50 protein-coding genes, 1 tRNA gene, 1 other RNA gene and 3 pseudogenes (2 of these 55 running past the window's edge) are annotated in these 57,671 nt (G+C 37.0%); 48 read left to right on the top strand and 7 right to left on the bottom strand.

Going from position 1 to position 57,671, the window contains the following annotated elements; all coding sequences use genetic code 11:
• From hisD to R4Z10_RS03430, 16 genes and pseudogenes are all read left to right on the top strand, one after another.
• On the top strand, positions 1-100 hold the 3' portion of the coding sequence (gene hisD / locus R4Z10_RS03355) for a histidinol dehydrogenase (protein ID WP_338471822.1). 1,172 nt of this gene lie to the left of the window's left edge; the window shows 100 of its 1,272 coding nt (coding positions 1,173-1,272); the start codon falls outside the window, past its left edge; the stop codon is at positions 98-100.
• A 129-nt stretch (positions 101-229) separates the two neighbouring features.
• Entirely contained in the window at positions 230-817 is a 588-nt protein-coding gene (gene hisB, locus R4Z10_RS03360) for an imidazoleglycerol-phosphate dehydratase HisB (RefSeq protein WP_338471823.1), read from the top strand.
• Positions 818-1,432 carry an imidazole glycerol phosphate synthase subunit HisH gene (gene hisH, locus R4Z10_RS03365; RefSeq protein ID WP_338471824.1) on the top strand — a complete coding sequence of 205 codons (615 nt, stop codon included), beginning with the start codon at positions 818-820 and terminating at the stop codon, positions 1,430-1,432.
• A 93-nt stretch (positions 1,433-1,525) separates the two neighbouring features.
• Positions 1,526-2,257, top strand: coding sequence for a 1-(5-phosphoribosyl)-5-[(5-phosphoribosylamino)methylideneamino]imidazole-4-carboxamide isomerase (gene hisA / locus R4Z10_RS03370; protein ID WP_338471825.1), 732 nt, complete (start codon positions 1,526-1,528; stop codon positions 2,255-2,257).
• On the top strand, positions 2,257-3,015 hold the full coding sequence (gene hisF, locus R4Z10_RS03375) for an imidazole glycerol phosphate synthase subunit HisF (protein ID WP_338471826.1): 759 nt from the start codon (positions 2,257-2,259) through the stop codon (positions 3,013-3,015). Before hisA ends, hisF begins: the two co-directional genes overlap by 1 nt.
• On the top strand, positions 3,012-3,665 hold the full coding sequence (hisIE, locus tag R4Z10_RS03380) for a bifunctional phosphoribosyl-AMP cyclohydrolase/phosphoribosyl-ATP diphosphatase HisIE (protein ID WP_338471827.1): 654 nt from the start codon (positions 3,012-3,014) through the stop codon (positions 3,663-3,665). Before hisF ends, hisIE begins: the two co-directional genes overlap by 4 nt.
• Positions 3,666-3,825: 160 nt before the next feature.
• Complete coding sequence (locus R4Z10_RS03385; protein ID WP_338471828.1) at positions 3,826-5,322, top strand: tetratricopeptide repeat protein; 1,497 nt, start codon at positions 3,826-3,828, stop codon at positions 5,320-5,322.
• Between the two features lie 310 nt (positions 5,323-5,632).
• Positions 5,633-6,583, top strand: a complete 951-nt coding sequence (gene trxB, locus R4Z10_RS03390; protein ID WP_338471829.1) for a thioredoxin-disulfide reductase — start codon at positions 5,633-5,635, stop codon at positions 6,581-6,583.
• Between the two features lie 379 nt (positions 6,584-6,962).
• Complete coding sequence (locus R4Z10_RS03395) at positions 6,963-7,874, top strand: putative selenate ABC transporter substrate-binding protein (protein WP_338471830.1); 912 nt, start codon at positions 6,963-6,965, stop codon at positions 7,872-7,874.
• Positions 7,875-7,904: 30 nt separating this feature from the next.
• On the top strand, positions 7,905-8,678 hold the full coding sequence (locus R4Z10_RS03400; RefSeq protein WP_338471831.1) for a phosphonate ABC transporter ATP-binding protein: 774 nt from the start codon (positions 7,905-7,907) through the stop codon (positions 8,676-8,678).
• On the top strand, positions 8,668-10,296 hold the full coding sequence (locus R4Z10_RS03405; protein ID WP_338471832.1) for an ABC transporter permease subunit: 1,629 nt from the start codon (positions 8,668-8,670) through the stop codon (positions 10,294-10,296). Before R4Z10_RS03400 ends, R4Z10_RS03405 begins: the two co-directional genes overlap by 11 nt.
• Positions 10,297-10,714: 418 nt before the next feature.
• Positions 10,715-11,174: pseudogene (locus tag R4Z10_RS03410) on the top strand (8-oxo-dGTP diphosphatase).
• A gap of 34 nt (positions 11,175-11,208) precedes the next feature.
• Complete coding sequence (rapZ, locus tag R4Z10_RS03415) at positions 11,209-12,108, top strand: RNase adapter RapZ (RefSeq protein WP_338471833.1); 900 nt, start codon at positions 11,209-11,211, stop codon at positions 12,106-12,108.
• The gene (locus tag R4Z10_RS03420) at positions 12,105-13,079 is read left to right on the top strand and encodes a YvcK family protein (RefSeq protein WP_338471834.1); all 975 of its coding nucleotides are present in this window, start codon (positions 12,105-12,107) and stop codon (positions 13,077-13,079) included. The genes rapZ and R4Z10_RS03420 overlap by 4 nt, the downstream gene beginning before the upstream one ends.
• Before the next feature lie 44 nt (positions 13,080-13,123).
• Positions 13,124-14,071, top strand: a complete 948-nt coding sequence (gene whiA, locus R4Z10_RS03425) for a DNA-binding protein WhiA (protein WP_338471835.1) — start codon at positions 13,124-13,126, stop codon at positions 14,069-14,071.
• A gap of 90 nt (positions 14,072-14,161) precedes the next feature.
• Positions 14,162-14,419: an HPr family phosphocarrier protein gene (locus R4Z10_RS03430; RefSeq protein WP_338471836.1), complete on the top strand. Its 258-nt coding sequence runs from the start codon at positions 14,162-14,164 to the stop codon at positions 14,417-14,419.
• Positions 14,420-14,494: 75 nt separating this feature from the next.
• Here the strand turns inward: R4Z10_RS03430 and clpP are convergent, their stop codons facing one another.
• The gene (gene clpP, locus R4Z10_RS03435; protein WP_338471837.1) at positions 14,495-15,094 is read right to left on the bottom strand and encodes an ATP-dependent Clp endopeptidase proteolytic subunit ClpP; all 600 of its coding nucleotides are present in this window, start codon (positions 15,092-15,094) and stop codon (positions 14,495-14,497) included.
• A 275-nt stretch (positions 15,095-15,369) separates the two neighbouring features.
• Positions 15,370-15,441, bottom strand: a tRNA-Arg gene (locus R4Z10_RS03440).
• A gap of 154 nt (positions 15,442-15,595) precedes the next feature.
• Between R4Z10_RS03440 and rpoN the strand changes: the two genes are divergently transcribed.
• The 15 genes and pseudogenes from rpoN to ssrA all read left to right on the top strand — a co-directional run bounded on the left by rpoN (position 15,596) and on the right by ssrA (position 31,176).
• Complete coding sequence (gene rpoN / locus R4Z10_RS03445; protein WP_338471838.1) at positions 15,596-16,930, top strand: RNA polymerase factor sigma-54; 1,335 nt, start codon at positions 15,596-15,598, stop codon at positions 16,928-16,930.
• 23 nt (positions 16,931-16,953) lie between these two features.
• On the top strand, positions 16,954-17,199 hold the full coding sequence (locus R4Z10_RS03450) for a glutaredoxin family protein (RefSeq protein WP_338471839.1): 246 nt from the start codon (positions 16,954-16,956) through the stop codon (positions 17,197-17,199).
• A 168-nt stretch (positions 17,200-17,367) separates the two neighbouring features.
• A complete protein-coding gene (locus R4Z10_RS03455; protein ID WP_338471840.1) occupies positions 17,368-18,402 on the top strand; it encodes a sugar-binding domain-containing protein in 1,035 nt (344 codons plus the stop codon).
• Between the two features lie 53 nt (positions 18,403-18,455).
• Positions 18,456-19,463 carry a type I glyceraldehyde-3-phosphate dehydrogenase gene (gene gap, locus R4Z10_RS03460; RefSeq protein ID WP_338471841.1) on the top strand — a complete coding sequence of 336 codons (1,008 nt, stop codon included), beginning with the start codon at positions 18,456-18,458 and terminating at the stop codon, positions 19,461-19,463.
• A gap of 204 nt (positions 19,464-19,667) precedes the next feature.
• Positions 19,668-20,852 carry a phosphoglycerate kinase gene (locus R4Z10_RS03465; RefSeq protein WP_338471842.1) on the top strand — a complete coding sequence of 395 codons (1,185 nt, stop codon included), beginning with the start codon at positions 19,668-19,670 and terminating at the stop codon, positions 20,850-20,852.
• 101 nt (positions 20,853-20,953) lie between these two features.
• Positions 20,954-21,715 carry a triose-phosphate isomerase gene (gene tpiA / locus R4Z10_RS03470; RefSeq protein ID WP_338471843.1) on the top strand — a complete coding sequence of 254 codons (762 nt, stop codon included), beginning with the start codon at positions 20,954-20,956 and terminating at the stop codon, positions 21,713-21,715.
• Positions 21,708-23,243 carry a 2,3-bisphosphoglycerate-independent phosphoglycerate mutase gene (gpmI, locus tag R4Z10_RS03475; protein WP_338471844.1) on the top strand — a complete coding sequence of 512 codons (1,536 nt, stop codon included), beginning with the start codon at positions 21,708-21,710 and terminating at the stop codon, positions 23,241-23,243. The genes tpiA and gpmI overlap by 8 nt, the downstream gene beginning before the upstream one ends.
• A gap of 127 nt (positions 23,244-23,370) precedes the next feature.
• The gene (gene eno / locus R4Z10_RS03480; protein WP_338471845.1) at positions 23,371-24,666 is read left to right on the top strand and encodes a phosphopyruvate hydratase; all 1,296 of its coding nucleotides are present in this window, start codon (positions 23,371-23,373) and stop codon (positions 24,664-24,666) included.
• 786 nt (positions 24,667-25,452) lie between these two features.
• Positions 25,453-25,674: pseudogene (locus R4Z10_RS03485) on the top strand (NINE protein); the annotation flags it as partial.
• A gap of 246 nt (positions 25,675-25,920) precedes the next feature.
• The gene (locus tag R4Z10_RS03490; protein WP_338471846.1) at positions 25,921-26,445 is read left to right on the top strand and encodes a DUF6241 domain-containing protein; all 525 of its coding nucleotides are present in this window, start codon (positions 25,921-25,923) and stop codon (positions 26,443-26,445) included.
• A 116-nt stretch (positions 26,446-26,561) separates the two neighbouring features.
• Entirely contained in the window at positions 26,562-26,795 is a 234-nt protein-coding gene (gene secG, locus R4Z10_RS03495; protein WP_338471847.1) for a preprotein translocase subunit SecG, read from the top strand.
• 132 nt (positions 26,796-26,927) lie between these two features.
• Entirely contained in the window at positions 26,928-27,674 is a 747-nt protein-coding gene (locus tag R4Z10_RS03500; protein WP_338471848.1) for a carboxylesterase, read from the top strand.
• A gap of 40 nt (positions 27,675-27,714) precedes the next feature.
• On the top strand, positions 27,715-30,054 hold the full coding sequence (gene rnr / locus R4Z10_RS03505; RefSeq protein ID WP_338471849.1) for a ribonuclease R: 2,340 nt from the start codon (positions 27,715-27,717) through the stop codon (positions 30,052-30,054).
• Positions 30,055-30,178: 124 nt separating this feature from the next.
• Complete coding sequence (gene smpB, locus R4Z10_RS03510; RefSeq protein WP_338471850.1) at positions 30,179-30,646, top strand: SsrA-binding protein SmpB; 468 nt, start codon at positions 30,179-30,181, stop codon at positions 30,644-30,646.
• Positions 30,647-30,839: 193 nt separating this feature from the next.
• Positions 30,840-31,176: a transfer-messenger RNA gene (gene ssrA, locus R4Z10_RS03515) on the top strand.
• Positions 31,177-31,592: 416 nt separating this feature from the next.
• On the opposite strand, the gene R4Z10_RS03520 is transcribed toward ssrA, so the two are convergent.
• Together R4Z10_RS03520 and R4Z10_RS03525 are read right to left on the bottom strand one after the other, a co-directional pair.
• Complete coding sequence (locus R4Z10_RS03520) at positions 31,593-32,000, bottom strand: LAGLIDADG family homing endonuclease (RefSeq protein WP_338471851.1); 408 nt, start codon at positions 31,998-32,000, stop codon at positions 31,593-31,595.
• 192 nt (positions 32,001-32,192) lie between these two features.
• Positions 32,193-33,104 (bottom strand): L-lactate dehydrogenase, encoded by a 912-nt coding sequence (locus tag R4Z10_RS03525; protein WP_338471852.1) that lies wholly within the window; start codon positions 33,102-33,104, stop codon positions 32,193-32,195.
• Positions 33,105-33,693: 589 nt separating this feature from the next.
• On the opposite strand from R4Z10_RS03525, the gene R4Z10_RS03530 reads away from it, so the two are divergent.
• The gene (locus tag R4Z10_RS03530; protein WP_338471853.1) at positions 33,694-34,563 is read left to right on the top strand and encodes a DMT family transporter; all 870 of its coding nucleotides are present in this window, start codon (positions 33,694-33,696) and stop codon (positions 34,561-34,563) included.
• An 89-nt stretch (positions 34,564-34,652) separates the two neighbouring features.
• Here the strand turns inward: R4Z10_RS03530 and R4Z10_RS03535 are convergent, their stop codons facing one another.
• Positions 34,653-35,219 (bottom strand): DUF4256 domain-containing protein, encoded by a 567-nt coding sequence (locus R4Z10_RS03535; RefSeq protein WP_338471854.1) that lies wholly within the window; start codon positions 35,217-35,219, stop codon positions 34,653-34,655.
• 383 nt (positions 35,220-35,602) lie between these two features.
• On the opposite strand from R4Z10_RS03535, the gene R4Z10_RS03540 reads away from it, so the two are divergent.
• The 8 genes and pseudogenes from R4Z10_RS03540 (at position 35,603) to pstB (ending at position 43,019) form a co-directional block, all read left to right on the top strand.
• The gene (locus R4Z10_RS03540; protein ID WP_338471855.1) at positions 35,603-36,835 is read left to right on the top strand and encodes an FprA family A-type flavoprotein; all 1,233 of its coding nucleotides are present in this window, start codon (positions 35,603-35,605) and stop codon (positions 36,833-36,835) included.
• 23 nt (positions 36,836-36,858) lie between these two features.
• A pseudogene (locus R4Z10_RS03545) lies at positions 36,859-38,082 on the top strand (FAD-dependent oxidoreductase).
• Between the two features lie 17 nt (positions 38,083-38,099).
• Entirely contained in the window at positions 38,100-38,264 is a 165-nt protein-coding gene (gene rd, locus R4Z10_RS03550; protein WP_338471856.1) for a rubredoxin, read from the top strand.
• 189 nt (positions 38,265-38,453) lie between these two features.
• Positions 38,454-39,173, top strand: coding sequence for a Crp/Fnr family transcriptional regulator (locus tag R4Z10_RS03555; protein ID WP_338471857.1), 720 nt, complete (start codon positions 38,454-38,456; stop codon positions 39,171-39,173).
• A 363-nt stretch (positions 39,174-39,536) separates the two neighbouring features.
• Entirely contained in the window at positions 39,537-40,379 is an 843-nt protein-coding gene (locus R4Z10_RS03560) for a phosphate ABC transporter substrate-binding protein PstS family protein (protein WP_338471858.1), read from the top strand.
• Between the two features lie 67 nt (positions 40,380-40,446).
• Positions 40,447-41,361: a phosphate ABC transporter permease subunit PstC gene (gene pstC, locus R4Z10_RS03565; RefSeq protein ID WP_338471859.1), complete on the top strand. Its 915-nt coding sequence runs from the start codon at positions 40,447-40,449 to the stop codon at positions 41,359-41,361.
• Position 41,362: 1 nt separating this feature from the next.
• Positions 41,363-42,187 (top strand): phosphate ABC transporter permease PstA, encoded by an 825-nt coding sequence (gene pstA, locus R4Z10_RS03570; protein WP_338471860.1) that lies wholly within the window; start codon positions 41,363-41,365, stop codon positions 42,185-42,187.
• Positions 42,188-42,248: 61 nt separating this feature from the next.
• Positions 42,249-43,019, top strand: coding sequence for a phosphate ABC transporter ATP-binding protein PstB (gene pstB / locus R4Z10_RS03575; RefSeq protein WP_338473153.1), 771 nt, complete (start codon positions 42,249-42,251; stop codon positions 43,017-43,019).
• Positions 43,020-43,110: 91 nt separating this feature from the next.
• Here the strand turns inward: pstB and R4Z10_RS03580 are convergent, their stop codons facing one another.
• The gene (locus tag R4Z10_RS03580; protein WP_338471861.1) at positions 43,111-44,334 is read right to left on the bottom strand and encodes an AraC family transcriptional regulator; all 1,224 of its coding nucleotides are present in this window, start codon (positions 44,332-44,334) and stop codon (positions 43,111-43,113) included.
• A 242-nt stretch (positions 44,335-44,576) separates the two neighbouring features.
• On the opposite strand from R4Z10_RS03580, the gene uidA reads away from it, so the two are divergent.
• From uidA to R4Z10_RS03610, 6 genes are all read left to right on the top strand, one after another.
• Positions 44,577-46,391: a beta-glucuronidase gene (gene uidA / locus R4Z10_RS03585; RefSeq protein ID WP_338471862.1), complete on the top strand. Its 1,815-nt coding sequence runs from the start codon at positions 44,577-44,579 to the stop codon at positions 46,389-46,391.
• A 565-nt stretch (positions 46,392-46,956) separates the two neighbouring features.
• Complete coding sequence (locus R4Z10_RS03590; protein WP_338471863.1) at positions 46,957-48,498, top strand: MFS transporter; 1,542 nt, start codon at positions 46,957-46,959, stop codon at positions 48,496-48,498.
• 305 nt (positions 48,499-48,803) lie between these two features.
• A complete protein-coding gene (locus R4Z10_RS03595; RefSeq protein WP_338471864.1) occupies positions 48,804-49,817 on the top strand; it encodes a sugar kinase in 1,014 nt (337 codons plus the stop codon).
• A gap of 26 nt (positions 49,818-49,843) precedes the next feature.
• Positions 49,844-51,262 (top strand): glucuronate isomerase, encoded by a 1,419-nt coding sequence (gene uxaC, locus R4Z10_RS03600; protein WP_338471865.1) that lies wholly within the window; start codon positions 49,844-49,846, stop codon positions 51,260-51,262.
• 21 nt (positions 51,263-51,283) lie between these two features.
• Positions 51,284-52,330 (top strand): mannonate dehydratase, encoded by a 1,047-nt coding sequence (uxuA, locus tag R4Z10_RS03605; RefSeq protein ID WP_338471866.1) that lies wholly within the window; start codon positions 51,284-51,286, stop codon positions 52,328-52,330.
• Positions 52,331-52,382: 52 nt separating this feature from the next.
• Positions 52,383-53,237: an SDR family oxidoreductase gene (locus tag R4Z10_RS03610; protein ID WP_338471867.1), complete on the top strand. Its 855-nt coding sequence runs from the start codon at positions 52,383-52,385 to the stop codon at positions 53,235-53,237.
• Between the two features lie 327 nt (positions 53,238-53,564).
• On the opposite strand, the gene R4Z10_RS03615 is transcribed toward R4Z10_RS03610, so the two are convergent.
• Positions 53,565-55,175, bottom strand: a complete 1,611-nt coding sequence (locus R4Z10_RS03615; protein WP_338471868.1) for a glucose PTS transporter subunit IIA — start codon at positions 55,173-55,175, stop codon at positions 53,565-53,567.
• Between the two features lie 495 nt (positions 55,176-55,670).
• On the opposite strand from R4Z10_RS03615, the gene R4Z10_RS03620 reads away from it, so the two are divergent.
• The gene (locus tag R4Z10_RS03620) at positions 55,671-57,038 is read left to right on the top strand and encodes a glycoside-pentoside-hexuronide (GPH):cation symporter (RefSeq protein ID WP_338471869.1); all 1,368 of its coding nucleotides are present in this window, start codon (positions 55,671-55,673) and stop codon (positions 57,036-57,038) included.
• A 128-nt stretch (positions 57,039-57,166) separates the two neighbouring features.
• Positions 57,167-57,671, top strand: partial view of a GntR family transcriptional regulator gene (locus R4Z10_RS03625; RefSeq protein ID WP_338471870.1) — the 5' portion only. 212 nt of this gene lie beyond the right edge of the window; 505 of the gene's 717 nt are visible here — the first part of the coding sequence; it begins with the start codon at positions 57,167-57,169; its stop codon lies beyond the right edge, outside the window.

Raw genomic sequence — 57,671 nt, forward strand, 5'->3', positions numbered from 1 at the left:
AGCTTTTCAGGAAAACAGTGCGAAAATTGCCGCATTTGCTCGGCTTGAAGGACTTGAAGCCCATGCGCGAGCGGTTGAGGCTCGCCTCGATGATAAGTAAGATAAAAATGCGAGTAAACTAACTATTTTAAGAGTAAGTAATTAAATTAAATATGGTAAACATGAGAACAATGCGAATGAACTTAATTTGGGAAGGTACGAGCACTTTAATATAAAGGAGTTATGAAAAATGTCTAGAACAGCATCAATTAGTAGAAAAACTGGTGAGACCAATATTGAACTTTCATTAAATATTGATGGTTCTGGCCAATCCGAGTTAGAAACGGGAGTTCCATTCTTAACGCATATGCTTGATTTATTTGCCAAGCATGGCCAATTTGACTTAAAGGTGAATGCTATTGGCGATATAGAAATAGATGACCATCATACGACTGAGGATATTGGAATTTGTCTCGGACAAGTCTTTAAAGAAGCTCTTGGTGACAAAAAAGGAATTAAACGGTATGGAAATGCAACCATTCCAATGGATGAAACATTGGCAACTGTTGTGGTTGATTTAAGCAATCGTCCGCACTTTGAAATTCGTGCGGAGTATCCGAGTCAAAAAGTTGGTACCTTTGATACAGAATTGGTAAATGAATTCCTTTGGAAATTCGCTCTTGAAGCCAGAATGAACTTACATGTGATCGTCCATTATGGTCAAAATACACACCATATCATTGAAGCTATTTTTAAAGCAATGGCAAGAGCGCTTGATGAGGCCACAAAGATTGATCCAAGGGTCAAAGGGGTCCCATCTTCAAAGGGGATGTTATAAGTGATTGGAATTGTCGATTATGGAATGGGGAACTTGTTCAGTGTCAGTGAGGCATTAAAACGCCTAGAAGTAGCCTTTTTCATATCAGAAGATCCCGATGAGTTAGCAAAAGCAGATCGACTGATTTTACCAGGTGTCGGCGCATTTAAAGATGCAATGGTACGTTTAAATGATACGGGTATGACTGATTTCCTTCATGAATATGTTGCAACCGGAAAGCCATTGTTAGGTATTTGCTTAGGGATGCAACTACTATTTGAAGAAAGTGAAGAAGGTGGACATTCTAAAGGTCTTGGACTTTTGCCAGGTCATGTCGTTCGTTTTCCCGGAAAGGTTGAAAGTGGCGAAACATACAAAGTTCCACATATGGGATGGAATCGGGTAAAATGGGTTCATGCTTCACCTATTACGAAAAAAACAGATGAAGATTACGCATATTTTGTCCATTCTTATTTTGTCAAAACAGACAATCCTGAAATTCTAATCGGCAAGGCTGACTATTACGAAGAAGTACCGGCAGTAGTCGGCCGTAACAGCATTTACGGCATGCAATTTCATCCGGAAAAAAGCAGCAAACTTGGTGTACAATTATTAACAAACTTTTGTAATATGTAACCAAGGGAGAGGTTCTCGCTGTTCATATTGAATGTAATGGGAGATTCTCTGGTGTTAAAACTGGAGAATCTCCCTATGAAAGGGAGTGGCATAATGGCATTTACAATTTATCCCGCTATTGATATGCGAGGTGGGAAATGTGTTCGATTGATTCAAGGTGATTATAATAAAGAGACCGTATATGGGAATTCTCCTTTTGATATGGCTAAATCCTTTAAAGATGCAGGAGCAACTTGGATACATATGGTGGATTTGGATGGTGCAAAGGACGGAAAACGGGTAAATGATACATTTGTGATTCAAGCTGCTAAAGAATTACAAGTCAACATTCAAATTGGCGGCGGTATTCGCACAGAAGAAGATGTAGCTCATTATTTAGAAAATGGAGTAGCTAGAGTGATTATCGGCAGTATGGCGATCTCAAATCCTGAATTTGCTATCGATATGATTAAAAAATACGGTAAACAAATTGCAATTGGTATTGATGCCAAAGATGGATTTGTGGCCACACATGGATGGCTTAACACTTCAGAAGCGAGAGCGGTTGATGTCGGTAAGAGGTTTGCGGATGCTGGCTGTGAAACGTTTATTTTCACTGATATTGCAACAGATGGGATGCTCAGTGGTCCAAATATTGAAGCAGTAAAAACGATGGCCGCTGAAACAGGAAAAAGTGTGATTGCCTCTGGTGGTGTCAGCAGTCTTCAAGATTTAATTCATTTGAAAGAATTTGAATCTCAAGGAGTGAGTGGAGCAATTATTGGAAAGGCGATTTATGAAGGACGTTTTTCCGTAGCTGACGCATTGAAAGAGGTGGGAAAGTAATGGTTACAAAAAGAATCATCCCTTGTCTAGACGTAAAAGACGGTCGTGTTGTTAAAGGTGTGCAATTTGTTGAGCTTCGTGATGCCGGTGATCCGGTTGAATTAGCCCGCTTTTATGACGAACAAGGAGCAGACGAACTTGTGTTTCTTGATATTTCCGCCTCTAATGAAGGTCGTAAAACAATGGTCGAAGTTGTTAAGGCGGTTGCCTCAGAGCTTGCGATTCCGTTTACGGTTGGAGGTGGGATTAATTCTCTTGAAGATATGAAGCGAATTCTGCGTGCGGGTGCTGATAAGGTATCATTAAATACAGCAGCTGTGGTAAATCCAGATCTTATTACAGAAGGATCAAATTTCTTTGGTTCTCAATGTATTGTTGTGGCAATTGATGCAAAATGGGATGAGGCACTAGGCTCATGGCGCGTCTATACCCATGGAGGTAGAAACGCAGTTGATAAAGATGTTATTTCATGGGCTAAAGAGGTTGTTGAACGGGGTGCTGGTGAAATCCTCCTTACAAGCATGGATTCCGATGGCGAGAAAAATGGATTTGATTTAGCTTTAACAAAAGCGGTTAGTGAAGCAGTTAGTGTCCCAGTTATTGCCTCTGGCGGTGCTGGAAATGCGGAGCATTTTGTAGAGGCGTTTGTTGAAGGGAAAGCAGACGCTGCATTAGCCGCATCCATTTTTCATTATAAAGAGACCTCAGTCAATGAAGTGAAATCCTACTTGCGGGAAAAAGGTGTGAACGTAAGGTGAGATTAGACGATGTTAAATTTAATGAAAAAGGATTAATTCCAGCAATCGTTCAAGATGCAGCTACAAAAGAAGTCCTGACTCTCGCATATATGAATCGTACTTCATTAGAGAAATCCCTTGAATCTGGTGAAACCTGGTTTTATAGCCGGTCTCGTCAAGAATTATGGCATAAAGGGGCTACTAGCGGGAATACGCAAAAAATTGTTTCTATGAAGCTGGATTGCGACAAAGATGCCATTGTTGTACTTGTGAATCCAGCAGGTCCAGCTTGTCACACAGGTGAAATTAGTTGCTTTAATGAATCTATTTATTCAGAAGAAGGTGCAGTAAGCGTGAAAACGAACTTATCTGATTATCAAATTTTAGTTACTCTAGAAGAAGTTATCGCTCAAAGGGAAAAGGAACGTCCTGAGGGCGCATATACGACTTATTTATTCGAACAAGGCGTCGATAAAATTCTTAAAAAAGTCGGGGAAGAAGCAACAGAAGTGGTCATTGCAGCAAAAAATCGCAGTCACGAAGAACTTAAATGGGAAGCCTCTGATCTGCTATATCACCTAATGGTATTATTACGTGAACAGGGATTGTCCTTCAAAGAAATCTTGGAGGTTTTAGAAGAAAGACATTTAAGTAAAGAAAAGGGAAAATAAAACAAGGCCTGTTTGTTTCGAGAAAGATAGATGTCTTTTTGAAACAGACAGGCTCTTATTATTTATAAGATAAGAATAATTAAGGAGAATAATCTTTTTGTCAAGTATATAATGTGATATACTGACTAGGTTGAGAACTAAAGAAAAAATGGAGGATTTCATGGGTAAAAACGCTCAAGCTAAAACAAAAGGACAATTGCTGTCGTTTATTCCTACGGGTGAATATTATTTCACATTAGGCTTGAAAGCATTCCAACGTCGTGAATTTAAAAAAGCAATTAAATATTTAAAAAGAGCCATGCACTTAGAGCCGGGTGAACCGATGATTGTGTGTCAATTGGCGATAATTTATACAGAAATTGGAGATTTTCATCAGTCGAATGAACTATTACATCTCATTATAGAGGAATTAGACGAAGAGATGGTGGAGTGTCATTATTTCTTAGCCAATAACTATGCTCATATGGGCTATTTCAAGGATGCTTATTCCCATTTATTGATTTATTTAGAAAATGATCCAGATGGGGAATTTATTCATGAAGCAGAAGATCTTCTAGAAATTCTAACTCTTGAGGAAGACTTCTTAGACGATGAGCACGATGAACTGATTATGAAACAAGAGCAAGCAAAAAAAATGCTGGAATCAGGTCATTTTCCAAAAGCAGTTAAACTGCTGAAGACCGTTATTAAGGATTTTCCTGAATATTGGTCAGCCTATAATAATCTTGCTTTAGCCTATTTTTATTTAGGAGAAATAGACAAAGCCTCAAATATACTTGATCAAGTAATGGAGAAAAACCCTGGCAACTTACACGCAATCTGTAACAAGCTTGTGTTTGCTTATTTTCAGAAGGATTTTTCAGAAGTAAAAGAGCTTTCAACCGTTCTTAAAAAGGTAAAGCCGTTATTAGCAGATCAACAATTTAAATTGGGAGCAACTTTTGCTTTAGTTGGAGACTATGATACCGCATATGGCTGGTTCCACAAGCTCTATAAACATGGATATGATGGGGATGGACCTTTTTATTACTGGTTTTCTTATGCAGCCTATTTCACGGGCAGGGAACAACTTTCTCATTCTTTATGGGAGAATGTGATAAGAATTACGCCAGAAAAAAAGGACTTAGCTCCATGGAATAAAGAAAATGAACATGAACATGTGAACGGTTTTGAAGATTTTGACGCATGGATTTTGAAAAACTTAAATAGTGATCTGATGGAAGAAAGACTATTTGCCATATTTCTGTTGTCAAAATCCCAGCATAAGGAATCGATTCTCTCTAAAAATGAAGTCCAACATAATAACAAATTATCTAAACTCGAGAATCAATATATGTCTATGGTAAAAATGGGTAAAAAAATAGAGGAAGGTGAATTGGCTGTTGCTCATAAAACCGCCCAACTTCTTTACAAAAGCTATCACCCAATTGGAACCGTAGAAGCTGGTCTTTATTTATTATGGTTTTCTGTTTTTACGGAAACTATCCATGCGCAAGTAGTGTTGAAAAATGAAAAAGCTCTAGCAGGTGCTATAGACTATATTTGGAAGAAATTGCGAAATGAAAAATGTTCACAGCAAAAAGTAGCACAACAATATGGACTTTCTTCCTCAACTTTACAAAAGTATGTAAAGATCCTAAAGGAATACCTTGATTGAGCAGATATATGGACTTAAATAACGTTCTTTTATAGGATATGGATAAAAGGTCATACTAAAAATATTAACTATGGCTGTTTTCATCTATATCCTTTTTTTAACTTCCTTCAGCCACCTCTATAAAGTGGCAAGACGATGTATCCATTCAGTGGGGGTACAAACACAGCTGAAAGAAGTTAGAACCTCCGGTGGATACGCTGGTTCAAAGGAAGTTTATCGAGATACTCGATAAAATATGGGCGCAAATTCGGAGACACGAATTTGATTTGTTATAGATGGAATACGCCTAAATTTAAGGAGTGGAGAAGGCGTGACTGAAGAAAAAATTTATGACGTTATTATAGCAGGTGCAGGTCCAGGTGGAATGACAGCTGCTGTTTATACGTCTCGTGCAAATTTATCTACATTAATGATTGAACGAGGTGTCCCAGGTGGACAAATGGCTAACACAGAAGATATTGAAAACTATCCGGGATTTGACTCGATTTTAGGACCTGAATTATCAACAAAAATGTTTGAACATGCAAAAAAGTTTGGCGCGGAGTACGCCTATGGCGATATTAAAGAGGTCATTGACGGTAAAGAATACAAAACGGTTGTAGCCGGAACAAAAGAATACAAAGCTCGTGTGGTGATTATTTCAACTGGAGCGGAGTACAAAAAAATCGGTGTCCCAGGTGAAAAAGAACTAGGCGGTCGCGGTGTTTCTTATTGTGCAGTTTGTGACGGAGCTTTCTTTAAAAATAAAAATCTTTTTGTTATTGGTGGCGGTGATTCCGCAGTTGAAGAAGGAATGTATTTAACTCGCTTTGCTGATAAGGTAACAATTGTGCATCGCAGAGATGAACTTCGTGCTCAAAAAATCCTTCAACAACGGGCGTTTGACCATCCGAAGGTAGATTTTATTTGGAGTCATACATTAAAGGAAATCAATGAGAAAGACGGTAAAGTTGGAAGTGTCACACTTGTTTCGACAAAAGACGGGTCAGAGCAAGAACTTCCAACGGATGGTGTCTTTATCTATATTGGTATGAACCCACTTTCTAAGCCATTTGAAAGCTTAGGAATTACAAACGAGAATGGCTATATCGTGACAAATGAATTAATGGAAACAAAAGTACCAGGTATTTTTGCCGCTGGAGACATTCGTGAGAAAACACTTCGTCAAGTTGTAACAGCAACAGGGGACGGAAGTATTGCAGCATCAAGTGCACAGCATTATATTGAAGAATTGATGGAAGAACTAAAAATAAAATCATAATAAAGTGAATTTTACGTGTCGTTGAATCTCCCACCTACCGACTGTATTCACTGGAATTGTGAGCGGGGGCTCTCATATACCACGTAAAAGCTGGGATAAATTTATTGTTATTTTTACCATAATGTAACAGGAATGAAATGTAAATACGTTATGATAAAAGTAGAAATTGACCCCCTTTAATAAATCTTTTTTCAAAAGCGCAGGATTTCCTGGCGCTTTTTTTTATTTGTATTTTTATTCTCTTTTTTAAAATATAGAGAAAGTAGATGGAATTTCAATTATAATATCTGTTAAATGAATGATAATTCACTAGGAGTTAGGGTAATTATTCTAGTATAATTTCAATATGTAAATAAATAATTTATAGTGGAGGATATACATGAGAAGATTATTATCATTTGGTATTACGGTCCTAGTATTATTCTTTTTAGCCGGATGTGGAAATGCAGAGGAAAATGGATCAGAAACTAAGGATCAAGGGGCAAAGACAGAAAAAAGTGATCAAGTGTTTAAAATTGGAGCGATCCCAGATCAAAACGCTTCAGATTTGAATAGAAGTTTAAGTCAATTGGCTGATTACATAACCGAGGAAACAGGGATTCAAGCAGAATATGTTCCATCTGTTGATTATTCTGCACTTGTTACTGCTTTTGAACGCGGAGAAATCGATTTAGCGTGGTTTGGTGGTTTAACAGGTGTTCAAGCACGAAACAATGTACCTGAAGCAGAAGCGATTGCGCAACGACCAATGGATGAAGAGTTTCACTCTGTTTTCATTGCAGGGACTGATACAGGAATACAATCTCTTGAAGATTTAAAAGGAAAAAGCTTTACTTTCGGAAGCGAAAGCTCAACATCAGGCCATTTAATGCCTCGTTACTTCTTAAGTGAGGCGGGGATAAAACCAGAAACAGATTTTGATGGTTCGCCTAACTACTCTGGATCTCATGACAAAACGTATAAATTAGTGGAATCAGGCTCTTTCCAAGCAGGTGCATTGAATGTTTCAGTTTGGGATGCAGCGGTTGCTGAGAAAAAGGTAGATACGAGTAAAGTAAATGTTTTCTATACAACTCCGAGCTATTATGATTACAACTGGACGATTAATAACGTAGATGAAAAATTTGGTGAAGGAACGAAACAAAAGATGACAGATACGATTCTATCGATCAATAGTTCTAACCAACCGGAGATTATGGAATTATTCCAAGCAGAAAAATTTATTGAAACAAATAATGAGAATTACAAAGCAATTGAAGATGTGGCAAAGGAATTAGGGATCATTAAATAATTATCTTAAATGATTGTTAGTAGATAGAAGGTGAAGGAATTGTCATCACAAATAATGATAGAAGCAAAAAATCTATCGAAATTTTATGAGGGGAAGATAGCGTTATCTTCCCTTTCTTTTTCTATTGAAAGAGGAGAAATGGTTGCTCTAATCGGGCCGAGTGGGGCTGGGAAGACAACGTTGCTCAATACATTTGCAACGCTAGTGAAACCGGATGAAGGTGAATTGAATATTGCTGGTATTCCAGTAAATCAACTTAATAAACGTAAAAGTTTAGCCAAAAAAGTTGGGATGATTCGCCAGCAATTTGACCTCGTAGGACAGCTTCCGGTTATTCATAATGTACTAGCTGGACGTTTAGCTGATTGGGGATTTTTTAAATCTCTTTGGTCTCTCATTATTCCACAGGAAAGGCAAGCGGCTTACCAAGCGCTTGAAAAAGTAGGTTTGACCGAAAAAATCACAGAACAAACGTCTAAATTATCAGGAGGAGAGCAGCAGCGTGTTGCACTTGCTCGACTGTTGTTGCAAAAGCCTGAAATCATTTTAGCAGATGAACCAGTGGCATCCTTGGATCCTGCAAGGGCTGAAGATATACTATTTATGCTAACAGAGCTCGTCCGAGAAAAAGATCAAACATTAGTGACGAGTCTTCATTCGGTAGAATATGCTCGAAAATATTTTACAAGAATCATCGCAATTAAAAATGGAAAGTTATTTTTTGATTTACCGGTTCATGAAGTGACAGACTCTTTATTAGGTAATCTTTATTCCATTAAGGAGCTGGAACGCCATGAATCTTAAACATACACTTGAGCTGCAGCGAAAAAATATTTTAACCCTCGTCCTTATCCTTCTTTTCATATGGAGTTTATTTGCTGTTACTTGGACTGATGATCTTGTTCATTCTGGCGGAATGGTGACGATCAAACAAGTATTGACTGGTTTAGTTCAGCCTAATTTATCGGCTGATATCTTATTACTAGCTCTTGAATCCACGTGGATTACGTTAGCTTATGCGATTGCTGGTATGACATTAGCGATTGTCATCGCTTTTTTCTTTGGAATTTTTGCTTCTGGGATATTAACAGATGGAAAAGGAATGAAAATTGCTTCAAAAGTTTTTTTTCGCTCCGTTTTAGGGTTTCTCCGTGCGATTCATGAACTTGTATGGGCGCTCATTTTTGTTGCTATGTTTGGATTAACTCCACTTTCTGCGATACTTGCCTTGGGAATTCCTTATGGAGGCATTTTAGGTCGGATTTTTGCTGATATGTTAAATGATATCCCAGAAGAACCAATCAAAGCTCTAAGATCAGCTGGAGCGTCTAAACTTCAGTGTTTGCTTTATGGTTATTTTCCATTAGTAAAAAACAGTATTGTCAGTTATACGATGTATCGTTTTGAATGTGCAATCCGTTCATCTGCAATCATGAGCTTTGTTGGGTTAGGTGGACTTGGCTTCCAAATTCAATTATCATTGAATGATTTAAAATACGATGAGGTTTGGACCTTTTTATTTTTTCTAATCGGAATTGTTGTGTTAGTTGATTTCTGGAGCAGCCAATTAAGAAGAGGAATGCATGACGTAAAGAAAGGTTTACCTGTCCTTCGATTTTCCTTTTTACTTACTGTTGCCTTGTTGACCTTCTCGTGGTGGTTTGTTTTTGTCATCGAAGAGGCGAGTTTAACAGATCTCTTTTCAGAAAAAAATGCTCACTATGCTATCAGTTTCTTTGCTGGTTTATTCGGAGTTGGTGAAGCACAGCCGGCATTTTTAAATCCTGATAGCTGGAAACAAGCATTGGAATTAACGTATGAAACATTACAAATGAGTATTATGGCGATTGGGTTCTCTACAATCACGATGTTTTTAACGGTGATCCCGGCTGCTAGAAATATAGCTGACGGCTCTCTAACTCTTGTAGGAAAATGGTATAATTGGCTAATTTTTGGATTTGTACGGTTGATGTATATCTTTAGTCGAGCTATACCAGAATTAGTTTGGGCGATGATTATTATCTTTATTTTAAAGCCTGGGGTATTGCCAGGAGCTATCGCTCTTGCTCTTCATAACTTTGGTATTCTAGGAAAGCTATGTGCGGAAGTCATTGAGGATCTAGATAATAGGCCTGTTCGGAACTTAGCATTAAATGGTGCTTCTAAGGCGCAAATGTTGATATATGGAGTCCTGCCATCTGTAATGCCGCGATTTTTAACTTATATTCTTTATCGTTGGGAAGTTATCATGCGTACTACGATTGTCGTGGGGTTTGTTGGAGCAGGTGGTTTAGGACAACAATTTAAAATGAGTTTAAGTTTCTTCCATTACACCGATATTACATTGCTTTTATTCTGCTATTGTGTCCTTGTGTTTATCTCTGATTTCATATCTGAAGCTGCTCGCAAAACGGCTAAATAAAGAACATTTTTTATACAACGCCCCCTTTAATGATGGGCGTTTTTCTTTTTTAAAAAATGAAAAATATAAATTTTAAATATAAACTGTTATAATGATTTTTCAGGCTTAACGGGCAGTAGACCCCCACCTCAAGATTCTAAGTATTATTAGAAGGTAGTGGGGGATCAACTGCCCGTAAAGCTCCGATTGGTTCAACTAACCATCAGTGGGAGATGAGAGAAAACCCCCACTGATGGAAGTTTCACTTTATTAAAATGTGTTTCATATGGAGACTCTATCCATTGTTTAGGGTTCATAAAATATAGTATAATAAGGGGAATAAACTGAAGGTGAACGAACAAGAATTCCCATTAATGAGACTTCTTTAATAAAAAAAGAGACATCTATTTAGAATCGTGCGGATTGGGGTGTGATTGTTTTGCAACGTGTAACCAACTGCGTATTATTAAAGGATAATAAAGTATTGTTATTACAAAAGCCACGTCGTAACTGGTGGGTTGCACCGGGGGGGAAAGATGGAACCAGGTGAATCAGTCCGGGATTCGTGTATTCGTGAATTTCGAGAAGAGACAGGTATTTATTTAAGAAATCCAAATATTAAAGGGATATTCACCTTTATTATTAAGGATGGAGATAAGATCATAACAGAATGGATGATGTTTACCTTTTTTTCTACAGCTTGGGACGGATTGAATGTGGACGAATCCGAAGAAGGAATTCTTAGTTGGCAGCCAGTTGAAGAAATCCGCAATCTTCCTATGGCAGAAGGGGACTATCATATTTTAGATTATATGGTTCATGGTAATGGCATGATTTATGGGACTTTTACGTATACACCTGAATTCAAATTACTGAGTTATCGTTTGGATCCGAGTTAAGGTGCTAGCGTTCTAAAAATAGGGAGGGATGTAGATGAGTACAGGATCACATAGTAATGATTCACAAATTGTCATCATTACAGGTATGTCAGGGGCAGGAAAAACAGTCGCAATACAAAGTTTTGAAGACTTAGGTTTTTTCTGTGTAGATAATCTGCCTCCCACTTTGCTTCCTAAATTTCTTGAACTGATGAAGGATTCTGGGAACAAGATGAATAAAGTGGCACTTGTGATGGACTTACGCGGACGAGAATTTTTTGAATATCTTTTTAAAGCGCTTGATGATTTAGTTGAGAGCTCTTGGGCTACCCCACAAATTTTGTTTCTTGATGCCGATGATGAAACGCTTGTTAGAAGATACAAAGAAACTAGAAGAAAGCACCCGCTTGCAGTCAAAACAGGTCTGCCCTTAGAAGGAATTCAAAATGAACGTGCTTTGTTAGCGGAATTAAAAGGGAGAGCACAGCTAATTTATCATACATCTAGTATGAAACCACGTGAATTAAGAGAAAAGATCATTACTGAGTTTTCTGTAAATAAAAAGAGTGCTTTCACAGTGAATGTGATGTCATTTGGTTTCAAACATGGAATTCCTATTGATGCAGATTTAGTCTTTGATGTACGTTTTTTGCCAAACCCACATTATATTGATCATATGCGTCCGAAGACAGGCTTGGACAACGAAGTTTCGAGTTATGTTCTAAAATGGACAGAGACACATAAATTTTTAGAAAAGGTAACAGATTTATTGAGTTTTATGTTACCACATTATAAACGAGAAGGAAAAGCTCAACTAGTTATCGCGATAGGTTGTACAGGTGGCCAGCATCGGTCTGTTGCGCTTGCAGAATATATTGGGCGTCATTTTGAAAAAGACTATCATACCAGGATTTCTCATCGTGACATTGATAAAAGAAAGGATACAAAAACATGACCAAAATCGAACAGCCAAGAGTGGTGATCATTGGCGGCGGGACTGGATTGCCAGTATTGTTAAGAGGACTAAAGAAATACCCGATTGATATTACGGCTATCGTGACTGTTGCTGATGATGGTGGGAGTTCAGGTCGGTTACGGGACGAATTGCAAATTCCACCGCCTGGAGATGTTCGCAATGTTCTAGCAGCCTTATCCGATGTTGAGCCATTGATTGAAGAAATGTTTCAACATCGATTTAAATCAGCCAACGAATTATCTGGACATTCGCTAGGTAATTTAATTTTGGCTGCAATGACTTCGATTACAGGGGATTTCATGTATGCCATTCAGGAAATGAGCAGGGTATTAAATGTGCATGGAAAGGTATTGCCCGCTGCGAATCAAAGTGTTGTGTTACATGCTGAATTAGAAGATGGGATTGTCATTTCTGGTGAATCAAAAATCCCTTATTCAGGAAAAAGAATTAAGAGAGTTTTTCTAACTCCTGAAACGATTAAGCCGCTTCCTGAGACCATTAAGGCGATTCAAGATGCCGATTTAATAATTATTGGACCAGGCAGCCTTTATACAAGTATTTTGCCAAATTTACTTGTCCCACAGATTGGGGAAGAAGTCTGTAATGCTAGAGCCAAAAAGGTATATATCTGTAATATTATGACACAGGCAGGGGAAACGCTTGACTACTCTGCAAGTGATCATGTGAACGCAATTTATGATCACATGGGGAAACCGTTTATAGACACGATTTTGGTGAATAGTGAGGATGTTCCTCTAGAAATTCAAGCGAGATACAGCAAAGAGGCGGCAAAACCTGTCCACTTCGATATAGGGAGTTTGTATGAACTAGGTCTGGAGGTAATCTATGGCGAAATTATTTCTCTTGAGCTAGGTATGATCCGTCATGATACAAATGAAGTTGCAAAGATTCTATATTCCTTTCTCCAAAATGAAACTAATAGACGGTGATAAGCGTAATAAGAGATGTTGTTTCGTAATAGGGGGTGTTACCAATGTCTTTCGCTTCGGAAACGAAAAAGGAACTAACAAATTTAGAGGTTAAAGATTGTTGTGGATTGGCTGAGCTGTCCGCATTAATCCAAATGAATGGTTCACTCTCTTTTACCAATAGAAAACTGTCTGTAGATGTGCAAACGGAAAATGCGGCGATAGCTAGAAGAATTTATATGTTAATTAAACGTTATTATCAAGTTAATATTGAATTGCTTGTACGTAAAAAGATGAGGTTGAAGAAAAATAATGTTTACATTGTACGGCTAGTGGATGAGACTCGTCGCATCCTTAAGGATTTAGGAATTATGAGTGAAGGAGAAGGCTTTAATTTTAAAAATATTATATCTCCCTCTTTAATCAAGAAAAAGTGCTGTAGGCGCTCTTACTTAAGGGGTGCTTTTCTGGCGGGGGGATCTGTAAATAACCCAGAGACATCATCTTATCACTTGGAAATCTTTTCCCTCTATCATGGACATAGTGAATCATTATGTGAACTAATGAACTCTTTTGATTTAAATGCTAAAATATTAGAGCGAAAAAAAGGTTATATGACCTATTTAAAGGAAGCCGAAAAAATAACGGACTTTCTCATCATTATTGGAGCGAATAATGCGATGCTGAAATTTGAAGATATCCGCATTGTTCGTGATATGCGAAACTCCGTAAATCGACTAGTGAACTGTGAAACTGCCAATTTAAATAAAACCATTGGTGCAGCAATCCGCCAAGTTGAAAACATTAAATATATTGATAAAACAGTTGGACTAAATGTATTGCCTGATAAACTTCGTGAAATTGCCCAACTACGTGTTGCTCATCAAGATGTTACTTTAAAAGAACTCGGAGAAATGGTGGCAAGTGGACCGATTAGTAAGTCTGGAATTAATCACCGATTACGGAAAATTGACGAAGTCGCTGAAAAGTTAAGAAAAGGTCAGCCTATTTAAATTTACGGTTAATTGTAAAGGATAACTTTTAGGTTAAATCTATCAGGAGAAACATATATATAGTATTAGGAATAAAGAGGAGGAAGGATTATGGTTGAAAAACAAGTTGAGATTAAATTAAAAACAGGTTTACAAGCAAGACCAGCTGCAATGTTTGTCCAGCAGGCTAACCGCTTTTCGTCTGACGTTTTTTTAGAAAAAGATGGCAAGAAGGTAAATGCAAAAAGTATTATGGGGTTAATGAGTTTAGCATTAGGTACAGGTAGTATTGTCACCTTATCGGTTGATGGTAGTGATGAAAGTGAAGCTGTTCAAGTGCTTACTGAGTTTGTAGAGAAAGAAGAATAATTTGCTGGACGTAGAAATCTATGCACCGAAATAAAAAAACTCGCAGCCTCAGAAAGGATGCGAGTTTTTTATTACTTATTTTTTCTCTACGGAACTGCTACGCTCAATAATATGGTCAATGAGTCCATATTCCTTAGCTTGTTGTGCAGTCATGAAGTTATCGCGGTCCGTATCTCTAGAAATAACCTCAAGCGGCTGGCCTGTGCGTTCTGCCATAATGCCGTTTAATTTATCACGTAAGAATAAAATACGCTTTGCTGCAATTTCGATTTCAGTTGCTTGACCTTGAGCACCACCAAGTGGTTGGTGAATCATCACTTCTGCGTTTGGAAGAGCATAACGCTTTCCTTTTGTACCAGCTGTTAGTAAGAATGCTCCCATTGACGCAGCCATTCCGATACAAATTGTTTGTACATCTGGTTTAATGAACTGCATTGTATCGTAAATCGCCATACCTGCTGTAATACTTCCACCAGGACTGTTAATATAAATAGAGATATCTTTTTCAGGATTTTCCGCTTCTAGGAAAAGCAATTGTGCCACGATCGAGTTAGCAACGTTATCATCAATCCCGCTACCTAACATAATAATGCGGTCTTTTAAAAGGCGGGAATAAATATCATAAGCCCGTTCTCCGCGGTTTGTTTGTTCAATAACTGTAGGAATTAAATTCATTTTCATCCTCCTCCACACGATTAAGTATTACTACAGCTAAAAATATGTCATGAATGGCTAGCTGTTTGTATTTTTATCATACACCGATGGTCAAATTAGGTCAAATATTAGACTCGTTAATCTAAAAAGTTATTTTCGACATATATTTTAAACTGAGTATGAGAATTAGAATCGTTTTCAGCTTAACCAAATTTACGAGACGTTAAACGGTTATTCCCTTAAAAGAGAATAAAAAAACCTCTTATTCCTAAAAAGGAAAAAGAGGTCTTATAAAGCGCCCTCGGCAGGAATCGAACCCACATTTTCAGAACCGGAATCTGACGTGCTATCCGTTGCACCACGAGGGCCTATTAAAACAACGCCTTTCTATTATAAGATAGGTTTGGATAATTTGCAAGAGGGAAATTTAATTGGTCTTCTTTGCTATATTTAAATGTTTTGTAAATATTATCTACCCTAAATGCCTGCTCATAATGTAAAATAGATGTTGAGGTGAGATAAGTGAATTTGAAACAAGGTTTATGGCAACACCAGACGGTTAAGTTAGCGATGACCCAAGAACTTAAGCAAGCGATTACATTATTACAGTACTCCAGTATCGAGCTTCAAGAGTTTCTTGAAAACAAAGCGTTGGAAAATCCCCTTATGCAAATTGAAATGGCCAATGTAGAAGTGATGGACCCACGTTATGATCGGATCAAAAAGACGAAAACCACCTCGCAGACAGATAAACAGAATTGGCTTGATAGAATCGCTAAAAGGGACGCAACAACATTACATGACTTTGTCACACAACAAATTGACTTTGGATTATATGATAAAGGGATGAAAAGAGTCCTAGCCTTTTTATTAAATTGCCTTGATGAAAATGGCTATATTCAAACAAAGCTTGATGAAGCTTCTTTAATTTTGTCGATGCCAATTAAAGAGGTGGAAAAAGGCTTAAAAGTTATTCAAAGCTTAGAACCCGCAGGAGTTGGAGCCCGAAATTTACAGGAGTGTATTTTATTACAAATTGATACAGGTAATGAGTTTAATGATTTGGCAGCTAAGATCGTTTCAGAATATTTTATCCCCTTTGCTGAAAAAAAGTGGAAAATCATTGCAAAAGAATTAAAAATTGAATTAACACAAATTCAGGAAATCTATGATTATATCCAGACATTAAACCCAAGACCTGGTTCAGATTTTCAAAACGATCAAACAACATATATTGTTCCGGATATTATTATAAAATGGGAGGGCTCAGAATTAACTGTTAGCATTTATGATGATTCTATGCCAAAGATTCAGTTTAACCAGCCGTACCTCCTTCGATTTCAATCAAATCATGATGAAAAAGTTAAACGCTTTCTTCAAGAAAAACAGCAAGACTTTCATTGGATCCTTAAAAGTATTGAACAGAGAAAAGAAACGATTATGAGAGTGGCGTTAAAAATAGTAGAAAAACAGCCAGATTACTTTGTATATGGTCCCAGTCGGCTAAAACCAATGACAATGAAGGAAATATCAGATGAACTTGGGATTCACGAATCAACTGTAAGTCGAACAGTGAGGGAAAAATATGCCCAAACCCCGTTTGGTACTGTAGAATTAAAGTCTTTCTTTTCAAGTACAATAAAAACTACATCTACTGAAGAAACATCATCTACTGGAGTGAAAAAGGAAATTCAGGACTTAATTAATAACGAAAATAAAGCAAAACCCCTATCAGATCAAGAGTTGGTTGGTTTATTGAAAGAGAAAGGCGGCATAGTTGTTTCGAGAAGAACCATTGCGAAATACCGAGACCAACTAGGAATTCCGTCATCATCAAAACGAAAACGATTTGAATAATATTTTTAAAAGGTGTGAAGCTAATGATAGAAAAAACCACTTTGACCCTTTTTACAAGAAAGGGTTGTCATTTGTGTGTAAAGGCAAAAGAGGTCATAGAGGAGCTGCAAGAGAATTTAGACTTTATTTATGAAGAGCAAGATATTGAAAAGAAGGATGAATGGACCGAAAAATATGGTTTAATGATTCCGGTTGTTACAGTTAATGGAAATGAAGTTCAATTTGGCTATATTGATAAAATCACATTAAGTAAAGCGCTTGCAAGGTAAAAAATAATTTTTTTAGACTTTCAAGCGCTTACATAAATAGATAGGGATTGAATTACTAAAACATTCCTGTTAATATAATTTTGCAGGGATTAATTTTTTTTGCACTACGCGGGACATAAAATGTCTCAGAGGGACTTTTGTTGACCGGTAGTGAAGGAGCTGCATACTATGAAATCAATGATTGAATTACAAAAAAGATTATTACCTGATTTGCTCTCAATTATCCAAAAAAGGTTCCATATTCTTCAGTATATAGGTGCCATGGAACCTGTCGGAAGAAGAAGTCTAGCAGCTACTCTTGGATATACTGAGAGAGTACTAAGAAGCGAAGTAGAATTCTTAAAAGAACAAAAGCTGCTCTATAGTACAAGTGCAGGTATGAGTTTGACTGAAGATGGTCGAGAACTTATTCAAAAATTAGAAGATTTCATGCGAGAATTATCAGGATTAGATGAGATGGAGAAGCAGCTAAAAAGTCTCTTAGACATTAATAAGATTTTTATTGTCCCTGGTGACAGTGATGTTCTCACATGGATCAAAAATGAGTTAGGGAAAACTTGTGTGGAGTGCATAAACAAATTATTAAAGGGTAAACATATCATTGCAGTTACTGGTGGTTCGACAATGGCGACGGTGGCTGAGATGATGACTCCACAATCCAATAACCATGACTTCCTATTTGTACCAGCACGAGGCGGGATTGGTGAGGAAGTAAAGAATCAAGCGAATACGATTTGTTCTACCATGGCGGAACGAACACGTAGCAGGCATAGAGTTCTGTATGTTCCGGACCAAGTGAGCGATGAAATGTATCACTCTATGATTAAAGAGCCAGAAATCCATGAAGTTTTAAATTTAATTCGTTCAGCAGATATGGTTTTACACGGAATTGGGGATGCTATGACCATGGCCACTCGTCGCAAAACAGCACCTGACATTTTAGCCAAATTACAACAATCTGAGGCGGTTGGAGAAGCGTTTGGTTATTATTTTAACGAAGCAGGTGAAGTAGTACATAAAGTTCAGACAATCGGTCTTCAGTTAAGTGATCTTCAGTCAGCAGAACATGTAATTGCTGTAGCCGGTGGCTCATCAAAGGCAAAGGCAATTGGTGCTTATATGAAACAAGCCCCTCCATCGACGATTCTTATAACCGATGAAGGAGCCGCAAGTGAGTTGTTAAAAGGGAACCCAACCCTTTAATTAAATAAAATATATACAAAAATAGTCCTTACAATTAAAGGAGGAAATTTAACATGGCAGTAAAAGTAGGTATTAATGGTTTTGGTAGAATTGGACGTAACGTATTACGCGCAGCGATAAATAATCCAAATATTGAAGTGGTAGCAGTTAATGATTTAACTGATGCAAATATGCTTGCTCATCTTTTAAAATATGACTCTGTTCATGGAAGATTAAATGTAGAAGTTTCTGTAAATGGCAACAATTTAGTTGTTAACGGGAAAGAAATCCTGGTTAAAGCAGAACGTAACCCAGCAGACCTTGCATGGGGAGAACTTGGTGTAGAAGTAGTTATTGAATCAACTGGACGTTTTACAAAACGTGATGATGCTGCAAAACACCTTGAAGCAGGTGCAAAAAAGGTAGTTATTTCGGCTCCAGGAAATAACGAGGATATCACGGTTGTTATGGGAGTTAACGAAGATCAATATGATCCAGCAAACCACCATGTACTTTCAAACGCATCATGTACAACGAACTGTTTGGCACCATTTGCTAAAGTTCTTCAAGAGAAATTTGGCATTAAGCGTGGTATGATGACAACGATTCACTCATACACGAACGACCAACAAATTTTAGACTTACCACATAAAGATTACCGTCGTGCTCGTGCAGCTGCTGAAAACATGATTCCGACAACAACAGGTGCAGCAAAAGCGGTTGCTCTTGTATTGCCTGAACTAAAAGGTAAATTAAATGGTATGGCTGTACGTGTACCAACTCCAAACGTATCATTAGTTGACCTTGTAGCAGAACTTGATAAAGAAGTAACAGTCGAAGAAGTAAATTCAGCATTAAAAGCAGCAGCTGAAGGCCCATTAAAGGGTATTTTACAATACAGCGATGAACCGCTAGTATCAAGAGACTATAATGGTGATCCACACTCTTCTTCTGTTGATGGGCTATCTACAATGGTGATGGAAGGAAATATGGTAAAGGTAATTTCTTGGTACGATAACGAGACTGGTTACTCACATCGTGTTTTAGACTTAGTAAATTACATTGCTTCTAAAGGACTATAATCTATAACTTAATCGTTTGCCTATAAAATGATTGCAAAAATTTCCAACGAACGTCTATAATGGTATAGGAACTTTTTTAGTGGGACTGATTTCAACCCGCTGATGAAGCCAAGATTGATGACAGGGGAGCGGGGAACATTCCCCCTCCTTTTTTATATGTTTACAAACATTATTTTAAACTTTCGTCCTAAGGAGGTCCTTTCGTTGAACAAAATGAGTGTAAAAGATATTGAGCTAAAAGGAAAAAAGGTTTTTTGCCGGGTGGATTTTAATGTTCCAATGCAAGATGGACAAATTACAGATGAAACACGTATCAAAGCAGCACTTCCAACTATTCAATATTTACAAGAACACGGTGCAAAGGTTATTCTAGCAAGTCATCTAGGCCGTCCAAAAGGACAAGTGGTAGAAGAGCTTCATTTAACTCCAGTTGCTGTACGTCTTTCTGAGCTACTTGGAAAAGAAGTTAAAAAAGCAGATGAAGCATACGGGGATTCTGTTAAGGCCCAAATTAACGATATGAACGAAGGGGATGTTCTCCTACTTGAAAACGTTCGCTTCTATCCAGGAGAAGAGAAAAATGATCCTGATTTAGCAAAAGCATTTGCAGAGTTGGCAGATGTTTATGTGAACGATGCCTTCGGTGCAGCACACCGTGCGCATGCTTCTACTGAAGGGATTGCCCAATACATACCAGCAGTTTCCGGATTTTTAATGAATAAAGAGTTAGAAGTGATTGGTAAAGCTCTTTCTAACCCTGAAAGACCATTTACAGCGATTATTGGTGGCGCAAAGGTAAAAGATAAAATTGGGGTTATAGAAAATCTATTAGATATTGTTGATAATTTAATTATAGGCGGTGGCTTAGCTTATACATTTGTAAAAGCGCAAGGTCATGAAATCGGTAAGTCTCTCTTAGAAGAAGACAAAGTTGACTTAGCAAAATCGTTTATTGAAAAAGCAAAAGAAAAAGGTGTAAATTTCTATATGCCTGTTGATGCAATTATTGCAGATGACTTCTCAGCAGATGCCAACACAAATGTGGTGGCAATTGAAGAGATTCCAGCTGATTGGCAAGCTCTCGATATTGGACCAAAAACCGCTGAACTATATCGTGATGTCATTCAAAATTCAAAACTGGTAATTTGGAACGGACCGATGGGTGTATTTGAAATGGACAAATTTGCCAATGGTACTAAAGCAGTTGCGGAGAGTTTGGCTGAAACAAATGATACGTACTCTATCATTGGTGGTGGAGATTCAGCGGCTGCGGTGGAAAAGTTTGGTTTAGCAGATAAAATGAGCCATATTTCTACTGGAGGTGGGGCTTCTCTTGAGTTTATGGAAGGGAAAGAGCTTCCTGGGGTAGTGGCATTAAACGATAAATAAACAATTACGCTATTTTGATATTAGAGTATTTTTGAGAAATGAAACGGCACATTGAATCCGATAAGTGATTTAATGGTATTGCATAGAAAGGGTGTGCAAACATGCGTAAACCAATTATTGCGGGAAACTGGAAGATGTTTAAAACACTTTCTGAAGCAAAAAGCTTTATGGAAGAAGTAAAAAATGCTGTTCCAGCTAAAGAAGAGGTAGAGTCTGTAGTTTGTTCTCCAGCTCTATTTTTAGAAAGCCTAGTAAATCTAGCAAAAGATACGAACGTAAGTGTTGGTGCACAAAATATGCACTTTGAAGACAGTGGTGCATTCACAGGGGAGATTAGTCCTGCTGCACTTGAAGATCTAGGTGTAGAATACGTGATTCTTGGACATTCTGAACGTCGTGAAATGTTCAATGAAACAGATGAAGCTGTTAATAAAAAAGTAATTGCGGCTTTTAACCACCATATCATTCCAATTGTTTGCTGTGGTGAAACATTGGAACAACGTGAAAGTGGAATTACTAATCAATTTGTTGGTGGACAAGTTCAAAAGGCATTAACAGGTCTTTCCGAAGAACAAGCAAAACAAGTCGTGATCGCTTATGAGCCTATTTGGGCTATCGGAACAGGTAAATCCTCAACAGCAGAGGATGCCAATGAGGTATGTTCACATATTCGTTCAGTAATTGCCGAACAATTTTCAGTAGATGTGGCTCAAGAAGTTCGTATTCAATACGGCGGCAGCGTAAAACCAGCCAATATTAAGGAATATATGAATCAACCTGATATCGATGGAGCTCTAGTGGGTGGAGCAAGTCTTGAGCCTGCATCTTTCCTTCAGTTATTGGAGGCTGGAAAACATGAGTAAAGCCCCTGTTGCGTTAATTATTTTAGATGGCTTTGGTTGTCGAGATGAACAAAAGGGAAATGCAGTTTATCATGCAAAAAAGCCAAACTTTGATCGCTTTTGGAAACAGTTTCCTCACAATCATTTAACTGCTTCAGGTGAAGCAGTTGGTCTTCCTGAAGGGCAAATGGGAAACTCTGAAGTAGGACATATGAATATCGGAGCGGGCCGGATCGTTTACCAAAGTTTAACGAGGGTGAATGTTGCGATTCGTGAAGGTGAATTTGTTAAAAATGACACTTTCTTAGATGCGATTAAGCATGTCAAAGAGAATGATTCAGCTCTTCATTTATTTGGATTGCTTTCTGATGGGGGCGTACATAGTCATATTAATCATATGTTTGCTTTAATACGTCTTGCTGCTGAACAGGGTTTGACAAAGGTTTACGTACATGGCTTTTTAGATGGGCGTGACGTTGGTCCGCAAACAGCGAAAATTTATGTAGCTGATGCACTTGAAAAAATGGAAGAATACGGTGTCGGTGAATTTGCTACAATTTCGGGTCGTTACTATTCAATGGACCGTGATAAACGTTGGGATCGTGTGGAGAAATGTTACCGTGCCATGGTTTATGGGGAAGGTCCAACATATACAGATCCGATTCAATTAATTGATGATAGTTATGAGCATGGGATTTATGATGAATTCGTCATTCCTTCAGTCATTACAAAGGAAAATGGAGAGCCAGTTGCTACGATTCAAAACAACGATGCGGTTATATTCTATAACTTCCGTCCAGACCGTGCGATTCAAATCTCGAATGTCTTTACAAACAAAGATTTCCGTGACTTTGATCGCGGTGAAAAGCATCCAGCTCCATTACACTTTGTATGCTTAACTCACTTTAGTGAATCTGTTGACGGATATGTGGCTTTCAAACCAACAAACCTAGACAATACACTCGGTGAAGTACTCTCGCAAAATGGTTTAACCCAATTGCGGATTGCGGAAACTGAGAAATATCCACATGTGACATTCTTTATGAGTGGTGGTCGCGAAGCGACATTCCCTGGTGAAGAACGGATCTTGATTAATTCTCCGAAGGTCGCAACTTATGACTTAAAACCAGAGATGAGTGCATATGAAGTAACTGATGCACTGCTCGCTGAGATCGCTGCAGATAAATTTGACGCGATCATTCTAAACTTTGCTAACCCTGACATGGTTGGACACTCGGGTATGCTTGAGCCGACTGTTAAGGCAATTGAAGTAGTGGATGAATGCTTAGGGAAAGTTGTTGATGCGATTTTAGCGAAAGGCGGAAACGCGATTATCACTGCTGACCATGGAAATGCCGATGAAGTAATTACACTTGAAGGAAATCCAATGACAGCTCATACAACTAACCCAGTTCCTGTAATTATTACTAAAGAAGGTATACAAATTCGCGATGGCGGGATATTAGGTGACTTAGCTCCAACGATGCTAGACCTACTTGGCGTCCAAAAGCCTGTAGAAATGACAGGGACATCCTTAATTAATAAATAATGGAACAAGGGGAGCCTTCGGTTCTCATGTTTCCTTAATTTTTTTATAAAACGTGTAAGTCTTATATGTTTTTTCATATAGGTTGGAAATTATAAATGATGTACTATCAAAAAGGAGAGATTTACAAATGACAGTTATCCAACATGTTTATGCTCGTGAAGTACTAGATTCCCGTGGTAACCCAACAGTTGAAGTAGAAGTATACACAGAATCCGGTTTCTTTGGCCGCGGTATTGTTCCATCTGGTGCTTCAACAGGGGAATATGAAGCAGTTGAACTACGTGATGGCGATAAGTCCCGTTACCTTGGTAAAGGGGTTTTAAAAGCAGTAGAAAACGTAAATGAGATTATTGCTGATGCCATTATTGGTTTAGATGTTACAGATCAAATTTTAATTGATCGTACGATGATTGAATTAGACGGAACTGAAAACAAAGGAAGATTAGGAGCAAATGCGATCCTTGGCGTTTCCATTGCGGTTGCTCATGCTGCTGCAAATGCGGTAGGTTTGCCATTGTATCGTTATTTAGGTGGAACGAATGCGAAACAACTTCCAACTCCAATGATGAACATTATCAATGGAGGATCACATGCTGATAACAATGTGGACTTCCAAGAATTTATGATCTTACCTGTAGGAGCATCTACATTTAAAGAATCTGTTCGTATGGGTGCAGAAGTATTCCATGCATTGAAAAAAGTTCTTTCAAGTAAAGGTTTAAACACAGCTGTAGGGGATGAAGGTGGTTTCGCACCAAACCTTGGTTCAAACCGTGAAGCACTAGAAGTAATTATTGAAGCAATCAAAGACGCTGGTTATGAGCCAGGAAAAGACATCGTCTTAGGAATGGACGTTGCTTCATCTGAGTTCTATAACAAAGACACAGGCAAATATGATCTTGCGGGTGAAGGCCGTACAGGATTAACTTCAGAAGAAATGGTTTCATTCTATGAAGAACTATGCAATGAATTCCCAATCATCTCTATTGAAGATGGTCTTGATGAAAACGACTGGGACGGTCACAAATTATTAACTGAGCGTCTAGGTAATAAAGTACAATTAGTTGGTGACGACCTATTCGTTACAAATACAAAGAAATTGGCTGAAGGTATCGAAAAAGGTGTTGGTAACTCTATCCTTATTAAAGTTAACCAAATCGGTACGTTAACAGAAACATTCGAAGCAATCGAAATGGCAAAACGCGCAGGTTACACAGCTGTTATCTCACACCGCTCTGGGGAAACAGAAGATGCAACGATTGCTGATATCGCCGTTGCAACAAACGCTGGTCAAATCAAAACGGGATCCATGTCTCGTACAGACCGTGTGGCTAAATACAACCAACTTCTTCGTATCGAAGACGAACTTGGCGATTTAGCTGTTTATGATGGCTTGAAGTCTTTCTATAACTTGAAAAAATAATTTAAGTTGAAAGATCTTTTATGCTGAATTATGCAAAGCAATAAACATGCATTAAATTCAATAAAATGATCACCTCCTATATACGTGGGAAAATCCCACTTATAGGAGGTTTTTTGTTTGATTTGTTTGTAGATGATCGAAGTAACATACTGAGAATATCAATGAAATGGTTTTAATTTTTTCAATGATTAATTCCCGCAAAATACAAGCAACTACTTTGCATCGAAACGAACTTGGTGACTTGGCTATAATGATGATGTGAAATCAATTGTAAGAATTGAAAAATAATTAGGCTTTGAACCCTCTTTTTATGTATATGCATAAAAAGAGGGTTTTTATTTCGCTAATAATCCGGTTAGTAATAATGAAAGATGAAAAAAGACCTATAAATATAAAAAAGCCATTGGATTTTTATATTTATAGGTTATAATTACTGTATTAAAGTAAAAAAATGTCAATCTATTGGAAAAAATATAGGGAGGAATGATTATGACTACCTGTTTTATTCATGAAGATGATCAGGCTATTGGAACATGTGTTGGATGCGGTAAGTTTATTTGTGAGAACTGTAAGACCGAGGTAAAAGGAAAAAACTATTGTAATAAATGCCTAGATGAATTATTTGAAGAGAAGAATAAGAAAATCGAAAAACTAGAAGAGACAACAAAAACAAATCAGCCAATGGTATTTATGAATGCAGGCGGTGGCGGTGGTGGAGCATCAAGTTCTTCTTCGTCTTCATCTTCATCATCAAACGCTGGTGGGGCTTTTACAAGAAGATATACAAAAAGTAAAGTAGCTGCCGGTTTACTAGGAATTCTCTTAGGTGGTCTAGGAATACATAAGTTTTATTTAGGAAGATGGGGTTGGGGAATAATTTATCTACTACTCTGTTGGACATATATTCCAGCGATTGTTGGTTTTATTGAGGGTGTTGTCTATCTAGTATCTAATGATGAAAATTTTGCTTTAAAACATGATAAAGGATATCAAAGTTTTGGTGCTTAAATAACCTCATTATTTATATGAATGTATAAAGTTAATATATTTTTGCAATTTAATAGACTAATTGGATTCATATAGACAAAGGTCAAAATAGAAATGGTCCGGTCAGTAAGAGGTCTTTCGAATAAATGCAGTTTCCCACCATATCATAATTTTTGATAATTCATATCCTATAATTGCCTGCGAATGATTAAAAGGTTAAAATAATAATTAAATTAAAATAATTATTCGCAAGCAGGTGTAGTTAGAATGAAAAAAGCTATTTTAATACCCCTTTTAGTCTTACTTGCTGGTGCCGCAGTATTTGGAATTATACAATATTCAAGTAAAGGAACAGTTACGGTTACTAAGCAACAAACAACGAAAACTGATCAAAATCAGGCTGAGGGCGGAACATTTATTGAAATTCAAGAGGTAAGGAATGAGTCCATTGAAACAGAACTGCCGGATAACATGACAGAAGGAAAAGTTCAAAATGTGATTCATCAAATGAGCCACCAAAAGGTTAGAGCAGAAGAAAAATGGGGATTTATCCCTCTTACTATGGAGCGTGTCAATAGATTAATAGAAGTAGTCAATGCCAATCAATATGAACATGAGGGTGTTTACTTAGATATTTTGAAACGTTGGAAAAACAATAACTTCTCTCATGTTGATACGGATCATAATGCGGTTTGGTCCCTCCAAAATGGAACAGTCGGTAAAGCAACGGGTATATTAACCGTTGAGGAAGAACAACAGTTTATCGCTAAATATTATAGTATTAAGGAATAAGGAAGTAATTATAATCGTTCTGTAAATAATTCCAAATCCATTTGGAACCACTTCATTTGTATGATAAAATAGAAATATTGTAAAAGGGTGTTCTTTATTCAGGAGGTACTAATATTATGCATACAGTCTTACTATCTTTACTCGTGATTGATGCAATTGCTCTTATTATTGTTGTTCTACTTCAGTCAGGTAAAAGTGCTGGATTATCCGGAGCCATTTCAGGTGGAGCAGAAACATTATTTGGTAAGCAAAAAGCGCGTGGAATTGATTTAGTTCTTCATCGTATTACAGTTGTGCTAGCTGTTTTATTTTTTGTTCTTGCTATAGCCGTATCGTATTTTGGTCTTTAATAGAGCATAGAGCCTGGCCTTTACTTGGTCAGGCTCTTTTATATGGTCAAATAGTAGCATGCAAGGAGTCCTTTTGTTTAAAATATATAGATAGGATAAAACGTTTTTCAACTATGACGAGGAGGAATCACAATGAAGGTAGTAGCACCAAAACCATTTACATTTGGAAACGGAAAAAGGGCGGTTCTTTTATTACATGGATTCACTGGACATTCTGCAGATGTTCGCATGCTTGGTCGTTTCCTTGAAAAAAAGGGGTATACATGCCACGCACCGATTTTTAAAGGACATGGAGTCCCGCCAGAAGAACTTGTACATACAGGACCAGAGGATTGGTGGCAGGATGTCAAGAATGCTTATAAATACTTACAAGATCGAGGTCATAAAGAGATTGCTGTTGCTGGATTATCACTGGGAGGAGTATTTTCCTTGAAATTAGGGTACACTTTACCTGTAAAAGGGATCGTAACGATGTGTGCACCAGCTTATTTGAAAAGTGAGCAAATCATGTACAAAGGAGTACTTGAGTATGCAAGGAACGCTAAGGTAATTGAAGGGAAATCGGAGGAACAAATCGAAAAGGAAATGGTAGAGTTTCAAAAAACTCCGATGAATACCATAAAAGCATTACAAGAATTAATTGCCGATGTGCGTGATCATATTGATATGGTTTATGCACCATTATTTGTTGTACAAGCGAGGAATGACGGTATGATTAATACCGATAGTGCAAATATTATTTATAATCAGGCGGAATCACCGCAAAAACAAATAAAGTGGTATGAAAACTCCGGACATGTTATCACTTTAGATAAGGAAAAAGATGAGCTTCATGAAGACATCTATCAATTCCTTGAAACACTAGATTGGGAAGAATGAAAAATTTGAAGTTGAAATAGGAAACTAGAGGAGGGATTGGGTGGATAATCAAATTCAACAACATATTGACCGATTACTGCATTATATGAAGGATGAAGCTTATAAACCTTTAACCGTACAAGAATTAGAACAAGCATTAGGTGTTGAGGATTCATCGACATTTAAAGATTTTGTAAAAGCGCTTGTGCAAATGGAAGAAAAGGGACTTGTCGTCAGAACGCGCAGCAATCGCTATGGTTTACCTGAAAAAATGAACTTGATCCGTGGCAAACTTACAGGTCATGCAAAAGGGTTTGCATTTGTTATTCCAGAGGAAAAAGGATTAGACGACATTTTCATTCCGCCGAATGAAATGAATAATGCGCTGCATGGAGATACGGTTTTGGCGAGAGTATCATCAGAAACTTCAGGGCAGCGCCGTGAAGGAACGATTGTTCGAATTCTTGAAAGAGGCATTCAAACGATCGTTGGAACATACACTGAAAGCAAAAACTTTGGGTTTGTCATTCCCGATGAGAAGAAATTTGCCGGAGATATTTTTATTCCAAAGGCGGCTAAATCTGGGGCTGTAGAAGGACATAAAGTAGTTGTTAAATTAACAACCTATCCGGAAGGCAGGATGAGTGCAGAAGGAGAAGTTATTCAAATTCTAGGTCATAAAAATGATCCTGGAGTGGACATCCTTTCTATCATTCATAAACATGGTCTCCCAGGGGATTTTCCAGAGGAAGTCATGCAACAGGCCAATGAAACAGCAGATTCAATCGACGAATCAGAACTTAAAAACCGACGTGATTTAAGAAATGAAACGATTGTTACAATAGATGGCGCAGATGCTAAAGACTTAGACGATGCTGTTACTGTGTCGAAGCTTGAAAATGGAAATTACAAGTTAGGTGTACATATAGCAGATGTTAGTTACTATGTGACGGAAAATTCTCCAATTGATCGTGAGGCGGCTGAAAGAGGAACGAGTGTCTATTTAGTTGACCGGGTGATACCAATGATTCCTCATCGTTTATCAAATGGAATTTGTTCACTAAATCCAAAAGTTGATCGTCTAACTTTATCATGTGAGATGGAAATTGATTCAGACGGAGTTGTAGTCAAACACGACATTTTCCAAAGTGTAATTAAAACAACAGAGCGCATGACATACTCTGATGTGAATAAAATTTTGGTTGACCAAGACGAAGAATTGATAAAAAAATACGAATCTCTTGTACCAATGTTTCAGCTCATGCATGAATTAGCAAAAATATTAAATGCCAAGCGACAGCATCGGGGAGCCATTGACTTCGATTTTAAAGAAGCAAAGGTATTGGTCGATGAAGACGGAAAGCCAAGTGATGTCGTTATTAGAGAACGTTCAGTCGGAGAGCGTCTAATTGAGGAATTTATGCTGGCAGCTAATGAAACAATTGCAGAACATTTTCACTGGATGGAAGTACCATTCATTTACCGAATTCACGAAGATCCAAAAGAAGATAAACTTCGTCGCTTCTTTGAGTTTATCACTAACTTTGGTTATATCGTTAGAGGGACCGCGAACTCTGTACATCCTCGTGCACTGCAAGAAATCATTGAGGAAGTGCAAGGGAAGCCAGAAGAAATGGTGATATCAACCGTCATGCTTCGTTCAATGCAACAAGCCAAATATGATCCTGAAAGCTTAGGACACTTTGGATTATCAACCGAGTTTTATACTCATTTCACATCACCTATTCGACGGTACCCTGATTTAATCGTTCATCGATTAATACGGACTTATTTAATAGAGGAAAAAATAGACCCAGCAACTCGTGAAAAGTGGGGCATCCTACTTCCAGATATCGCTGAACACTCTTCAAAAATGGAACGCCGTGCTGTTGATGCAGAGCGTGAAACAGATGAGTTGAAGAAAGCGGAATATATGGAAGACAAAATTGGTGAGGAATATGACGGAATTATTAGCTCCGTTACAAATTTTGGCTTATTTGTTGAGCTTCCAAATACGATTGAAGGACTCGTTCACGTTAGTTACATGACCGATGACTATTATCGTTATGATGAACGTCATTTTGCGATGATCGGTGAACGAACGGGAAATGTGTTTCGCATTGGTGATGAAATTACGGTTCGCGTAATCAATGTGAATAAAGATGAGCATTCAATTGATTTTGAAATCGTAGGGATGAAGGGAACACGAAGACGTGAGCCAAATGAAGGCACACGTGTATTCCGAACAGGTAGTTCCGATCGTAAACCTCGTAGTTCTAAAACAGGTGGTAGAAGCGGAGCGGGAGATGGAAAAGGGAAGCCAAAGTCTTCTACTAAAAAAAGTAGAAATAAAAAATTCTATGAGAATGCACCGAAGGCAAAGCGTAAGAAAAAGCGCTAATTCACCCGTCCAGAAGGGGGTTCCGAATGTTTCGGAACCCTCGTAAGCGGTTCAGAATGGAGTTATGAATTGTACGGAACGAATATTTTTGATAAAATGGAGCAGTGAAAGTGGGGAAAGCTCTATGCCAAAAGGTAATGGTAAAGTAATAGCGCAAAATCGCAAAGCAAATCATGATTATTTTATTGAAGAAACTTATGAAGCGGGGATTGTTTTGCAAGGAACGGAAATTAAATCGCTCCGTGCAGGTAAAGTGAATCTTAAGGATTCATATGCAAAGATTATGAATGGAGAAGTATTTCTCGTCGGTTGTCATATTAGCCCGTATGAACAAGGAAATCGCTACAACCATGATCCAGAGCGATCTAGAAAACTTCTGCTTCACCGCAAGCAAATTAACAAGCTGATTGGTGAAACAAAAGAAATAGGTTACTCTCTTGTTCCATTGAAGATCTACTTAAAAAATGGCTATGCGAAGGTTTTGATTGGCTTAGCACGGGGTAAAAAGAAATATGATAAACGTGAAGACTTGAAAAAGAAAGAGGCTAAACGGGATATTGAACGAGCATTCCGTGAAAGACAGAAGATGTAATTGGGAACTGGAAAACGTACCAGTAACTAACAATTGCAAACCATTTTGTTTATGCTATAATAATAAATGTCAGCAGGGCAAGAGCTGACAAGTAAATCTTAGCTCGGTACTTCGAGCATCCATGACGTCAGTGCACTTTGCACGAATCGAATAGGTGATTAATCTCATCATCGATTTTCTTATATGGGGACGCTACGGATTCGACAGGGGTAGTTCGAGCTTAGGTTGCGAGTCGCAGGGGTCGGCTGCGTTAAAACGCCAAAGCCTATAACTGGCAAACAACAAAACAACTTCGCTTTAGCTGCCTAATAAGCGCTTAGCGGTTCCTCCCTCCATCGCCCATGTGGTAGGGTAAGGGACTCAACTTTAGTGGGCTACGCCGGATCTCGCCGTCTGAGGGAGAAGGAAGAGAACAATCAGACTAGCTGACCGGACGCCAGTCGATAGGCATAAGGATCAGCGAAATGCGAATATATCGACTACACTCGTAGAAGCTTAAGTGACGATATCTTTGGACGTGGGTTCGATTAGTAAATAGTCGCCTTATGTGGTAACACATAAGTGAAAAATTTGGCTTTATCGGTGAAACCTAAGTCGCTAATTGCGATAAGGCAATACCGAGCAGTATGTGGAGTAATCCAACAGCTGTGTATCGACTTATAGGCTGCCAACGGATTTGGTAGTACTAGGATGTGAAATTCTGCCTGGAGTCAGGTAAATTTATATTTCACATAATACGCCAAGGGACCTGCCCGACTGCAGGTTCAAGATATAGTCAGTGCCATGACGAAAGCATGGAAGAGCACGTCCCACCGTCTCCACCATACATAATAATTGGTGGTAAATACTACTTGTAACGGACTTACCAATATTTTGGTAAGTCTGTTTTTACATTTACTTAGCTTTGCATATGAAATGATTCGGTAATTAATTAGAAGAGGTTATTCTAAATTAAAAAGAACTCCTTCTCGAATTTAATTTTTAATACTAACTGTTCTTGATTATATTTGCCATCTCTCAAAGTAACAGAATCATAGTATTTTAAAATCCATTCAGCTCTCAACTTTTTCTTGTCAATTCTAAGAAATGGTAATATTGATTGAAGAGTACTAAAAACGTCTGTCTTCTTTGTAATGGTTAAAGTGAATGAGTATTTATGTTTTTCAGGATTGTAATTCTTTTTGTTACAAATTTTTCCACCTGCTAAACTTTGTAAATAAATTAATAGTTCCTTATCTGTAGATGCTATTGCAATACAAGGCCTTCGATATTCTTTTGAATGATTTCTTGTCAAAGTAATTGTGCCTTCTCCATCTATTATTCCAGCAATATAAGAAGCCTCCCACTTTTCCATAATAACCTCAAATAAGAACACTTGTTCGATCTTATTGTATATGTTTATAGTAAATATTACAAACAATATGAGAGTTTTAATTTCTTGATATGATATATCGTGTCAGCGGCATAGAATTTGTCTATTCAAAAAAACAGTTTGATTATTAAAACGTAATAAAAGCCATTCATTTTATAGAATGGCTTAAATTTTTTAGAGTACTGATTGGATTAGATCTTTCATTTTATTGGCTGATTGTTGTAAAAGTTCCTTCTCCTCTGTCGTTACTTCTGTCTTTAATACTTCTCGTACCCCATTACGATCTACGATTGAAGGAACACCAAGGTATACATCTGAAATGCCATGGTAATCTGTTAGTAATGTAGAGATTGTAAGTACAGCCCCTTCATTATTCAAAATTGCTGCACAAATTCGATCAAGTGCTAATGCAATAGCGTAATAGGTAGCCCCTTTAGTATTAATAATCTGATAGGCAGCTTCTCTTGTGTTTACAAAAATAAAGTCTTTTACTTTTTCATCTAACTCCAATTTAGTGCCTGCAATATGGGCGCGACTCCACAAAGGAACTTCTGAGTCTCCGTGCTCTCCCAAGATATTGGCATGAACACTTCGTGGGTCAATGTTTAAATGTTGGCCAATTAAGTAGCGAAACCTCGCACTATCCAATAGAGTTCCAGAACCAATCACTCTTTCCACTGGCCAACCAGACTTTTTCCATGAAAAATAACTCATGACATCCACTGGATTTGTTGCGATCAATAAAATTCCGTCCTGGTTATATTTCAATACTTCAGAGAGAATACTTTCATAAATGCCGATATTTCTTTTAAGTAAATCGACACGGGATTCTCCAGGCTTTTGTGCTGATCCAGCCGTAATAATAATGATATCAGCATCTTTACAATCGACATATGAACCTGCCCAAACTTTGGTCCTGCCTAGAAATGGCATCCCATGATTCATATCTAGTGCATCTCCAATTGCTTTGTCCATATTGGCATCGATTAGTACGAGTTCATCCATACGTTGTCTTAACAATAATGTGTAAGCTGTAGTTGATCCAACTGCCCCCACTCCAATCAGTACAACCTTTGAACTTTTCATTTTCCACACACTCTCTTCCCATTATGAACTTGGTATGTAAATTTATTTACACTTTTATTATTTATCTGATTTTCAATCCTATCCAAAAATAATACAGGGCACTTCATTCTATTACCCCAACAATAAAACGTTAAACTTAATCAAGAGGCTCAGTAAATATGTTATAATAGCTTGTCTTATTAAGTAGTAAGTTATAAAAATAAACATATAAAATAGGAAAAAGGATGAATGATGAAAATTCAAATCTCCTTTATCGCAGGAGTCTGTATATTATGGGGATACTGCCAATTTATTGGAAACTTATTGATGTTGTTCTATTTAGGTGTCAGCACGGTTTTGCGACAGGATCTATCTAGAATGATTTTTTTACGTTAAACATTCGTCAGTTGCTAAAGGAAAAAAGCATCATAAGTGGACTCAACTGTTAGAATAGAGAAATTAGCTAAACGAGTTCTACTATCGAGAATGTTAAACCGGTTTAGAGTAAAAGCTATAATGAATTGGCCGTTTTTCATACGGCAAGTAGTCGAGTGCCTCTACACTCGATTTTTTATTGTTTGCTTTTTGTTTAAAGGGAAGGTGGTAAAATATGTTAAAAGCTTATACTTTGCTTACGGTTTGTGTAGTCATATGGGGAAGTAATTTTGTGTTTGGAAAGATGTTAGTTCAATCCTTTTCTCCAACTCTGCTAACGATGCTAAGGCTTTTGTTTATTGTACTCTTTTTAATAGGATTGTCTTCATTCAAAAAACACTTTAAACGTGTGACTAAATCGGATTTACTACCAATATTGTTTCTAGGGGTTATTGGTGTATTTATAAATCAATGGTCTTTTTTTGTAGGATTACAAACCGCTGATCCAACCACATCTGCATTAATATTAGCAACTGCTCCTATTATAACTGGATTTTTAGCAGCTATTTTTTTAAAAGAAAAATTAACCATTCGTATGCTCATTGGGTCAATTGTTGCTATTACAGGTATTTATTTTGTTGTAACAATAGACAATCCATCTTTACACTTTGATAAAGGTTTATTGTGGATTGTCATAACAATGATTACATTTGCCATTATGATTATTATGACAAGACTTCTCTCTCAAAGATTAGATCCACTTATCATTACTTTATATTCGAATATTGTAGGCTTAATTGTATCCATTCCTTTCGCATTTTTACTAGACAATCCATTACGAGTAAGCTCGAAGTGGTCTGATTGGATTTTTCTTATCGTAACTGCTGTTGTTGTACATGGTATTGCTAACTTAATATGGAATAACAACATTAGATATGTCGATGCTTCAAAGGCTTCTATATTATCTAATTTAGAACCTTTTGTCGCCATGGTTATGGGGCTCATATTGCTATACAAGCCAATAACAGGTGCAGAGATTGTAGGGTCACTATTTATAGTAGGCGGGGTAGTCCTATCTACATATCAAAGAAGTAAAATAGAGTGATGATACATAGGAAAGGGAAGAAATAGAAAAAATCGTGTTCAGATAGTAGAGATCTAACACGATTTTTTTATTAATAAAAGGTTTGAAATTTAGACCTTTAGTGTACCGCGGAACCCTCTTACACTATAATAAGAGTCCGCACCGTTATGATACACAAAAACATGGCCATAGCGATAATCACAAAAAAGAGCTCCACCGAGCTTTCTAATATCAGGAGGTGTTAGTATCCAGCTCGAAGATTTCTTATCAAAAGTTTCAACTTTCTGTAATTCTCGATATTGCTCTTCTGTTAGCATTTCAATTCCCATGGCAGTTGCCATATTAATCGCGCTATTTTCTGGTTTATGTTTTTTTCTTGACTCAAGCGCTTCTTGGTCATAACAAACACTTCTGCGGCCTTTAGGAGTTTCTGCTGAACAATCGCAAAATATGTACTCGTCCTTCGTTTGATCATAACCAACAACATCCGGCTCTCCGCCCGTTCTCTCCATTTCATTGAGCGACCACAGTTTTTCTGGATTAGCTTCTAGTTTTGCCTGAACCTCTGCCCAAACTAGACCTTCGTGCCGGTGCATGTTTTTCTCAAAGCGGGCTTTCAATGTTCCAAATAATTCTTCGCGTTGTTCTAATGATAACTTCTTATTATCGTTTGTCACAATTTTCCTCCTTCTGCTATTTAGCCATCTATTTTATCAGGCTTAACGGGCAGTAGACCCCCACCACAAGATTCTGAGTAAAATAAAAGAAGATAGGTGGGGGATTAACTGCCCATAAAGCTCCGATTGGTTCAACTAACCATCAGTGGGGGATGAAAGAAAACCCCCACTGATGGAAGTTTCACTTTATCTAGAACTTCTTTAGTTCTATTAACGAAAACACATTATATCATATGGACAAAGTGACATCTATTTCTCCATAAGGTGCGAGTAACTTTATTTTTTGTTGAAATGTGATTCAAATCCTCTTTTTATTTTAAATTCTTTTGTAAGATAAATGTAGTTGAGAACAATACTCATTTCCAATTAGGAGGATTATATAGATGATGAAACATTTTGCTTTAACAGAAGATATATATTGGGTAGGTAAAATTGATGATCGGGAGGTTCCGTTTCACCGATTAATTTTGGCAAAGGGTACTACTTATAATGCTTATTTATTAAAAACGGAAAAGCCAACAGTGATTGATACAGTAGATATGGAATTTGGAAGAGAATTTAACGAATATTTAAGTCAGTTAATCGATCCAAGGGAAATACAATACATTGTTATTAATCACACAGAACCCGATCACTCAGGTGGAATGGCAGCTCTAGCAAATAAAGCACCAAATGCAACGATTGTCTGCACAGAGATTGCCGTTCCTGAATTAAAAGAAATGTATAAACTTCACAATAGAAATTTCTTAGTCGTTAAGGACGGAGACACATTGGATATTGGGGGTAAAACGTTAAAGTTTAAAGAAACACCGTACCTTCATACAGCCGAAACAATGATCACGTATTGTGAAGAAGAAAAAATTCTATTTCCTTGCGATATTTTCAGTACACATGTGGCCGTAAAAGATATTTTTGCAGATGAAGCAGGCTTTGATATAACAGAAGATTTTATTGGTTATTACAATGCAATTATCCACCCTCATAGAAGATATGTAAGAGCATTGATTGACGCGTTAGAAGAGATGGATGTGCAAATGATTGCTCCTTCACATGGATTTATTTTACGAAAAGACATTCAGAAGTACATTGGTCTGTATGCAACAATGAGTGCAGATACCGTTAAAGATAAAAAGGTAACCATCGTTTATACAACGATAAGGAAAAATACGAAAAAAGTTGCGGATCATTTAAAGAGAATTTTCGAAGAAAATGAAATCCAAACAACAGTTTTTAATGCGGATAAATCTGATAAAGCAGAAATCCTTGAAAGTATTAAAGAAGCAGATGCCGTCTTTATCGGAAGTTCTACGAAATATGCGGATATGATTGGGAACCTAGAAGAAGTTCTGAAAGAAATGGTTGAACTGAATCTAGAAGGCAAAATTGGTGCTGCTTTCGGTTCGTATGGATGGAGTGGAGAAGCCATTGAAGTCATCCAAGATTATTTGAATCAGACGAATATGAACGTACAGAGCACATCGAATGTCATTAAAACAACAGGAATGACACATGTGGAATTCCCAGTGAGAGTAAGATTCTCACCAAAGGATGAACAACTCAACAAAATTGAACATTCAGCAACATTTGTAGCTGATTTATTACGAAGTGCGATTTAATCTTTTGAGAAGGTGGATAAGTAATGAATAAGAATTATTGTATCATCGGTACAGGTGTAGCGGCAGTAAATGCTGCTAAGGCTATTCGAGATCAAGATAAAGAAGCGAACATCCATTTGTTTGGAGCTGAGAAGTCGTTACCTTATAATCGAATCAAATTATCAAAAGATCTGTATTCTGATTTAACTAGTGAGAAGGTTCTAATTAAAAAGGAAAAGTGGTACGAGACCCAAAATATTACCCTTCATTTAAATACAAAAATTTCGGAAATTGATACAACAAACCAAGAGGTTACTACAGTAGCTGGAACAACCACTTCCTATGATAAACTCCTTATCGCAACAGGAGCGATCAATAGACAACTCTCCATTAATGGGGCTAATAAAAAAGGGGTCTTTACGATTAGAGAAATGCACGAAGCGGAAAAGTTCAAGGCTTTTGTTGAAGATAGAGAACATGTTGTAATTATTGGTGGCGGAGTTCAAGGGCTAGAGACAGCATAGTCCATTCATAAGGCCGGAAAAAAGGTTTCCATCATTGAGGTAGCTCCAAGACTAATGGCAAGACAGTTAGATGAAGAAATAGCCTTACGATTAAAATCTAAATTAGAAGAAGCAGGGGTTTCAGTATATTTAAATACCTCCATTAAAGAAATTATAGGAGATAGTGAAGTAAGCGGAATTGTGACAGATCATACAACCATTTCATGTGATACCATCCTTTATTCAATAGGGGTTATTCCCAATATTGAGATTGTCAAAAATACATCCATTGCCGTGAATCGCGGAATTATTGTAAATGATAAAATGGAAACGAATATTGAACATGTATATGCAGCAGGAGATGTTGCTGAATGGAATGGTGAGGTTGCTGGTTTATGGCAGCCGGCAATGGATCAAGGGAAGGTTGCTGGAGGTAATATGGCATCTCAATCAGAAGTTTACGAAAAGACCATTCCAGTAACACTATTCAACGCTTTTGATGTCATGTTATTTTCTATAGGATTGGTAGATGAGAATCAATGTGATACAACCATTGTTGAAGTAGACAGTGAGAAAAAATATACAAGAATTTTTATTAAAAATCAGAAATTAGTAGGAGTTATCTCACAAGAAGGCGCTGTAGCTTCTATCCTGTATAAATCAGCGATAGAGAATAATACGTCATTGGCTAATATCGATTTTGAAAATCTATCAATAACTGAAATGATGAATCAACTTAAAGAAATACAAAAGAAGTCTGCGTAATATAGGAGGAGAGTAGAATGAAAAAATATATTTGTATTCCATGCGGTTATATTTATGATCCTGCGATTGGAGACGAAGATGAGGATATTGCTCCTGGAACAGCATTTGAGGATTTGCCGGAGGATTGGATATGTCCTGTGTGTGGGGAAGATCAAGAACAATTTGAGGTAGTAGAAGAATAGTGGTATAAAAAGTGTCAATCCATATGGATTGACACTTTTTATATTAATCATTTGATCGTTTAACTAACTAGATAAGTTTATGGTGATATAAAACACAATACAAAAATGGTAGTTATGCTATTATTCAGTTGAAAGAAACTTACTTTCTTGTATTTTATGTTACTTATTATAAAAATCAGGTGATGCGATATGTGTAAAAATCATTGTAATCCGGTTGATCATCAAGAAAAAGAACCATGTCCAATATTAGTTCCGATTTTTTCTGCATTATCGAGTGAAGAAATTTTGAAAATAGCTAAAATGACCAAACATGTACAATTTAAAAAGGGAGAAACAGTTGTACAGGAGGGTGAGAGATCAGATACATTATCGATTATTCATAGCGGAAAAGTAAAATTATCTAAATTTACAGTAGACGGCAAAGAGCAGATCCTATATATCATGACGACTGGTGACTTTTTCGGTGAATTGAATTTATTTAATGATGATGAACTTAATAACTTCAGTGCCTTTGCTATTGAAGATACTGAAATCTGTCAATTGAGAAAAAGTGAAATGGATCAAATTATGCTAGAATATCCAGGCATTTCAATGAAATTACTAACAGCCTTAACAAAAAGATTAGCACATACTGAGAATCTTGCCCAAAATTTGGCCACAAAAGATCCAGAGGTAAGAATTGTCCATATGATTTTGGAGTTCTGTCAAAAGTTTGGGATCAAAATGAACAACGGTATTCTTATTCACCTTCCAATCACTCGAGAAGAAATTGCTAGTTATGTAGGTGTAACCCGCGAAACCATCAGTCGGAAATTTAGAAAATTTGAAGAGCTAGGATTAATTAGCTTAACGGGAAATAAACAAATGATGGTTAATAATCAGCTAGCCTTAAGAGAATATATCAATTGAAATATCAGGAAAGTCTCGTGTTTTAATCAATATTAAAATACAAGGTTCTTCTGTAATATTTTCTCTGATAAAGACAAAACTATAATGGAAAGGAAACCTCATCCTTTATTCCAGTCGCAAGCTGATCCTAAATGATAGAGGATCAGCTTTTTTGTTAAAAACTGTATTCCTACCTAGTTAATCGGCTATAATCACAAAAACTTTACAAATAATAACCATAATTTTACATCCTCAGCACACCGTTTACGCTCGATTAATCGCTGGTTAATAAATTTACAAAAACTTTACATTAAATAAACAGGAGCTTTACAATATACATATATTCTGTAGAGGTTGCCAATCGAACATCTTGGAGGTTTGGAAATGACGTTTATTAGAAAATTAATGATAGGATTATTGGTTTTATTAATAACTTTTGTAATAGCAGCTTGTGGGGCACCTGATGAAGGAAAATCAGGATCTTCAAATGGTAATACATATACACTATCTATATCTGGATCAACCTCGGTAGGACCATTAGCTGAGAAATTAGCAGCTAAATATGAAGAACAAAATGATATCAAAATTGAGATTAATCAAATTGGTTCTTCTGCTGGTATCACAAACGCAACAACTGGTGTGTCAGAGATTGGTATGTCTTCACGTGATTTGAAAGAAGAGGAAGTAGCAAACGGATTAATTGAAACTATTGTTGCTTATGACGGAATTGTTGTAGTCACTCACCCGAGCAATAAAGTAAAGAATCTGACGATGGAACAAGTCAAACAGATCTTTACAGGGAAGATAACAAACTGGAAGGAACTTGGGGGAGAGGACATGGAAATCGTCGTTGTCTCGAGAGAAGATGGTTCTGGTTCACGGGATGCCTTTCAAGAAATTGTTGACTACTCTTCCGGTGAATTAGTGAAAAGTGCAATCGTTGCTAGTGGAAACGGTAATATTAAAACAACGGTTGCAACAAATAAACATGCGGTAGGATTTGTTTCATTTGAATATATTGATGACTCTGTTTCAACTGTAGAGATTAATGGTGTGGAAGCCACAGCCGAGAATGTCCTTGAACAAAAATATAAATTATCACGTCCGTTTTTATTTGTTCATAAAGGGGAAAACCTTAGTCAAGAAGGACAACAATTCATTGATTATATTTTAAGTCCAGCAGGACAAGAGGTTGTAGCAGAAGCGGGTGTCATCCCATTAAGGTAAAATGATAGAGAATGAATGATCATTTATACAAGGCATCTTGTGTGTAGCAATTTTGGAGGAATGAGATATGTCAAGCCTAATGAGTGAGAAACAAAGTAGTGAAATCAATAAGTCAAATAAAAAGAAGTATTTCTTGGAAAAGTTATCTGGAAAAATCTTTCTAATCTGTGCCTTGCTTTCTGTGATTTGCTTAGCATTAATAATCGGGTTTGTATTTTATAAGGGCGCCCGTCCGTTTGTGGTGGAAGGATACAGTTTTATTGACTTTCTCTTTGGAGTAGACTGGGTACCTAGTGAAGATCAATTCGGGATTTTCCCGATGATTGTGGCTTCGATATATGCTACAATCGGTGCATTAATCATTGGCGTTCCGATTGGATTGTTTACAGCGGTATTTTTAGCTGAAATCGCACCAAAAAGACTCGCCAAAATCATTTCACCTGGCGTACAGTTATTAGCAGGAATCCCTTCTGTTTTATATGGGGTGTTTGGACTCGCCATCATTGTTCCTTTTTTGCAGGATAATCTTGGCTTAGCAAAGGGACAAAGTTTATTTGCAGTGATTCTCGTGTTAGCCATTATGATGCTGCCTACAGTTGTAAGTGTATCTGAAACAGCGATTAGGGCTGTGCCAAAAACATATCGGGAAGGATCGTTGGCATTAGGATCCTCTGAAATACGAACGATTTTTAGAGTTGTTGTTCCAGCTGCTAAATCTGGGATTATGACAGCTGTTGTATTAGGAATGGGTAGAGCTATTGGTGAAACGATGGCGGTAATTTTAGTAGCAGGAAACAGTCTGATTATCCCAACGAGTATAACAGATAGTATCCGTCCGTTAACAACGAACATTGCTTTAGAAATGGGATATGCAGCAGGAACTCATCAAGAGATGCTATTTGCAACAGGGATTGTTTTATTCGGATTTATTTTATTGTTAAACTTTGTATTAGCAAGAATTAGCGCGAAAGGGGGTAACTAAGATGAGAACGTTTAAAGATGGTATGTTGCGTGGACTTCTCTGGTTATCCGCCTTTTTAACAATTGCTGTTCTTGTAACTATTGTAGGCTTCATATTTTATAAAGGGTTTCGATTAATTAACTTTGATTTTATCTTTGGGGATTATTCTCCTGTTGGTGGTGGTGGTATTTGGCCAATGATTGTGACAACCGTATATACGATTGTCATATCCTTAGTGATCGCAACTCCAATTGGGATCTTGGCTGCAGTGTACTTACAGGAATACGCCAAACAAGGCCGATTAGTAAAAACGATCCGATTTGCTACTGAAAGCTTGACGGGGATCCCTTCTATTATATATGGTTTATTTGGTGCCGTATTCTTTGTAACTACTTTAAAATTCGGCATGTCGATCATTGCTGCATCCTTGACATTGACGATTATCATCTTGCCAGTAATTATCCGAACAACAGAAGAGTCGTTAAAAACGGTTCCGAATTCTTATCGTGAAGGCTCTCTAGCTTTAGGTAATACAAAACTGCAAACGTTATATAAGGTGATTTTACCAAGTGCAATGCCGGGGATCTTATCTGGTATCATTCTTTCAATTGGGAGAATCGTGGGGGAATCCGCGGCGATCTTTTTAACAGCTGGAACGGTAGCTGCATTACCTGAAGGAATATTTTCATCAGCTAGGACGTTAACGGTACATTCTTATTTAGTTACACAAGAATCAGGAGATATTGAACTTGCAGCTGCAATCGGCATTGTGTTAATTGTCATCATACTTGTATTGAATCTTTTAGCAACGTTAATATCAAAGGTATTGAATAAAGCGAACCATTAAGATCATTGATAAATAATTTAGCGATCATGAACGTAAAAAAGTAAGGAAGGGATTTTTGGTGATGAATCAGCAATCTAATGAAGCAACGAAAATTAAGGTAAATGATTTAAATTTGTGGTATGGAGAAAAACAAGCCCTTTATTCAGTCTCATTGGATATCAAGGAGAAAGAAGTTACCGCTTTTATTGGTCCTTCTGGCTGTGGTAAATCCACTTTTTTACGTACTCTAAACCGTATGAATGATTTAATCGATGGAGTCAAAATTAGTGGTGATGTAAACATAGATAACGAGAATATTTATCAAAGCAATGATGTGATCAAATTAAGAACAAAGGTTGGTATGGTTTTCCAAAAAGCGAATCTATTTCCGATGAGCATTTATGATAATGTGGCATATGGTCCTCGTGGCCAAGGGATTAAGAATAAAAAAGTGTTGGATCAAATCGTGGAAGAAAGCTTGCGTGGGGCTGCAATCTGGGATGAAGTTAAGGATCGACTAAAGACTTCAGCACTGGGACTATCAGGTGGTCAACAGCAACGGGTTTGTATTGCACGTGCAATTGCTATGAAACCGGACGTCATTTTAATGGATGAACCAACTTCAGCTTTAGACCCAATATCAACGTTGAAAGTTGAAGAGTTAATTACCGAAATGAAAAAGAACTTTACAATTGTTATAGTTACCCACAATATGCAACAAGCAGCACGTGTTTCAGATAAAACCGCCTTTTTCTTAAATGGTGAAATTATTGAATATGATGAAACAGATATTATCTTTTCACGACCAAGAGATAAAAGAACGGAAGATTATATAACGGGTCGGTTTGGTTAAGTGCTCTTCTTATAGATAATGTATTAAATGGTTTGAAAACGAATGTATGATTATATAGAAATGGAGGAGGCAAAAGCCCCCTCCATTTCCTTTATCCAAATCGTGAAGGCTTCTTTTTTGCATACTCTGTTGGAGTAATCGATGTCAGTTTTTTAAAGACTTTACTGAAGTAATTTAAATCATTGAATCCTACTAGAAAAGCAATGTCAGTCACTGCTATATTTCCTCTTTGCAAATATAATTTCGCTTCGTCGATTCTTTTTTGATTAATAAATTCCGTTATATTGATACCAATTTCCTCTTTGAACCTTCGTGAGAGATACGAAGGGTTCACATGTATTTCCTTCGCAATTAGTCTTTGGGTTAGCGGGTTGCCCAAATTTAATAGAATATAATCAACTGCTTTTTTCACAATAGGGCTATACTGTCCTGTAGCAAAGGTGCTTACAAGATCACAATACTCATTTGTCATGAGAATCAATAACTTTTCCAAGTTTGGAATAGTGGTGGTCCTTTCAATTAAAATTGCAAATCTTTCTGAGATATTATGAAGATAGACGGGATGCACCCCACCTCTTTCAGCGGCAATTCTATATAAAGTATTCATTACAAAGGCCATATTTTTTGATGAACGGATAGGGCTTCCGGGAATGCGATCTGAAAATTCCAATAGTCCTGCCGTTGTGTGCATGATGCTATTGGCTTCTGTTTTATTTCCCCTTGTTATAGCGTCCATCAGCATACTTTGAGCTTGATATCTTTTTTCAATAATCTCTTTGTTTTCCTCAATACTCATCTTTAGATGATTTTTATTTAGATTGGGTTTTGGTACATGTGAAGAGATTGATTGTGCTGGGATGTAATCATGGCTGCACATGTTAACAAGCAATTCCCCAATACTCTGATATTCGATTTCGCCTAAAACGGGCAAGGATTGATAGAATTGTTCTAGCTGTTTACGCTCACCTATAGGAAGAGTGTTTCTTGTAATAATATCTTTAATAAGATCGATAACGGACATACTTGAAATGAAGGGGCCGACTGCTATGCTTCCAATTAACGATTGGTTCTCCCAAAATCCAACAGCCATATATTCAAGCCCAAATAGATTGATGTAGTGATAATAATGATGAGGGGAAGTATTACAAAGCACTTCATATATATGTGTGTATTCAGTTTCAGGCTGTTCTAATACGGCTGGGATGGAATGGTTTACCGATTGAAACAAGGGATTACCAGTGTGACCTATCAAAATAGTATCCATTTTTGTTATAAAATGGATTGCTTGGGCAATTTTAATTTTATTTTCTATCAAAGGAATTCCCCTTTCAATCTCCTCTATTATCATAAAGTAATATAATTACTATTTTAGTTAAAAAATTACGATTAATAAAGTGAATCATTTATTATAATGAAATTACATTAAGCCCTACATAAGAGGGTATAAGAAATAATATCAGGGTTAATTTTGGATACCCTAATCTAAGATTAGATAAAGCATATTAGAATTCCCACTACTAATTGCAGTTTTTCATATAATGATTGGAGGAAAAGTATATGTTATATCCTATAGCTACAGATAGTCGTGTTGTCATGGATCTAAGTGGAGTTTGGAAATTTATGATTGATAAAGAGGTAGAGCCCATCGAGGTATCACAACAGCTCCCAACCAATGAAGTGATGGCTGTTCCTGCTTCTTTTAATGATCAGACACCCATAAAAGAGATCCGTGAACATAGTGGTTATATTTGGTATGAAAGAGAATTCTCCGTTGCGAAGGCTTTACGCAATGAAAGATTAGTATTGCGTTTTGGATCTGCTACCCATGAAGCATGGGTTTATTTAAACGGCAAGGAAATATCTCATCATAAAGGTGGATTTACCCCATTCGAAGTAGAAATCAATGACTTTTTAGTAGAGGGTTCAAATCGTTTAACCGTTCGTTTAAGTAATTTATTGGATTATACTACACTACCAGTTGGTAACTATAGTGAGAAGAAAGATGCAGATGGCCGTGTAATTCGAAATGTCGATGAAAACTTTGACTTCTTTAATTTTGCAGGCTTACATCGTCCAGTTAAAATTTATTCTACACCAAGGGAATACATTGAGGACATTGTGATTGTTCCTGAGGTAGATTTAAATGTTAAAAAGGCGGATGTAAAAATCTCTGTTAAAACAACAGGAAACTTTGATGAAGTACGTGTAACGATCTTAGATGAAGAAGGCAAGAAAGTAGCTCAAGCGTCAGGTAATGAAACTAATGTTTTAATTGAAAATGTACAATTATGGCAGCCGTTGAATGCCTTTCTTTATAAAGCAAAAGTGGAAGGCATTAAGAACGGAGAAATGGTTGATGTCTATGAAGAGTTATTCGGTGTCCGCAAGGTTGAAGTAAAGAACGGTAAGTTCCTGATTAACGGTGAACCATTCTATTTTAAAGGTTTTGGTAAACATGAAGATACTTATGTAAATGGTCGTGGGTTGAACGAGGCCTATAATGTATTGGATATCAATTTAATGAAAAAAATGGGTGCGAACTCATTACGGACGTCTCACTATCCATATTCTGAAGAAATGATGCGTTTATGTGACCGTGAAGGGATTGTTGTGATTGATGAGACACCTGCAGTTGGATTAATGTTGTCCTTTACGTTTGATGTATCCCTTTTAGAAAAAGGTGGAGATTTCGCAGACGATACTTGGAAAGAACTTAGAACTGCAGAGGCACACAAGCAGGTCATTCGTGAATTAATTGACCGTGATAAAAACCACGCCTGTGTCGTCATGTGGTCGATTGCGAATGAGGCAGCAACATATTCACAAGGTGCTTATGAGTACTTTGAGCCGTTATTTAATCTAGCTCGCGAATTGGACCCACAAAAACGCCCGTGTACAAATGTCAGCATTATGATGGCAACACCAACGGCTGATAAATGTACAGACTTGGTAGATGTCATTGCCTTGAATCGTTACTATGGTTGGTATGTACAACATGGTGATCTAAAAACAGCGGAAGAAAAAACGCGCCAAGAACTATTAGCATGGCAAGAAAAATATCCAGATAAGCCAATTATGTATACTGAATATGGTGCTGATACGGTGGCAGGATTCCACAGTGCATACGGTGAGCCATTTTCTGAAGAATATCAAGAAGATTACTATCGCATAAATAGTAAAGTATTTGATGAAATTCAAAACTTTGTAGGCGAGCAATTATGGAACTTTGCTGATTTCCAAACCAAGTTCGGAATCATGCGTGTACAAGGGAATAAAAAAGGTGTATTTACAAGATCAAGGGAACCCAAAATGGTTGTACGCTATTTAAGTGATCGTTGGAATAATATACCAAATTTAGGCTATAAAAAGTAATTTCAAGGATTCTTGTTGATACAGATATGTCTGAAACATACCTGCACTTTGTTTCAATAAAGTGAAACTTCTATCAGTGTGGGGTCTTTTATCCCGCACTGATGGTTAGTTGAGGCCAGCAGCATGCTGGTCACGCAGACGTTGCCGCAGGCGTATTTAGTCTGTGTTCAACTTCCGGAGCTTTACGGGCAGTTGATCCCCCATCTATCTTTTTTTATCATACTTAGAACCTTGAGGTGGAGTCTTACTGTCAGTTATGCCTGATAAAAATTAAAGGTTCATGAATTATTTGACCATCTCTTTTCAAAATGAGTAATATGTCTAAATCTAAATTTGAACAATATGTTAACGTTTTCATTTTCTTGTTGTATTATTTTTTTCAGGATGCTAGTATACAAGTATACCAAAGATGACTAGAGGAGTATTATTTCAATATAAATATCTAAATATCTAAATATCTAAATATCTAAATATATTTATAATGAAACATTTAGATTAAAGGTAAAGTGCTCCGTACAGTGCTCTAGTAATTATACGTATAAAAAATACTATGGAGGGGTATTTCATGTCAGCTAAAGACAGAAAGGTAACGTTAAAAACAAGTATAGGGTTTGGATTAACAGATATTATGGGTGGAGGAGCATTTACGATTATTGGAGCTTGGCTGTTGTTCTTCTTTACAACGTTTGCTGGTTTATCACCGGTACAAGCTGCGTCCATTATCGCTATTGCCCGTATCGTGGATGCTGTTATCAGTTTATTTGTTGGGAGTATTTCAGATAATTTATTAAAATATAAAATTGGACGTAAATTTGGTCGCCGTAGATTCTTCTTGCTCATTGGTTCACCATTAATGCTTGCTTATGTACTGCTATGGGTTTCTGGGATGAGTTACTGGTACTATCTATTAACTTTTCTACTATTTGAAGTGATTGCAGCAATGGTATTAATCCCTTGGGAAACACTTCCTTCTGAAATGACAAAAGACTTTAATGAAAGAACACAGATGTCAACAGCAAGAATGTTCCTATCAGGTACAGGTACTTTCCTAGCAACATTTGTTCCAGGTCAAATTCTTGCTGTACTTGGTCAAGATAATTCCTACGCATTTCTAATAAACGGAGCATTTTTCGCTATTTTATTTGCTGTTTGTATCTTTATTTCCTACAAATCCACATGGGAGAGAGAACTTACACCTGAAGAAGAACAGGCATTAGCTCAACAATCAATGGAAGGTCGTAAAAGCTTCTCTGATTCATTAAAAGAGGTTGGCGAAGTCCTAAAAGGATATATTACAACATTTAAAATTAAGGCATTTCGTAAGCATTTAGGTATTTATATTTTTTCTTTTACTGCAAAGGACGTATTTAATGCTACATTCGTCTACTTCTGTGTATTTGCGCTTGGTCAATCATCAACACTTGGTGCGAACCTGCTGTCATTAAGTGCGATTGGGATTCCTATTACAATTTTAGCAGGATACTTAATGATTAAACTTGGACCTGCAAATTTATTCAAAATTTCTTATTCTACAATGATCATCTGTTTGGTTGGATTCTATGTAGTATATTTAACAAAACCAGCCTTGATGATTCCATTATTGTTCGTAATTGCCGGTCTTTATCAAGTTGGTAGAAGTATTTTAGAATTTACGCCTTGGAATGTATTCCCTTTCATTCCAGATGTTGATGAAATCGTTACAAAACAAAGACGCGAAGGTCTCTTTGCAGCGGTCATGACGTTTGCTAGAAAATCCTCTGTCGCTGTTGCTACGATGGCTGTCGGTTTATTATTGGAATTCGGCGGATTTGTTGAAGGTGCTGCTGCCCAATCAACTCAGGCGATTTCAACTATTGTGTATACGATGGTAATAGCCACTGCAGGTTTACTTCTGGTATCATTAGGAATTGCTTTCACTTTCAAATTAAACCGAAATACTCATGATATTCTTGTTAATGAAATTGATCGTTTGAAAGCTGGCGGTTTAAAATCAGATGTTGATTCAGAAACAAGGGAAGTTGTTGAAAATCTAACTGGTTATAATTATGACGAAGTATGGATGGATAATAATGATGAGGTAAAAACCTCCAAAATGGAAATTGCATAGCATCCATGAACCTCCAAGTTATTGTTAATAGGAGGTTTGAAAGCGGATACAGTTGAACGAATATGATACCCATAGGTTAGATTCGATAAATTATATAAAACAAATAATAGATTTAAGAATCTAACCTTAACCTAACATCTCAACATTTAACTTAAGTATTCATGTATACTAGTATAATAAGAATATTTAGGTCTCTACTAAAGATATGTCCGGAAATTGGTAACTCTATAGGTATGAAGAATAAATGGTGATCGTTTATACAACAAGTTGCCTAAATAATTACTAACAAGAAGGTGGAATAAATAGTGAAGAAAGTAGTTACTTTAGGAGAAATTATGCTGCGATTAGCTGCTCCTGATTATCAAAAAATTGTTCAAGCCCAATCCTTTGATGCTATTTATGGTGGAGGGGAGGCAAATGTTGCCATTTCATTAGCCAAATTTGGACTAGATAGTTCATTTGTAACGAAGCTACCGAAAAATGCTATTGGAACGAGTGCTGAACAACAATTAAATCGTTTCGGTGTTAAAACCGATCATGTTATTCATGGTGGAGATAGATTAGGAATTTATTTTTTAGAAAATGGTTATTCTATTCGCCCATCAAAAGTTTACTATGATAGAAAGTATTCAGCTTTTGCAGAGTCGAAGGTCGAAGAATATGATTTTGATGCCATTTTTGCGGATGCTGATTGGTTCCATATAAGCGGAATAACACCTGCTTTGAATGATGAGTTATTTTTATTAACGAAAACAGCACTATCAGCCGCAAAGAAAAAGGGCTTAAAAACAAGCTGTGACCTTAATTATCGCAGTTCTCTATGGTCATTTGAAGATGCGCGAAAAAAAATGTCTGAATTGGTATCAAATGTTGATCTATGTATTGGAATAGAACCGTTACAGTTGCTAGATGAAAATGGCGATGAAATTAAAGATCATCTACCTGAAAATCCAAATATAGATGATTACTTGAAAGTTATGAATGAAATGAAAAGGCAGTTTGGGATTGAATATGTTGCCATGACCAAAAGATCCCATCTATCTGTTAATCGTAACCGCCTACAAGCATTCCTTTTTGACGGACAAGAGATATATCAATCAAGTACAGTTGAGGTCGATATTATTGATCGAGTTGGAACAGGAGATGCTTTCTCAGCGGGAATGATTTATTCATTAATCAATAATTTTGAACCTAAAAAAGCTGTTGAATTTGGATTAGGTTGTTTTGCTCTTAAGCACACAGTTAAAGGGGACGCTAATTTAGTGCCGATTTCAGATATAGAAAATTTCATGAATGGTTCTCTTGCCATTAATCGATAAGAATAGATCTAGGAGGTGTTAGAGTTTTGAGTACTTTTATCCATGAAAACTTTATGTTAACGAACCAAACAGCTATTGAACTCTATCATAATTATGCTGAAAAAATGCCAATTTACGATTATCACTGCCACTTATCACCAAAGGATATTGCTGAAAATCGTAAATTTAACAATATAACCGAGTTATGGCTTGAAGGCGACCATTATAAATGGAGAGCGATGAGAGCGCATGGGATTGCGGAAAAATATATTACTGGTGATGCTGATCCGAAGGAAAAATTTGCTGCATGGGCTAAAACGGTGCCATATACACTTGGGAATGCACTATATCACTGGACTCATATTGAGCTAAAAAAATACTTTGGTATTGAAGAACTACTAAATGAAGAGAGCTGTGAACGTATCTGGAATCAGTGTAACGAATTATTGCAACAGGATAATTATTCTGTTCGTGAATTGATTAAGCGCTCCAACGTCAAGGTGATCGGGACAACAGATGAACCGACTGACGATCTTCAGTATCATGAAATAATTGCTCAGCTATCAGAGTTTCCAGTAAAAGTGATACCGTCCTTTCGCCCTGATAAAGGGTTAGAAATTAATAAAAAGACGTTTCTTCCATTTGTTGAGGAGCTTGAAAAAACGGTCAACCAAAACTTGACGATCTATAGCGAATATGTAGAAGCGTTACTTTCTCGTGTGCAATATTTCCATGAAAAGGGCTGCCGAATTTCTGACCATGGCTTATCTGAAATTCCGTTTGCTGAATTCGAAGTAGATGAATTAGATAGAATATATCAATCTGGCCGCAAAGGCAACCGTGTAAGTTTAGAGGATGAAAATAAGTTTAAAACAGCCCTTTTAATGGCTCTTGCCAAAGCGTATAAAGAGCGCAACTGGGCAATGCAAATCCATTTTGGTGCGATTCGTAATAATAATACGAAAATGTTTCACAAATTGGGTCCTGATGCAGGTTTTGACTCCATTAGTGATCAAGGTGAAGTTGCACAACCATTAAATGCTTTATTAAATTCTTTTGAAATGCGGGATTCATTGCCAAGAACAATCGTTTACAACTTAAATCCCGTTTACAATGAACTGGTTGGGACAACCATTCAAAACTTCCAAAGCAATGAAGCAGGAATAGCTGGTAAAATCCAATTTGGTTCTGGCTGGTGGTTTAATGATACAAAACCAGGAATGATCCGCCAATTAACAGCTTTAGCTGATCAAGGGTTATTAATGCATTTTGTTGGGATGCTGACAGATTCACGTAGCTTTATCTCATATAGCAGACATGAATACTTCCGCCGTATCCTATGCAACTTAGTTGGTACATGGGTGGAAGATGGGGAAATTCCAAATGACCCAGCATTGCTGCAAAAACTTGTTGAAAACATTTGTTATAACAATGCTAAAAACTACTTCGCAATTGAAGTTGAATGATAAAAGGGAGGAAATTTAATTATGGAAATGGGTTTTCGTTGGTATGGTAAAACAGATTCGATTCCACTAGAATACATTCGTCAAATTCCTGGGATGAAAGGAATTGTAACCGCTATTTATGATATTCCGGTTGGGGAAGCTTGGCCGATGGATAAAATTGAAGAGTTAAAGAAAACAGTTGAGGATGCAGGTTTACACATTTCAGTGATTGAAAGTGTTCCTGTTCATGAAGATATTAAAATCGGGTTACCAACTCGTGATCAATATATTGAGAACTACAAAACAACTTTACGTAATCTTGGTAAAGCGGGCATTCCCGTTGTATGTTACAACTTTATGCCAATCTTTGACTGGACACGTACGGATTTAGAATATCGTCTTCCAGATGGATCTACAGCTCTTATTTTTGAAGAAGAAGTAGCAAAGAAAATGGATCCTCTAACAGGTGAACTTTCACTTCCAGGTTGGGATTCTAGCTACAAGAAAGAAGACTTGCAACAATTATTTGATCACTACAAAAATGTAGATCACGAAAAGCTTTGGGAAAACCTAGAGTATTTCATTAAAGAAATCATTCCAGTAGCAGAAGAAGCTGGCATTAAGATGGCCATCCATCCGGATGATCCTCCGTATGATATCTTTGGATTACCACGCATTATCACAAACAAAGAAAACTTAGAAAGATTCATTAACCTATATGACAGCCCAAATAACGGGTTAACGATGTGTAGTGGATCTCTTGGTGCAGAACCTAAAAATGATTTCCCAGAAATGTTACGCTATTTCGGTCAAAAAGATCGCGTGAATTTCGTACATGCTCGTAACATAAAGCTTACAGGCGGGTTGTCGTTTGAAGAAAGTGCGCATCCAACTGAATATGGATCCATTGACATGTATGAAGTGATTAAAGCAATGGCAGATTTCAACTACACAGGTCCAATTCGTCCTGACCACGGAAGAATGATTTGGGGCGAAACGGGTAAACCAGGTTATGGATTATATGACCGCGCTTTAGGTGCAACATATCTATATGGATTATGGGAAGCAGAACAAAAAAGTAGAAAATAATCTTCTACTTAATAGTTAGTTATTAAACGATTTTGATAAGGGGGATGAGAGTATGGCAGTTCCATTTAGAGTAGATTTAACAGATAAAGTCGCCATTGTAACTGGTGGTGGCGGTGTATTAGGTTCTTATTTTTCAAAAGCTTTAGCAGAATGTGGTGCAAAAGTAGCGATTATCGATCGAACGCAAGAATCAGCGGATAAAGTAACCGCTGAAATCAAAGAAGCAGGCGGTAAAGCAATTGGTGTAGAAGCGAACGTTCTAGATAAAGAAGCATTAGAAAGAGCTCGTCAAATCATTATAAAAGAATTTGGTCCTGTAGACATTCTTTTAAACGGCGCAGGCGGAAACAATCCAAAGGGCTCTACAGACGACGAATTCTATAATGAAGAAGAAGTGAAGAAAAATCCAGAATTAAAAACATTCTTTGACTTAGATCCTGAGGGTGTTGGATTTGTTTTTGACTTAAACTTCTTAGGAACATTACTTCCTTCCCAAGTGTTTGCGAAAGATATGATTGGTAAAAAAGGTGCCAATATCATTAATGTTTCTTCAATGAATGCTTATACACCTTTAACAAAGATTCCTGCTTATAGTGGAGCGAAAGCTGCTATCAGTAATTTTACACAATGGTTAGCTACTTACTTTGCAAAAACAGGTATTCGTGTAAATGCAATTGCTCCAGGATTTTTAGTAACAAAACAAAACGAAAAATTACTATTCAATGAAGATGGCACACCAACTGCTAGAACTGGAAAAATTATTAGCAGTACCCCAATGGAAAGATTCGGTGAGCCAGAAGAGTTAATAGGCGGTCTTCTATATTTAGCCAGTGAGGAAGCGGCAAGCTTTGTAACAGGCGTTGTACTTCCAATTGATGGTGGATTTTCCTCATACACGGGCGTCTAGTAATTCAAACACAGTATTAATTTAAGATATGGACATTATTTTTATAGCACTACTCTGTAGATTAAGATAATCAATTTTTCTATGAATAGAAAAACGGCGAGGAACATAGTTTCCCTCGCCGCTGTTCTTTATTTAAAGGGCAGTAAGACCCACTCAAGATTCTAAGTATAATAAAAGGAGATAGGTAGGGGTCAGCTGCTCGTAAAGCTCCGATTGGTGAATAAGATTTATCTTTGTGCTTCAGCCCTTAGATAAATCAATCAGGCTCTACGTGACTAACCATCAGTGAGGGATGAAAGAACCCCCCCCACTGATGGAAGTTTCACTTTATACATTAAGCTTAATAATAGCTTCCCTCGCCTGAACAGTATCTTCCTTCGTTGAGATTACATCTATATATTGATTTGTATTGATGACGACAACAGGTGTTTTAACATCATAGCCGGCAGATTTAATGTTTTCGATGTCAAATTCAATTAACAAATCCCCCTTTTTAACAGTATCCCATTGTTTTACATGAGAAGTGAAAAACTGACCTTTCAATTGAACAGTATTGACTCCAATAAAAATTAAGATTTCTGCTCCCTTATCTGATGTAATCCCGATGGCGTGATTGGAAGCGAATAAAGAAGTAACCATTCCATCGACTGGTGAAACCACTTCACCTTTAGTAGGATCAATCGCAATTCCTTCTCCTACTGTCCCAGATGAAATAAGAGGGTCGTCAATTTTAGCTAATGAAACCACTTCTCCGCTTAATGGGCTCATAATGACTTCTCTCTCCACAGGATCTAATCCAAATTCCTTTACCTTCTTAGCAGGTTTTACAACTTTGTTGCCTTCATATCCAAATACAAGGACAAGAACCATGGTTAAAAATAAAGCTGTCAAAGTTCCGATTAAAAGTTGGCTCATTGGTGTAAAAACAGGAATTGATAAGAAACTTGGCAAGGCAAATCCTGTTGCTTTAACTCCAAGTGACCCAATAATACCTCCACCAATAGCTCCAGCTATTGCAACATAAAGCATAGTTCGCTTGTAAGGAACAAGAATACCGTATGTGATAATTTCTGTTGTACCTGCTAAGGCACTAGGAAGTAAACCAGACCCAGCTAGCGTTTTTAAGTCTTTATCTTTTGTTTTAATGAACACACCCATACCAAGCCCGATTTGAGCAAAAGGAGCGGCAGCCGCCATTGGGATAATAGGGTCAAAACCACTTGCAGCTAGATTTGCAATCGATATTGGAATAACCGCCCAGTGAAGACCTAAGATAGTAAGGAATGACCATGCGGCTCCCAGCACTGCTCCTGTAAGAAGTCCACTCTTAGAACTTAAAAATTGAATAGCAGCAGACAAAGCTTCCCCAACATATGTACCAAAGGGTCCAAAGACGAGAATGGTTAGTGGTACAATCACAATTAAGGAAATCATAGGAATAATAAACATTTGTAAATCTTTATGAATGACCTTTTTCAAAGATCGATCTAGTAATACATAGATCGAAACCGCAATTAAGATTGGAAATACAGTTGAAGAATAATTAGCTAGGATGACTGGAATTCCTAGGAAAGAAACGTCTTGTGCTCCTTGGCTGACCAAGTTAGTATAATTCGGCTCTAATAGGGATGCTCCAATGGCTCCGCCAACATATCCATTAGCTCCCAACTTATTAGCCATCGTGATCCCAAGAAAAACGGGGAAGAAGTAAAAGATTGCATGCCCTGCTGCTGATAAAATTGCATAAGTACCACTTTCAGGAGAGATCCATCCAAGTGTTTTCAATAAGGAGAGCAAGGCGGTAATTAAAGCAGAACCAGCAAGAACTCCTAATATGGGAGCAAAACTTCCACTGATTGTTTCTAAAATTTTATTCATGATCGAATCTTGTTTTTCTTTTTCGGAAGAATGAACGGATGATTTATTAGTCATTTCCATTATTTATGTTCCTCTCATTTTATTTTCCATTTGAAGAATGAATTTTAATAAGGCTCGTTTTAGTATTACAATCGTTAAAAAGAATCATTCAACTTCTTTAGTATACTAGTATACATTAATTTCTGTCTAGAAACGATTTAGTGTGAAAAGCCTTTCTTTACTGGTAAAGTTAAGCGAAATAAATAAAACCAAATAATTAAGGATGGAATAAACATAAAATATTTAAAAAGGCAATAAAAAAATACATCTTTTTTTATAAATTTGAACATATTGTTAACGGTTTCAATTTTTTATTGTATTTTTACTATCAGCATGCTAGTATACAAGTATACTAATTCACAGAGATATCTCGACTTTTGCCCAAGAGTTTTGTAGGCATAATAGCATTAAATTTATAAAATTAGGGCAAACAGTTCAATGAAGATAAGTCGATTAGTAAATTTTTCATTAATAATGAAAGCCCTTTTTTATCAAACTAATATAGAGGTGAAAAAAATGCGTAAATTTGGTACAAGAGACAAATTTGGTTATTTATTCGGAGACTTTGGAAACGATTTCTTCTTTATGCTTGTATTGGCATTTTTAATGGTATTTTATACAGATGTTATGCATCTTGATCCTGCGGCAGTTGGTGGATTGTTTGTAGTTGCCCGTTTATGGGATGCCTTTGCTGATATGGCATGGGGACGCTTTATTGATACGAGAAAAACAGGGAAAAACGGGAAATTTAGACCATGGATTTTAAGAATGTCGTTCCCACTTGTTATAACTGGTGTATTAATGTTTGTTTATATTCCAGGAATGTCAGATGGATTTTATCTAGCTTATGCTTACGTAACCTATATTGTATGGGGAACGTTATATAGTACAGTTAACATCCCTTATGGATCGATGGCATCTGTTATGACAGCTGATCCGGTAGAACGTACTGCTTTATCTACTTGGAGAACTGTTGGATCACAATTGGCAGGATTAGTCATTAATGTTCTCGGACCGATCATTCTGTTTGTAGATAACAAAGCAGTACCAAGTCGCTTTTTCATGGCAGCCCTTATTTTTGGTCTTTTAGCAATTGCATGTTATATAGCTTGTTACAAGATGACTACAGAACGTATCGTTGTGGATGAAACTGCTAAACCAAAACCTCAAAAGGGTGCAACAATCAAAGGGCTTGTTAAAAATAAACCATTAATATTCTTTCTCGCCGCTTCTTTAACTTTCATGGTAAACCTTATGTTAATTGGTGCAGTAAACGTTTACTTGTTTAAAGATTACTTTGGAACAGCTACTGCTTTAAGTATTGTTGGTTTGGTGCAATCTGGGGCTGCGTTTGTAATGGCACCATTCATTCAAAAGTTAGTTAAAAAATTCGGTAAAAAAGAATTGGTATCTGTAAGTGTATTAGTAGCGGGACTTGTTTATTTAGCTTTATATCTGCTTCCGCACTTAAACGTAACACAATTTATTGTTCTCTTTGCTATTGCTATGCTTGGTATGGGTGTGTTTAGTCTTGTAATTTGGGCATTCGTTTCAGATATTATTGATTATCACGAATATTTAACTGGTTTACGTGAAGATGGAACGATTTATGCGATCTATTCAATGGCACGTAAAATTGGACAAGCAGTTGCAGGGGGAGTTGGTGCTGCGGCAATTGCAGCAGTTGGTTATAATTCAACACTTGAAGTACAAACAGCTGAAACACTAAGCGGGATCCATATGGTTGGTACTCTAATCCCTGCATTAATTTTCTTGGCTGTATTTATCATCATTACCTTCCTATATCCTTTAAACAAAAAACGTACCGATAAGCTTGCTGCTGATTTAGCTGCAAAAAGAAATGGAGACGGTAGTGCTGCTTAAGGGTATTTAACAAAGTTAATGAAGATAGTTATGTGAAATGACTATCTTCTTTTTTTATATTGAATGATACTATTTTACCATGCTATTATGAAGTTAGTAGTTGGTCAGAAAATAGGGAGTGTACCAAAATGATTACAGATGCATCAAGGCTTCCCGGGGAAAATAATAAAGATTATGCTTATCGAATGATTAAGTCTTCCATTATGTCTTTGGAATTAAAACCTGGACAGTCGATAAGTGAGGTTGAATTAGCTGAAGCATTAGGTTTATCTCGAACCCCCATTCGTGAAGTTCTCGCCAAATTGCGTGAGGAACACTTAATTGAAGTTATTCCTCAAGTAGGGACCTATATATCAAAAATTGATCCACAGCTTATTAAAGAAGCCACTTTTATGCGATATACTATAGAAAGAGAAGTTTTAAAGTTGGCTTGTGAGTCTTTTCCGAAAGCAAATATGTATGATTTAAAGAAAAACATTGTTCTTCAAGAGGAACTAATAGGATTAACAGGAAAAGAAAGGGAATTTCATACGCTTGATAAGGAATTCCACTCTATTATCTTTTTGGGAAATAAGAAAGAACATGTATGGGAGGCCATTACTCGAATCAGTACACATTACAACCGAATGAGGC

Origin of the sequence: Niallia sp. XMNu-256 (assembly GCF_036670015.1) — a bacterium.
Classification (GTDB): domain Bacteria; phylum Bacillota; class Bacilli; order Bacillales; family Cytobacillaceae; genus Bacillus_BD.

Coding starts and splice junctions, on each gene's coding strand:
- R4Z10_RS03555 (WP_338471857.1), top strand. CDS start 38,454: ATGTGTAAAAATCATTGTAATCCGGTTGATCATCAAGAAAAAGAACCA.
- R4Z10_RS03450 (WP_338471839.1), top strand. CDS start 16,954: ATGATAGAAAAAACCACTTTGACCCTTTTTACAAGAAAGGGTTGTCAT.
- clpP (WP_338471837.1), bottom strand. CDS start 15,094: ATGAATTTAATTCCTACAGTTATTGAACAAACAAACCGCGGAGAACGG.
- R4Z10_RS03395 (WP_338471830.1), top strand. CDS start 6,963: ATGAGAAGATTATTATCATTTGGTATTACGGTCCTAGTATTATTCTTT.
- R4Z10_RS03430 (WP_338471836.1), top strand. CDS start 14,162: ATGGTTGAAAAACAAGTTGAGATTAAATTAAAAACAGGTTTACAAGCA.
- R4Z10_RS03590 (WP_338471863.1), top strand. CDS start 46,957: ATGTCAGCTAAAGACAGAAAGGTAACGTTAAAAACAAGTATAGGGTTT.
- uidA (WP_338471862.1), top strand. CDS start 44,577: ATGTTATATCCTATAGCTACAGATAGTCGTGTTGTCATGGATCTAAGT.
- uxuA (WP_338471866.1), top strand. CDS start 51,284: ATGGAAATGGGTTTTCGTTGGTATGGTAAAACAGATTCGATTCCACTA.
- R4Z10_RS03520 (WP_338471851.1), bottom strand. CDS start 32,000: ATGGAAAAGTGGGAGGCTTCTTATATTGCTGGAATAATAGATGGAGAA.
- pstA (WP_338471860.1), top strand. CDS start 41,363: ATGAGAACGTTTAAAGATGGTATGTTGCGTGGACTTCTCTGGTTATCC.
- R4Z10_RS03385 (WP_338471828.1), top strand. CDS start 3,826: ATGGGTAAAAACGCTCAAGCTAAAACAAAAGGACAATTGCTGTCGTTT.
- R4Z10_RS03560 (WP_338471858.1), top strand. CDS start 39,537: ATGACGTTTATTAGAAAATTAATGATAGGATTATTGGTTTTATTAATA.
- R4Z10_RS03525 (WP_338471852.1), bottom strand. CDS start 33,104: ATGAAAAGTTCAAAGGTTGTACTGATTGGAGTGGGGGCAGTTGGATCA.
- gap (WP_338471841.1), top strand. CDS start 18,456: ATGGCAGTAAAAGTAGGTATTAATGGTTTTGGTAGAATTGGACGTAAC.
- R4Z10_RS03490 (WP_338471846.1), top strand. CDS start 25,921: ATGAAAAAAGCTATTTTAATACCCCTTTTAGTCTTACTTGCTGGTGCC.
- R4Z10_RS03530 (WP_338471853.1), top strand. CDS start 33,694: ATGTTAAAAGCTTATACTTTGCTTACGGTTTGTGTAGTCATATGGGGA.
- R4Z10_RS03455 (WP_338471840.1), top strand. CDS start 17,368: ATGAAATCAATGATTGAATTACAAAAAAGATTATTACCTGATTTGCTC.
- R4Z10_RS03540 (WP_338471855.1), top strand. CDS start 35,603: ATGATGAAACATTTTGCTTTAACAGAAGATATATATTGGGTAGGTAAA.
- rapZ (WP_338471833.1), top strand. CDS start 11,209: ATGAGTACAGGATCACATAGTAATGATTCACAAATTGTCATCATTACA.
- R4Z10_RS03610 (WP_338471867.1), top strand. CDS start 52,383: ATGGCAGTTCCATTTAGAGTAGATTTAACAGATAAAGTCGCCATTGTA.
- hisA (WP_338471825.1), top strand. CDS start 1,526: ATGGCATTTACAATTTATCCCGCTATTGATATGCGAGGTGGGAAATGT.
- tpiA (WP_338471843.1), top strand. CDS start 20,954: ATGCGTAAACCAATTATTGCGGGAAACTGGAAGATGTTTAAAACACTT.
- pstC (WP_338471859.1), top strand. CDS start 40,447: ATGTCAAGCCTAATGAGTGAGAAACAAAGTAGTGAAATCAATAAGTCA.
- rd (WP_338471856.1), top strand. CDS start 38,100: ATGAAAAAATATATTTGTATTCCATGCGGTTATATTTATGATCCTGCG.
- secG (WP_338471847.1), top strand. CDS start 26,562: ATGCATACAGTCTTACTATCTTTACTCGTGATTGATGCAATTGCTCTT.
- smpB (WP_338471850.1), top strand. CDS start 30,179: ATGCCAAAAGGTAATGGTAAAGTAATAGCGCAAAATCGCAAAGCAAAT.
- R4Z10_RS03615 (WP_338471868.1), bottom strand. CDS start 55,175: ATGGAAATGACTAATAAATCATCCGTTCATTCTTCCGAAAAAGAAAAA.
- R4Z10_RS03405 (WP_338471832.1), top strand. CDS start 8,668: ATGAATCTTAAACATACACTTGAGCTGCAGCGAAAAAATATTTTAACC.
- eno (WP_338471845.1), top strand. CDS start 23,371: ATGACAGTTATCCAACATGTTTATGCTCGTGAAGTACTAGATTCCCGT.
- R4Z10_RS03420 (WP_338471834.1), top strand. CDS start 12,105: ATGACCAAAATCGAACAGCCAAGAGTGGTGATCATTGGCGGCGGGACT.
- hisB (WP_338471823.1), top strand. CDS start 230: ATGTCTAGAACAGCATCAATTAGTAGAAAAACTGGTGAGACCAATATT.
- hisF (WP_338471826.1), top strand. CDS start 2,257: ATGGTTACAAAAAGAATCATCCCTTGTCTAGACGTAAAAGACGGTCGT.
- R4Z10_RS03500 (WP_338471848.1), top strand. CDS start 26,928: ATGAAGGTAGTAGCACCAAAACCATTTACATTTGGAAACGGAAAAAGG.
- pstB (WP_338473153.1), top strand. CDS start 42,249: ATGAATCAGCAATCTAATGAAGCAACGAAAATTAAGGTAAATGATTTA.
- gpmI (WP_338471844.1), top strand. CDS start 21,708: ATGAGTAAAGCCCCTGTTGCGTTAATTATTTTAGATGGCTTTGGTTGT.
- whiA (WP_338471835.1), top strand. CDS start 13,124: ATGTCTTTCGCTTCGGAAACGAAAAAGGAACTAACAAATTTAGAGGTT.
- R4Z10_RS03620 (WP_338471869.1), top strand. CDS start 55,671: ATGCGTAAATTTGGTACAAGAGACAAATTTGGTTATTTATTCGGAGAC.